General features: G+C 64.9%; 51 protein-coding genes (2 of these 51 cut by a window edge). 18 read left to right on the top strand and 33 right to left on the bottom strand.

What is annotated here, in order from left to right; all coding sequences use genetic code 11:
* Positions 1–2,024, bottom strand: partial view of an efflux RND transporter permease subunit gene (locus F7R11_RS02710; RefSeq protein WP_021196900.1) — the 5' portion only. The gene continues 1,129 nt to the left of window position 1, outside the view; 2,024 of the gene's 3,153 nt are visible here — the first part of the coding sequence; it begins with the start codon at positions 2,022–2,024; the stop codon falls past the left edge of the window.
* Positions 2,025–2,039: 15 nt separating this feature from the next.
* Positions 2,040–3,299 carry an efflux RND transporter periplasmic adaptor subunit gene (locus F7R11_RS02705; protein WP_064806064.1) on the bottom strand — a complete coding sequence of 420 codons (1,260 nt, stop codon included), beginning with the start codon at positions 3,297–3,299 and terminating at the stop codon, positions 2,040–2,042.
* Between the two features lie 561 nt (positions 3,300–3,860).
* Between F7R11_RS02705 and F7R11_RS02700 the strand changes: the two genes are divergently transcribed.
* The 6 genes from F7R11_RS02700 (at position 3,861) to F7R11_RS02675 (ending at position 12,426) form a co-directional block, all read left to right on the top strand.
* Positions 3,861–4,532, top strand: a complete 672-nt coding sequence (locus F7R11_RS02700) for a TetR family transcriptional regulator (RefSeq protein ID WP_064806061.1) — start codon at positions 3,861–3,863, stop codon at positions 4,530–4,532.
* Positions 4,529–5,422, top strand: a complete 894-nt coding sequence (locus F7R11_RS02695) for a patatin-like phospholipase family protein (protein WP_021196903.1) — start codon at positions 4,529–4,531, stop codon at positions 5,420–5,422. The genes F7R11_RS02700 and F7R11_RS02695 overlap by 4 nt, the downstream gene beginning before the upstream one ends.
* Before the next feature lie 113 nt (positions 5,423–5,535).
* Positions 5,536–6,957 carry a dihydrolipoyl dehydrogenase family protein gene (locus tag F7R11_RS02690; protein ID WP_064806059.1) on the top strand — a complete coding sequence of 474 codons (1,422 nt, stop codon included), beginning with the start codon at positions 5,536–5,538 and terminating at the stop codon, positions 6,955–6,957.
* 343 nt (positions 6,958–7,300) lie between these two features.
* Positions 7,301–8,509 (top strand): efflux RND transporter periplasmic adaptor subunit, encoded by a 1,209-nt coding sequence (locus F7R11_RS02685; protein ID WP_064806057.1) that lies wholly within the window; start codon positions 7,301–7,303, stop codon positions 8,507–8,509.
* A gap of 15 nt (positions 8,510–8,524) precedes the next feature.
* Positions 8,525–11,386, top strand: coding sequence for an efflux RND transporter permease subunit (locus F7R11_RS02680; protein WP_082932865.1), 2,862 nt, complete (start codon positions 8,525–8,527; stop codon positions 11,384–11,386).
* Positions 11,387–11,535: 149 nt separating this feature from the next.
* Positions 11,536–12,426 carry a DODA-type extradiol aromatic ring-opening family dioxygenase gene (locus F7R11_RS02675; protein WP_064806054.1) on the top strand — a complete coding sequence of 297 codons (891 nt, stop codon included), beginning with the start codon at positions 11,536–11,538 and terminating at the stop codon, positions 12,424–12,426.
* Between the two features lie 22 nt (positions 12,427–12,448).
* On the opposite strand, the gene F7R11_RS02670 is transcribed toward F7R11_RS02675, so the two are convergent.
* A complete protein-coding gene (locus F7R11_RS02670; RefSeq protein WP_064806052.1) occupies positions 12,449–13,477 on the bottom strand; it encodes a D-2-hydroxyacid dehydrogenase family protein in 1,029 nt (342 codons plus the stop codon).
* Between the two features lie 435 nt (positions 13,478–13,912).
* Between F7R11_RS02670 and F7R11_RS02660 the strand changes: the two genes are divergently transcribed.
* The 3 genes from F7R11_RS02660 (at position 13,913) to F7R11_RS02650 (ending at position 18,006) form a co-directional block, all read left to right on the top strand.
* On the top strand, positions 13,913–15,781 hold the full coding sequence (locus F7R11_RS02660; protein WP_064806050.1) for a phosphoenolpyruvate carboxykinase (GTP): 1,869 nt from the start codon (positions 13,913–13,915) through the stop codon (positions 15,779–15,781).
* A gap of 856 nt (positions 15,782–16,637) precedes the next feature.
* On the top strand, positions 16,638–17,468 hold the full coding sequence (locus F7R11_RS02655; protein ID WP_082932864.1) for a winged helix-turn-helix domain-containing protein: 831 nt from the start codon (positions 16,638–16,640) through the stop codon (positions 17,466–17,468).
* A gap of 73 nt (positions 17,469–17,541) precedes the next feature.
* Entirely contained in the window at positions 17,542–18,006 is a 465-nt protein-coding gene (locus tag F7R11_RS02650) for a DUF3617 domain-containing protein (protein WP_064806047.1), read from the top strand.
* 73 nt (positions 18,007–18,079) lie between these two features.
* Here F7R11_RS02650 and otnI read toward each other — a convergent pair whose 3' ends face one another.
* From otnI to F7R11_RS02635, 3 genes are read right to left on the bottom strand one after another with little or no spacing between them, the layout of a single operon-like run.
* On the bottom strand, positions 18,080–18,868 hold the full coding sequence (gene otnI / locus F7R11_RS02645) for a 2-oxo-tetronate isomerase (RefSeq protein WP_064806045.1): 789 nt from the start codon (positions 18,866–18,868) through the stop codon (positions 18,080–18,082).
* Positions 18,869–18,915: 47 nt separating this feature from the next.
* Positions 18,916–19,548: a response regulator gene (locus tag F7R11_RS02640; RefSeq protein ID WP_064806043.1), complete on the bottom strand. Its 633-nt coding sequence runs from the start codon at positions 19,546–19,548 to the stop codon at positions 18,916–18,918.
* On the bottom strand, positions 19,545–20,969 hold the full coding sequence (locus F7R11_RS02635) for a cache domain-containing protein (RefSeq protein WP_064806525.1): 1,425 nt from the start codon (positions 20,967–20,969) through the stop codon (positions 19,545–19,547). The genes F7R11_RS02640 and F7R11_RS02635 overlap by 4 nt, the downstream gene beginning before the upstream one ends.
* 290 nt (positions 20,970–21,259) lie before the next feature.
* On the opposite strand from F7R11_RS02635, the gene F7R11_RS02630 reads away from it, so the two are divergent.
* The gene (locus F7R11_RS02630; RefSeq protein WP_064806041.1) at positions 21,260–23,314 is read left to right on the top strand and encodes a carbon starvation CstA family protein; all 2,055 of its coding nucleotides are present in this window, start codon (positions 21,260–21,262) and stop codon (positions 23,312–23,314) included.
* Positions 23,315–23,375: 61 nt separating this feature from the next.
* The gene (locus F7R11_RS02625; RefSeq protein ID WP_003268276.1) at positions 23,376–23,570 is read left to right on the top strand and encodes a YbdD/YjiX family protein; all 195 of its coding nucleotides are present in this window, start codon (positions 23,376–23,378) and stop codon (positions 23,568–23,570) included.
* Between the two features lie 72 nt (positions 23,571–23,642).
* Here F7R11_RS02625 and F7R11_RS02620 read toward each other — a convergent pair whose 3' ends face one another.
* The 3 genes from F7R11_RS02620 to metX form a co-directional block, all read right to left on the bottom strand.
* Positions 23,643–24,356 (bottom strand): tetratricopeptide repeat protein, encoded by a 714-nt coding sequence (locus F7R11_RS02620; RefSeq protein WP_197495048.1) that lies wholly within the window; start codon positions 24,354–24,356, stop codon positions 23,643–23,645.
* A 126-nt stretch (positions 24,357–24,482) separates the two neighbouring features.
* A complete protein-coding gene (metW, locus tag F7R11_RS02615) occupies positions 24,483–25,127 on the bottom strand; it encodes a methionine biosynthesis protein MetW (RefSeq protein WP_064806037.1) in 645 nt (214 codons plus the stop codon).
* Positions 25,124–26,329 carry a homoserine O-succinyltransferase MetX gene (gene metX, locus F7R11_RS02610; RefSeq protein ID WP_064806035.1) on the bottom strand — a complete coding sequence of 402 codons (1,206 nt, stop codon included), beginning with the start codon at positions 26,327–26,329 and terminating at the stop codon, positions 25,124–25,126. The genes metW and metX overlap by 4 nt, the downstream gene beginning before the upstream one ends.
* A 204-nt stretch (positions 26,330–26,533) precedes the next feature.
* On the opposite strand from metX, the gene F7R11_RS02605 reads away from it, so the two are divergent.
* Entirely contained in the window at positions 26,534–26,737 is a 204-nt protein-coding gene (locus F7R11_RS02605; RefSeq protein WP_151180500.1) for a hypothetical protein, read from the top strand.
* Positions 26,738–26,788: 51 nt separating this feature from the next.
* On the opposite strand, the gene gabP is transcribed toward F7R11_RS02605, so the two are convergent.
* The 3 genes from gabP to gabT form a co-directional block, all read right to left on the bottom strand.
* Positions 26,789–28,171 carry a GABA permease gene (gene gabP / locus F7R11_RS02600; protein WP_064806033.1) on the bottom strand — a complete coding sequence of 461 codons (1,383 nt, stop codon included), beginning with the start codon at positions 28,169–28,171 and terminating at the stop codon, positions 26,789–26,791.
* Positions 28,172–28,270: 99 nt separating this feature from the next.
* The gene (locus F7R11_RS02595) at positions 28,271–29,773 is read right to left on the bottom strand and encodes an NAD-dependent succinate-semialdehyde dehydrogenase (RefSeq protein WP_064806031.1); all 1,503 of its coding nucleotides are present in this window, start codon (positions 29,771–29,773) and stop codon (positions 28,271–28,273) included.
* 4 nt (positions 29,774–29,777) lie between these two features.
* Positions 29,778–31,070: a 4-aminobutyrate--2-oxoglutarate transaminase gene (gene gabT / locus F7R11_RS02590; RefSeq protein WP_064806521.1), complete on the bottom strand. Its 1,293-nt coding sequence runs from the start codon at positions 31,068–31,070 to the stop codon at positions 29,778–29,780.
* Between the two features lie 154 nt (positions 31,071–31,224).
* Between gabT and pdxR the strand changes: the two genes are divergently transcribed.
* Positions 31,225–32,736 (top strand): MocR-like pyridoxine biosynthesis transcription factor PdxR, encoded by a 1,512-nt coding sequence (gene pdxR / locus F7R11_RS02585; protein WP_064806523.1) that lies wholly within the window; start codon positions 31,225–31,227, stop codon positions 32,734–32,736.
* 49 nt (positions 32,737–32,785) lie between these two features.
* Here pdxR and slmA read toward each other — a convergent pair whose 3' ends face one another.
* The 3 genes from slmA to argB are packed head-to-tail and all read right to left on the bottom strand — an operon-like array spanning position 32,786 to position 35,292.
* On the bottom strand, positions 32,786–33,436 hold the full coding sequence (slmA, locus tag F7R11_RS02580; protein WP_048934380.1) for a nucleoid occlusion factor SlmA: 651 nt from the start codon (positions 33,434–33,436) through the stop codon (positions 32,786–32,788).
* Positions 33,437–33,484: 48 nt separating this feature from the next.
* A complete protein-coding gene (locus tag F7R11_RS02575; protein ID WP_064806029.1) occupies positions 33,485–34,360 on the bottom strand; it encodes a pyrimidine 5'-nucleotidase in 876 nt (291 codons plus the stop codon).
* The gene (gene argB, locus F7R11_RS02570; RefSeq protein ID WP_021196928.1) at positions 34,360–35,292 is read right to left on the bottom strand and encodes an acetylglutamate kinase; all 933 of its coding nucleotides are present in this window, start codon (positions 35,290–35,292) and stop codon (positions 34,360–34,362) included. The genes F7R11_RS02575 and argB overlap by 1 nt, the downstream gene beginning before the upstream one ends.
* Before the next feature lie 186 nt (positions 35,293–35,478).
* On the opposite strand from argB, the gene F7R11_RS02565 reads away from it, so the two are divergent.
* Positions 35,479–36,072, top strand: a complete 594-nt coding sequence (locus F7R11_RS02565; RefSeq protein ID WP_021196929.1) for a sigma-70 family RNA polymerase sigma factor — start codon at positions 35,479–35,481, stop codon at positions 36,070–36,072.
* Positions 36,073–36,093: 21 nt separating this feature from the next.
* Positions 36,094–36,309 carry a zf-HC2 domain-containing protein gene (locus F7R11_RS02560; RefSeq protein ID WP_031330006.1) on the top strand — a complete coding sequence of 72 codons (216 nt, stop codon included), beginning with the start codon at positions 36,094–36,096 and terminating at the stop codon, positions 36,307–36,309.
* A 224-nt stretch (positions 36,310–36,533) separates the two neighbouring features.
* On the opposite strand, the gene F7R11_RS02550 is transcribed toward F7R11_RS02560, so the two are convergent.
* Both F7R11_RS02550 and F7R11_RS02545 read right to left on the bottom strand, forming a co-directional pair.
* The gene (locus F7R11_RS02550) at positions 36,534–36,749 is read right to left on the bottom strand and encodes a hypothetical protein (RefSeq protein ID WP_064806027.1); all 216 of its coding nucleotides are present in this window, start codon (positions 36,747–36,749) and stop codon (positions 36,534–36,536) included.
* Positions 36,750–36,797: 48 nt separating this feature from the next.
* Complete coding sequence (locus F7R11_RS02545; protein WP_037012527.1) at positions 36,798–37,307, bottom strand: copper chaperone PCu(A)C; 510 nt, start codon at positions 37,305–37,307, stop codon at positions 36,798–36,800.
* Between the two features lie 144 nt (positions 37,308–37,451).
* Here F7R11_RS02545 and F7R11_RS02540 point away from each other — a divergent pair, with 144 nt between their 5' ends.
* From F7R11_RS02540 to F7R11_RS02530, 3 genes are all read left to right on the top strand, one after another.
* Complete coding sequence (locus F7R11_RS02540; RefSeq protein WP_021196934.1) at positions 37,452–38,798, top strand: ATP-binding protein; 1,347 nt, start codon at positions 37,452–37,454, stop codon at positions 38,796–38,798.
* A gap of 42 nt (positions 38,799–38,840) precedes the next feature.
* Complete coding sequence (locus tag F7R11_RS02535; RefSeq protein ID WP_021196935.1) at positions 38,841–39,419, top strand: response regulator transcription factor; 579 nt, start codon at positions 38,841–38,843, stop codon at positions 39,417–39,419.
* Between the two features lie 174 nt (positions 39,420–39,593).
* Entirely contained in the window at positions 39,594–39,821 is a 228-nt protein-coding gene (locus tag F7R11_RS02530) for a hypothetical protein (protein WP_151180499.1), read from the top strand.
* A gap of 159 nt (positions 39,822–39,980) precedes the next feature.
* Here the strand turns inward: F7R11_RS02530 and hslU are convergent, their stop codons facing one another.
* The 16 genes from hslU to F7R11_RS02450 all read right to left on the bottom strand — a co-directional run.
* On the bottom strand, positions 39,981–41,312 hold the full coding sequence (gene hslU / locus F7R11_RS02525; protein ID WP_021196937.1) for an ATP-dependent protease ATPase subunit HslU: 1,332 nt from the start codon (positions 41,310–41,312) through the stop codon (positions 39,981–39,983).
* 26 nt (positions 41,313–41,338) lie between these two features.
* Positions 41,339–41,875: an ATP-dependent protease subunit HslV gene (gene hslV, locus F7R11_RS02520; RefSeq protein ID WP_064806025.1), complete on the bottom strand. Its 537-nt coding sequence runs from the start codon at positions 41,873–41,875 to the stop codon at positions 41,339–41,341.
* 145 nt (positions 41,876–42,020) lie between these two features.
* On the bottom strand, positions 42,021–43,610 hold the full coding sequence (locus tag F7R11_RS02515) for an ABC transporter substrate-binding protein (protein WP_064806023.1): 1,590 nt from the start codon (positions 43,608–43,610) through the stop codon (positions 42,021–42,023).
* A 111-nt stretch (positions 43,611–43,721) separates the two neighbouring features.
* Positions 43,722–45,038, bottom strand: coding sequence for a zinc metallochaperone GTPase ZigA (gene zigA / locus F7R11_RS02510; RefSeq protein WP_064806021.1), 1,317 nt, complete (start codon positions 45,036–45,038; stop codon positions 43,722–43,724).
* 99 nt (positions 45,039–45,137) lie between these two features.
* On the bottom strand, positions 45,138–45,557 hold the full coding sequence (dksA, locus tag F7R11_RS02505; RefSeq protein ID WP_031330009.1) for an RNA polymerase-binding protein DksA: 420 nt from the start codon (positions 45,555–45,557) through the stop codon (positions 45,138–45,140).
* A gap of 434 nt (positions 45,558–45,991) precedes the next feature.
* A complete protein-coding gene (locus tag F7R11_RS02500) occupies positions 45,992–47,068 on the bottom strand; it encodes a CobW family GTP-binding protein (RefSeq protein ID WP_064806019.1) in 1,077 nt (358 codons plus the stop codon).
* Positions 47,056–47,583, bottom strand: a complete 528-nt coding sequence (locus F7R11_RS02495; protein WP_064806017.1) for a Fur family transcriptional regulator — start codon at positions 47,581–47,583, stop codon at positions 47,056–47,058. Before F7R11_RS02495 ends, F7R11_RS02500 begins: the two co-directional genes overlap by 13 nt.
* A gap of 84 nt (positions 47,584–47,667) precedes the next feature.
* On the bottom strand, positions 47,668–48,924 hold the full coding sequence (locus tag F7R11_RS02490) for a lactonase family protein (protein ID WP_064806015.1): 1,257 nt from the start codon (positions 48,922–48,924) through the stop codon (positions 47,668–47,670).
* 14 nt (positions 48,925–48,938) lie between these two features.
* Complete coding sequence (locus tag F7R11_RS02485; protein WP_064806013.1) at positions 48,939–50,465, bottom strand: FAD-binding oxidoreductase; 1,527 nt, start codon at positions 50,463–50,465, stop codon at positions 48,939–48,941.
* 154 nt (positions 50,466–50,619) lie between these two features.
* Positions 50,620–51,138 carry a metal-dependent hydrolase gene (locus F7R11_RS02480; protein ID WP_064806519.1) on the bottom strand — a complete coding sequence of 173 codons (519 nt, stop codon included), beginning with the start codon at positions 51,136–51,138 and terminating at the stop codon, positions 50,620–50,622.
* A gap of 78 nt (positions 51,139–51,216) precedes the next feature.
* A complete protein-coding gene (locus tag F7R11_RS02475; protein WP_064806011.1) occupies positions 51,217–52,413 on the bottom strand; it encodes a class I SAM-dependent rRNA methyltransferase in 1,197 nt (398 codons plus the stop codon).
* A 55-nt stretch (positions 52,414–52,468) separates the two neighbouring features.
* On the bottom strand, positions 52,469–53,479 hold the full coding sequence (xerC, locus tag F7R11_RS02470) for a tyrosine recombinase XerC (protein WP_064806009.1): 1,011 nt from the start codon (positions 53,477–53,479) through the stop codon (positions 52,469–52,471).
* A 13-nt stretch (positions 53,480–53,492) separates the two neighbouring features.
* Positions 53,493–54,170 carry a DUF484 family protein gene (locus F7R11_RS02465; protein ID WP_048934358.1) on the bottom strand — a complete coding sequence of 226 codons (678 nt, stop codon included), beginning with the start codon at positions 54,168–54,170 and terminating at the stop codon, positions 53,493–53,495.
* A 14-nt stretch (positions 54,171–54,184) separates the two neighbouring features.
* Positions 54,185–55,651: an Asp-tRNA(Asn)/Glu-tRNA(Gln) amidotransferase subunit GatB gene (gene gatB / locus F7R11_RS02460; RefSeq protein ID WP_064806006.1), complete on the bottom strand. Its 1,467-nt coding sequence runs from the start codon at positions 55,649–55,651 to the stop codon at positions 54,185–54,187.
* A 69-nt stretch (positions 55,652–55,720) separates the two neighbouring features.
* The gene (locus F7R11_RS02455) at positions 55,721–56,698 is read right to left on the bottom strand and encodes a dienelactone hydrolase family protein (protein WP_064806511.1); all 978 of its coding nucleotides are present in this window, start codon (positions 56,696–56,698) and stop codon (positions 55,721–55,723) included.
* An 11-nt stretch (positions 56,699–56,709) separates the two neighbouring features.
* Positions 56,710–57,165, bottom strand: the 3' portion of a protein-coding gene (locus F7R11_RS02450) for a hypothetical protein (protein WP_064806004.1). Its footprint extends 36 nt past the window's final position; 456 of the gene's 492 nt are visible here — the last part of the coding sequence; its start codon lies off the right edge, out of view; its stop codon occupies positions 56,710–56,712.

The raw sequence follows: 57,165 nt of genomic DNA, 5'->3' as shown, positions 1-57,165 counted from the left end.
TTACCCAGTTCCGGAATCGGCGGCGGGTTCAGCGGGAACACGATCGCATCGCGAATACCACCGAACAGCGCACCGAAGGCACGGCCGGCCACCGCATCGGCGGTTTGATCCTTGCCCTTGCGCTCGCTCCAGTCCTTGAACGGGGTGAACACGATACCGGCGTTCGGCCCGTTGCCCGAGAAGCTGAAACCCTGCACGGCCACGATGTTCTCGACCGCCTTTTCCTGCTTGTAGTAGTTCTCGACCTGCTTGATCACTTCCAACGTGCGGTTGGCCGATGCGCCCGGCGGCAACTGGATGTTGGTCACGATGTAACCCTGGTCTTCAGTCGGCAGGAACGAAGACGGCAGGCGCAGGAACAGGAGCACCACCGCTGCGATCAGCGCAACATAGATGACCATGTAGCGGAAGGTCTTCTTCAGCATGCGCTCCACGAAGCTTTGGTAGCGGTTCGTGGTGCTCGAGAACATGCGGTTGAACCAGCCGTAGAAGCCTTTCTTCTCGTGGTGCGAACCCTTCTCGATCGGCTTGAGCAGCGTCGAGCACAGTGCCGGCGTGAGCGTCAGTGCCATGAGTGCCGAGAAGAAGATCGACGACACCATCGACAGCGAGAACTGGCGATAGATCGCGCCCACCGAGCCCGAGAAGAACGCCATCGGGATGAACACGGCCATCAGCACCAGCGTAATCCCGATGATGGCGCCGGTGATCTGGCCCATGGCCTTGCGGGTGGCTTCGCGCGGGGGTAGGCCTTCTTCGGCCATGATCCGCTCGACGTTTTCCACGACCACAATCGCATCGTCAACCAGGATACCGATCGCCAGCACCAGGCCGAACATGGTCAGCACGTTGATCGAGAAGCCCAACGCGTTCATCACGGCAAACGCGCCCAGCAGCGAGATCGGCACCACGATCGACGGCACCAGCGTGTAGCGAATGTTCTGCAGGAACAGCAGCATCACCAGGAACACCAGCACCATGGCCTCGAACAGCGTCTTGACCACTTCTTCGATCGAGATCTGGACGAACTTCGAGGTGTCGTACGGCACCTTGTATTCCACGCCGGCCGGGAAGTACTTCGACAGCTCTTCCAGCTTGGCCTTCACGGCCTTGGCGGTGCCCAGCGCGTTACCGGTGGGCGAGAGCTGCACACCAATGGCCGAGATCGGCTGGCCGTTGATGCGGGCCGACGTCGAGTAGGTCTGGCCACCCAGCTCCAGGCGCGCCACATCCTTCACGCGAACCAGCGAGCCGTCGGGCTTGGACACCAGCACGATGTTGCCGAACTGCTCGGTGGTCGTGAGCTGGCCTTCCACCACGACCGTGGCCGCGAGCGGCTGGTCGGAAACGGACGGCAGATCGCCGATCGTACCGGCCGAGACCAGCGAGTTCTGTGCGCGGATGGCGTTGTAGACGTCGGTTGGGGTCAGCTTGTAGCCGACCAGCTTGGCCGGATCGATCCAGACGCGCATCGCGCGTTCCGTACCGAACAGAACCGCCTGGCCCACACCCGGCACGCGCTTGATTTCATTGAGCACGTTGCGCGAGATGTAGTCACCCAGCGCCACCGGGTCCATCTTGCCGTCGGTCGACGCCAGCGTGGCGAACAGCAGGAAGTTGGCGCGGGCCTTGTCGACCTGCACGCCCTGCTGCGTCACCTGTGAGGGCAGACGCGCTTCCACGCGCTTCAGACGGTTCTGCACGTCCACCTGCGCCAGCGCCGGATCGGTACCGGCCTTGAACGTCACGGTAATGGTGGCCTGGCCGTTACCGCCCTGGCTGACCGACTCCATATAGAGCAGGCCGTCCGCACCGTTCATTTCCTGCTCGATGATGCTGGTGACGGATTCGTCCAGCGTCTTCGCATTGGCGCCCGGATACGTTGCCGTGATGATGATGGACGGCGGCGCGATGGTCGGGTACTGCGAGATCGGCAGCTGGGTGATCGAGATCGCCCCAGCCAGGATGATGAACAGCGCGAGCACCCAGGCAAAGACCGGGCGATCGATGAAAAACTTTGCCATGCGATGGCTCCTTGTTTACTGCTTGGCTGCCGGTGCGCTGGCAGCGGGGGCGCTTGCTGCTGGGGCGCTGGCAGCAGGTGCTGCACCCTGACCTGGCTTGGCTTGGCCCTGACCTTGGCCCGGCGCTGCGCCCGGTTGCCACGGCACAGCCTTCACCGGCGCGCCTGGGCGAACCTTCTGCAGGCCGTCGACGATGACCTTGTCACCCGCCTTCAGTCCGCTGGAGACGATCCACTCCGTACCAGTTGAACGGTCCGCCTGAACCTGACGCACCGCCACCTTGCCATCGGCGTCTACGATCATGACCGAGGCACCATCCGGGCTGCGCGTCACGGCCTGTTGCGGCACCGTGATGGCCTGCTCGTCCACCGCCTGCTCCAGACGGGCGCGCACGTACATGCCTGGCAACAGCGTGCGGTCGGCGTTCGGAACAATCGCGCGCAGCGTGATCGTGCCGGTGGCCGGGTCCACCGTCAGGTCAGAGAAGTACAGCTTGCCGGGCTGCGCATAGGCGCGGCCGTCTTCCGTCACCAGCGTGACCTTGGCGGCATCACCGCCAGCCTTGGCCAGCTTGCCGGCCTTGAGCGCTTCCTGCAGGCGCATCACCTCAGTGCTCGACTGCGTGAAGGTCAGGTAGATCGGGTCGATCTGCTGCACGGTGGTCAGCAGCGTGGCTTCACCCTGGCCAACCAGTGCGCCTTCAGTGATCTGTGCCAGACCGGCGCGGCCGGCGATCGGCGAAGTGACGCTGGCGTAACCGAGATTCAGCTTGGCGGTTTCCACGGCAGCGCGCGCGGCAGCTACGTCAGCGGTGGCCTGCTTGGCAGCGGCCGTCGCATCGTCGTAATCCTGCTTGCTGATGGCGTTGGTGGCGACCAGCGGCTTGTAGCGCTCGGCCTTCAGTTGCGCCTGCGTTTGCGTGGCTTCGGAGCGTGCCAGTTGCGCCTTGGCGCTGTCGAGCGAGGCCTGGTACTGCGCCGGGTCGATCTGGAACAGCTGCTGGCCAGCCTTTACGTCACTGCCTTCAGCGTACGAACGCTTGAGCACGATGCCCGCGACCCGCGCGCGCACCTGGGCCACACGCGTGGCTTCCAGGCGACCCGGCAATTCGCTGGTCAGACCGACAGCGTGCGGCTGCACAGTCACAACGCCGACTTCGGCCGGAGGCATGCCGGCGCCGCCCGGCCCTTGTGCCTGCTTGTTGCCGCAGGCTGCAAGCGCCACCACCATGAATGCGGCGGCAGCGAGTTGGTGATAACGGCGGGTGTTCGTCATAGATGACCCCATGTGGCGATAAGCGGAATGCCGGGCGCCGCGCCGCCGCGCAAACGAGTGCGAGTGCGGTATCGGCAAACCGTCAGCGAAACCAAAAAATACAATTGAAACGCACGATCCTAGCCGCATCCGATGGCATGCGATACGGCGTTTGCGACGAAGTCGCAACAAAACGGACTCAACGACACGAGAACGAGCGCGATTTGCTGCAGTGCTTCCCCCAGTCACAAGACGCTCGGGCTGTAGAACAGACCAAGTTGATCTGGCGAATGTTGCGATGTGCAACAGGCGAAGTGCGCGCTATTATAGATACGTTCACGCATGTATGTAAGCAGGATCCTTGGGCGAAGCAGGGCCATTGTTGCAACTTTGGCTAAATTCGTTGCAATGGCGGAACGGCGCGGGATCGCGGCAAGGTGCGATCCATCAAGGTCTGCATCGCCTGAAGCACTGGGCGCAGTGTTGCGCAGTATGAAATAATGCGTTGCCAAAGATTGTGCGGCGCACAAAAGCGAATCGAAAGAACGCTGGCAGGGTGAGCCAGCGTTCCTCTGGAAGATCATGGTCAGACGAACCAAGGAAGAAGCACTGGAAACACGCAACCGCATCCTGGATGCGGCAGAAGACGTGTTTTATGCACGTGGCGTGGCACGCACGTCGCTATCGGATATCGCACAGGCCGCAGGCGTGACGCGCGGCGCCATCTACTGGCATTTCCGCAACAAGGCGGACGTGTTCGCCGCCATGTGCGAGCGTGTGAAGCTGCCGATGGAAACCATGTGCACGCCACTGGGGGTGGAAGCCGACGACCCACTGGGTGAACTGCGCACAGTGGGCAACTTTCTGCTACGCCAACTGGTGGAAGACGCGCACTGGCGCAAAGTCTTCGAGATCATGTTCAACAAGTGCGAGTTCGTGGAAGACACGAGCCCCATCCTCAAGCGCCAGCAGGAATCGTTTGAGGAAGGCATGACGCACCTGACCAGCATCATCGAACAGGCAACGCGGCGCGGGCAGTTGCCGACTGACCTGGACATTCCCCTGGCGGTGTCGCATTTCCATGCCACGTTCAACGGCATCATGGGCGACTTCCTGTTCTATCCGGATGCCTCCTCCCTCGCCAGCAAACGCGAGCGCCTCATGGACGCCTGCATCGACACCCTGAAGTATTCGCCCGCGCTGCGCCTGCCGCAGCCGGGTACTGGCTCCGCCCGTACCGAGGCCTCCGCATGAGCACGCCCACCTTCGATCAGATGGTGTTTGCCGGCGGTGGCAACCGCTGCTGGTGGCAAGCCGGATGGTGGGATGTCGTGCAGCCCGAACTGGGCCTGGCGCCACGTGTGATCACCGGCATCTCGGCCGGCGCATCGACGGCCTGCATGCTGCACGCCTGGAATTCCGCCGAGCTGATGGACTACTACGGCGAGACCCTACGCCACAACAAGCGCAACGCCCACTGGGGCAACCTGCTGCGCGGCGAGCGCGTGTTCCCGCACTACGGCATGTACCGCACGGCGCTGCTGACGGTGTTTGGCGAGGGCCGCTTCGCGCGGCTGGCGCAGGCGCCCGAGATCCGCATCGGCGTGGCGCATATCCCACGCTGGATGGGCGCGCGCACGGCCGTGGCGGCGGGGCTGATCGCGTACAACATCGAAAAGCACGTCCGTAAGACGCTGCACCCGACATTGGGCCGGCGCCTGGGCTTCACGCCCGAATTCGTGCGCGCGCAGGATTGCGCCTCGCCCGAAGAGCTGGCCGACCTGTTGCTGCAATCCGCATCGACCCCGCCGTTCACGCCGGTCCTGCGGCGCGCGGGGCGGCCGGTGCTCGACGGCGGCATGGTCGACAACGTGCCGGTGCACGCGCTGGACCCGACCCCGGGCGATGCACTGGTGCTGGTGACGCGCCTGTACCCGCGCCCAACGTTCTTCCGCATGGATGTGCCGGTGGCCGGCGGCGTGCAGCGCCGCTTTTACGTGCAGCCCTCGCGCAAGGTGCCGATCTCGAGCTGGGACTACACCCGCCCGGGCGCCATGCGCGACGCCTATGCGCTCGGCCGTCATGACGGCGAAACCTTCCTGCGCGAACTTCCACGCGGGTTCGCCGAACCGGTGGCTGCGTAGCCATCGTCATCCGGCAAGCGGCGGTCGCGCCGTTTGCTGCACACGGTGCGCCCGCCGGCGTGCCGCCATGGCCGTCCGGCCGATGCCACCTTGATGGACAGACGGACACCGCCATGCCCGCAAAATCCGCAGCCTCCTTTGATTTGATCGTGATCGGCGCCGGCTCGGCCGGGCTGGCGGCCGCGCGCCGTGCAGCGCAGTTGGGCGCGCGCACCCTGATCATCGACCGCGCACAGGTGGGCGGCACCTGCGTCAATCGCGGCTGCGTGCCCAAGAAACTGCTCGGTTACGGTGCGGCCTGGTCACAGACGATTGCGCGTTGCCTGCGCGCGACGCATGCCGCCGACGCCTGGGGCCAGGCCATCGCCCGCACCCGCGCCGAGGTGGCGCGCCTGAACGAGGTCTATCACTCACACCTGCTGGACGCAGGGGTGCAGTGGCTGACCGGCATGGCGTCGCTGCGCGGGCGCGGCATCGTCCGGTTGCACGGCGAGACCGGCAAGACCACGCTGCGCGCGCGGCAGGTGGTGCTGGCCACCGGCGCACACCCTGTTCCGCTACCGGTGCCCGGCGCCGAACTCGCTTGCAGCTCCGACGACGTTTTCGGCTGGGACACACTGCCCGCCTCGCTCATCATCGTGGGCGGTGGTGTGGTGGCGGTGGAGTTGGCATCGATGCTGGCGCGCTTTGGCGTGCGCGTGACGCTGCTGGTGCGCGAGGCACGCGTGCTGTCCGAATTTGATGTCGCCGTGTCGGAGGCCTCCGCGCAGGCGTTAGCCCACTGCGGCGTCGACCTTGTACCAAACGCCGACGTCGTGCGCGTGGAGCGCGATGCGGTCAATGGCGATGGCGTGGCCGTCTACGTGAGCGACGACACGTCCAGTGACATCCCACGCGTGCTGCGTGCCCAGCGCGTACTGGCCGCCATCGGTCGCGCACCAACTACGGCGGGGCTGGGGCTGGACGCGGCAGGTGTCTCGCTCGATGCGCGCGGCGGTATCGCCGTGGACCGCCACTTCCGTACCCGCGCGCGCGGCGTGCATGCCGTGGGCGATGTCAGCAGCGCGCAGCAGCTCACGCCCGTGGCCACCGCACAGGGGCAGTACGTGGCGGAGCGTCTGTTCGGCAAGGGCCTGAAGGGGATGCTGCGACTGCCCGACATGAATGCGGTGCCGACGGCAGTGTTCTGCGACCCGGCCATCGCCACCGTGGGCTTGACCGAAGCTGACGCACGCACGCGCTGGCCAGACCGTGCAGACACCGACAAACGCGCCACCGCCGACCGCATCGACGTCGTGGTCCGCCGCTTCGTTTCACTCGAACAGCGCTTTGCCGGCACCGGCATGGAATCGCTGATCAAGCTGGTGTGCAACGCGCGCAGCGGGCGTGTGCTTGGCGCCCACATCGTCGACAACGCCGCGCCCGAGATCATCCAGGCGCTGGCGGTGGCGGTGCGCATGGGGGTGCGGCTCAAGCATCTGCGCACCACGGTGGGCCTGCACCCGACGGTGGCGGAAGAACTGCTGAGCCTCTAATCCCATTGGCAACAACAGGCTGTTGCGCGTAACACCGTACCGGGGGCCGTTTTTCAGACGATTCCCAAGCGACTTCTTAAATTCATGTTGAAAAGATGTCGTTCTGCTTGGTTAGGGTGCACCGCAACATCGGCATCCTTATATTTGCCGATTGACTGATCAGGCAAGCTGCCTCGGCCATTGGCTTACGCGGTACTACATGCGGGTGATACGGCTGCACTGCCGGCACACATGCCGCCCGACGCTGTGCCGCCCCCTCATCGCCCTCACGCCTGACCAACGCCACCGCCAACTCTTGGCGGGGCGCTCCATCAACCCACGATTTGTTAGCCGAGGACGCGTCATGCGTAACCGTTCCCTGTTGTGTTCCCGTCGCCTGGTGGCTGCTGCCGCGCTGGTGACCGTGCTTGCCGCCTGCGGCAAAGACAAACCCGTGCCACATGCTGCGGGCCCTGTTGAAGTGGGCGTCGTCACCGTCGCCGCGCAAAACCTGCCGGTGGCCGTTGAGCTGCCCGGACGCGTGAACCCCGTGCGCGTAGCGCAGGTGCGCGCACGTGCTGCAGGCATCGTGCTCAAGAAGCAGTTCGTGGAAGGCAGCGAGGTCAAGGCTGGCCAATCGTTGTTTCAGATCGACCCGGCCCCGCTGCAAGCGACACTAGATAGCGCCCGCGCCGCCGCTGCCAAGGCCCAGGCCACGCTGGCGCAAGCCGCCTTGCAAGAGGCACGCTATCGCGATCTGGTGCCCATCAACGCGGTCAGCAAGCAGGACTACGACAACGCCGTCATCGCCGTGAAGCAGAGCGAGGCAGACTTGGCCTCAGCCCGCGCAGCAGTACGCACGGCCGAGCTGAACCTCGGCTACACCAAAGTCAACTCGCCCATCGATGGCCGCATCGGTGCCGCACAGGTGACGGAAGGCGCGCTGGTCGGGCAGGGCGATGCCACGCTCATGGCGACCGTCACGCAGCTCGACCCGATCTACGTGGATGTGACGCAGGCCAGCACGCAAATCCTGGCGCTGCGCCGCGCCATGCAGGCCGGCCAGTTGCAAGGCGTGGACGGCAAGGCAGCCCAGGTGCACCTGGTGCTGGATGACGGCACGGTGTACCCGCTGCCGGGCACGTTCAAGTTCTCCGACATCACGGTGGACCAGACCACCGGGTCGGTCAGCCTGCGCGCGGAATTCCCGAACCCCAACAAGGACCTGCTGCCCGGCATGTTCGTGCGCGCGCGCCTGGACCAGGCCACGCAGCAGAACGCGCTGACGGTGCCGCAGGCCGCGCTCTCGCGCGATGCCGCAGGCAACGCCACGGTGATGATCGTCAACGCGCAGAACAAGGTGGAAGCACGCCCCGTGAAAACCACCACGGCCGTCGGCTCGGTATGGGTGATCGAAAGCGGCCTGACCGCCGGCGACAAGGTCATCGTGAACGGCTTGCAAAAGGTCAAGCCGGGTGCGGATGTGACGACCGTGGCAGCCGATGCTCCCGCCACGCAACCAGCAACCCCGGATGCGGCCTCCGCACCGGCGGCGCAGGTTGCGGCCAAATAAGCGAGGGCATTCAACATGGCACGCTTCTTTATTGACCGCCCGATCTTTGCGTGGGTGGTCGCCATCGTCATCATGCTGGCGGGGGCTTTGTCCATCACCAGCCTGCCGGTGTCGCAGTATCCGACCATCGCGCTGCCGTCGGTGGTGATCAACGCCACCTACCCGGGTGCGAGCGCCAAGACGGTGGAGGACACCGTCACGCAGGTGATCGAGCAGCAGATGAACGGCATCGACAACCTGCAATACATGGCGTCGACGTCGGACTCCGCCGGCAACGTGCAGATCACGCTGACGTTTACATCGGCGGCGGACCCGAACATCGCGCAGGTGCAGGTGCAGAACAAGCTGCAGCTGGCCACGCCGCTGCTGCCGCAGGTGGTGCAGCAGTTGGGCATCAGCGTGGCCAAGGCCAACGCGAGCTTCCTGATGGTGCTGGGGGTGGTCTCCACCGATGGCTCGATGGACAAGAGCGCACTGGGCGACTACATCAACTCGACGATGAAGGATCCGATCAGCCGCCTGCCCGGCGTCGGTACCGTCACCGTGTTCGGTGCGCCGTATGCCATGCGCCTGTGGCTGGACCCGAACAAGCTCACGAGCTATCAGCTCACCACCAATGATGTGGCCAACGCCGTGCAGGCGCAAAACGCCGACGTGTCGGCTGGCCAGTTGGGCGGCGCACCCGCAGTGTCCGGCCAGCAGTTGAACGCCACCATCACCGCACAGACGCGCCTGCAAACCGCCGAGCAGTTCCGCAACGTGCTGCTCAAGGTCAACCCGGATGGCTCGAAAGTGCTGCTGGGCGATGTGGCCCGCGTGGAGCTGGGCGGCCAGGATTACTCGATCCTCTCGCGCTACAACGGCAAACCGGCGGCCGGTATCGGCATCCAGTTGGCCACCGGCGCCAACGCGCTGGCCACCGCCCAGGTGGTGCGCGACGAGGTGAAGACGCTGTCGCAATACTTCCCGAAGGGCCTGGAAGTCGTCACGCCGTATGACACCACGCCGGTGGTCAAGCAGTCGATCGAGGACGTGATCAAGACACTGGCCGAAGCCATCGTGCTGGTGTTCTGCGTGATGTACCTGTTCCTGCAGAATTTCCGCGCCACACTCATCCCGACCATTGCCGTGCCGGTGGTGCTGCTGGGTACGTTTGGCGTGCTGGCGGCGGCGGGCTTCTCCATCAACACGCTCACCATGTTTGGCATGGTGCTGGCGATCGGCCTGCTGGTGGACGATGCCATCGTGGTGGTCGAAAACGTCGAGCGCGTGATGAGCGAAGAGGGCCTGCCGCCCAAGGAAGCCACGCGCAAATCGATGGGGCAGATCACGGGCGCGCTGGTCGGCATTGCCCTGGTGCTCTCGGCCGTGTTCATTCCGATGGCGTTCTTCTCGGGCTCGACCGGGGCGATCTATCGTCAGTTCTCGATCACCATCGTCTCGGCCATGGTGCTGTCGGTGCTGGTGGCGATGATCCTCACGCCTGCGCTATGCGCGACGCTGCTCAAGCCGGTCGACAAAGACCACGAAGCGAAGAAATTCGCGTTGTTCCGCTGGTTCAACCGCACACTCGACAACGGCACACATCGCTACACCTCAGGTGTGCAACGCCTGCTCAAGAAGCCGGTGCGCATGATGCTGGTGTATGCCGCCATTGTGGGCGTGCTGGCAGTGCTGTTCATGCGCCTGCCCTCGGCCTTCCTGCCGGACGAAGACCAGGGCGTGATGTTTGCGCAGATCCAATTGCCGACCGGCGCCACGCAAGAACAGACCATCGAGGTGCTCAAGCAAGTCGAGCACTACCTGCTGACCGACGAGAAGGAGAACGTCGCCTCGGTCTTCACCGTAGCAGGCTTCAGCTTTGCCGGGCGCGGCGCCAACATGGGCGTGGCCTTTGTGATGATGAAGGACTGGAGCCAGCGCAAACGCGCCGACCAGAAGGTCCAGGCGGTGGCCAACCGTGCCATGGGCGCTTTCTCGCACATCAAGGGTGCACTGGCCTACGCCTTCGTCCCGCCGGCGGTGATGGAGCTGGGCAACGCCAGCGGCTTTGACTTGCAGCTCAAAGACCAGGCCGGTCTTGGCCATGAAAAGTTGACCGAAGCGCGCAACACCGCGCAAACGGCACTGGCCGCCTCCAAGCTGCAAGCCGCACAGGCCGAGCATGCGTTGGTGGTGTTGATCGGCCAGCCGCTGCCAGCGGAGTTGCCCACCGGCGGTGGCCTCGATGCACAACGCCTGCTGACCGACCTGCCCGCCGGCTTGCCGAGCGACCTGCTGGAGCGTCGCCCCGACATCCTCCAGGCCGAGCACACGCTCAAGGCCGCCAATGCCGACATCGGCGCGGCGCGTGCGGCGTTCTTCCCGCGCATCACGCTCACCGGCAGCTACGGCACCGCCAGCGCTGCGTTCTCAGACCTGTTCAAGGGCGGCCAGGGCGCCTGGAGCTTCGGCCCGTCGATCAGCCTGCCGATCTTTGCGGGCGGCGCCAACCTGGCCAACCTGCGCGTGTCGGAAGCCAACAAGAAGATCGCCGTGGCGCAGTACGAAAAGGCCATTCAGACCGCGTTCCAAGAGGTATCGGACGCGCTGTCAGGGCGCGCCCTGCTCGACGAGCAACTGACTGCACAGCAGGCATTGGTGCAGTCCGAAGGCAAACGCTTCCTCCTGTCGGAGGCGCGCGCCCAACGTGGCGTGGACAGCGCACTGACGCTGCTCGACGCCGAGCGCTCGCTGTTCAACGCGCAGCAGAGCCTGATCACGTTGCGCGTGTCGCGGCTGAACAATCTGGTGACGCTGTACAAGGCCCTGGGCGGCGGGTGGACCGAGCAATCGGCCGCCGCGGCACCGTCGCCGGAGACCACTCCGGCAAGCTGACGCGCCTGTCCTCCGATTCCATTGCCCGCTTCGGCGGGCTTTTTTGCGCACATCTTCTTCAGTTTTCCTGACCCCCACCGCCAAATCCATGCACGTTACCCGCGTAGGGGAGGCGCAAAATGGTGGCCACATTCTTCAGGAAATTTGACATGCTTCCCGTGCTCTATCTGTCTCATGGGTCGCCGATGCTGGCGGCCGATCCGGGCCCTGTCGGCCAATCCCTCGCTGCGCTTGGGCAAGAGATGACCGCGCTCAGCCCACGCGCCATCGTGGTCGTTTCGCCGCATTGGATGACGCGCCGCCCGGCCGTCACCGCGCGTGCACAGCAGGAGGCCTGGCACGACTTTGGCGGCTTTCCGCCGCAGCTCTACGCGCTGGAATATGCGCCGCCGGGCGCACCCGATCTGGCCGAACGCATCCGCGCGCTGATCGACGGCAACGTCGTCCCCGGATTGGAGGAGCAAGCCTCCACCGTGCTCGACCCGCGCCAGCCGCTGGACCATGGCGCCTGGGTGCCGCTGATGCTGATGTTCCCCGAGGCGAAGATCCCCGTGGTGCAGGTGTCGCTCATGCCTGGCCTGTCGCCCGCCTGCCAGATGGCGATGGGGCGCACGCTCGCGCCGCTGCGCGACGAGGGCGTGCTGATCATCGGCTCGGGCAGCTTCACACACAACCTACGCGCACTGATGCGCGGCCCCGGCACGGCACAGCATGGCGTGCCGGTCGAGCCGTGGGTGGATGCGTTCCGCGAATGGATGATGGAGGCCATGACCGAAGGCATCCGCAGTGGTGATTTCACCACCTTCTGCGACTACCGCGCGCAAGCCCCGCAAGCCGCCCACGCCCACCCGACCGACGAGCACCTGATGCCGCTGTATGTGGCACTCGGCGCGGCAATGGGCCAACCGGCGCAGGCCACGGCCGGCGGCGTGCAGGCCCAGCACGTGGTCGACACCGTCACCTACGGCTCGCTGGCAATGGACAGCTTCCGCTTTGACGGCGCAGGCGCCAATCAGCCGCAGCTTCGCGCCGCGGCTTGATCGGTCTAAACGATGGTTGGCGTCAGGCGCGAATGAGCGCGGGTGCCAGCGCTGTCGGGTTAACGACGCTGTCGACGTTGCCCTGCAGCACATCGAGGATGTTCTGGAACGCGACGCGGAAGTACATCTCGTAGCTGTCGCGTTCCACATAGCCGATGTGCGGCGTGCAGATGCAGTTCTCCATGCGCAGCAGGGTGTGGCCCTGCAGGATGGGTTCCGTTTCAAACACGTCGATGGCGGCCATACCCGGGCGCCCGCGGTTGAGCGCGGTCACCAGGCCGTTTTCTTCCACCAGTTCAGCGCGGCTGGTGTTGACGAAGAGGGCGGTCGGCTTCATGCGCGTGAGGTCGGCCACCGTCACAATGCCGCGCGTCTCGTCGTTCAAGCGCAGGTGGACGGACAACACGTCGGACTGCTCGAACAGCGCCTCCTTCGATTCCGCCACGCCAAAGCCGTCGGCGCGGGCGCGCTCCTGCGAGCCTTCGCGCCCCCACACCAGCACGTTCATGCCAAAGGCACGGCCATAACCCGCCACAAGCTGGCCGATCTTGCCGTAACCAAAAATACCGAGCGTCTGGCCCTTCAGCACACGGCCGATGCCGAAGTTGGGCGGCATCGTGGTCGACTTCAGCCCCGACTGCTGCCACGCGCCGTGCTTGAGGCTCGCCACATATTGCGGAATGCGCCGCTGCGCGGCCATCACCAGCGCCCAGGTCAGCTCGGCCGGCGCTACCGGCGAGCCCTTGCCCTCCAGCACGACCACGCCCTTGTCGGTACAGGCATCCAGGTCGATATGGCTGCCGGCATCGCGCGATACGCGGCCGGTCTGGCTGATGATCTTGAGTTTGGGCAGGCGATCGAGCAACTGACGCGTCACGCGCGTGCGCTCCCGGATCAGCACGATGGCTTCCACATCCGCCACGCGTGCGGCCAATTGCCCCACGCCTTTGACGGTGTTGTTGAACACTTTGACTTCGTGGTCCTGCATCAGGCTGAAGCAATCCAGCTTGCGGACAGCGTCTTGGTAGTCGTCCAGTACGGCAATCTTCATCGACATCTCACTTCGAACAATGGTGCGCAGCAAAAAACAGCGATCCCTCGCGGTGGTATTCTTCCCATCCCTCGTCGCACAACAATCCGTTGCGACGTTTGGAATTGCCCGCCGCGGGCACGCAATTTGCGCCGCCTCGCTGGTGACGAGTCCTTGTTCTAGGGTCTGTTGACCTCGGTCCCGCCACTTTAGCGCACGCGGCCCCCGCTGCCCGGAAAAACCCACGTTCCGTCAGCGCACCGCTTTGTAACTGAATGTGAAATCAGCACGGCTCCTGTCCCTCCGCCTGCGTTGCCCCTCCCTCTGGAAGTCGCTGATCCGGCCCGTTCACGATGCGCCGTCGATCGCTTTCCATGCCGCCGCCTGGCGCGCTGCCCCTGGTTGCCGTGCTGATCTGCCACCGCTTTCTTTTTCACTTCCATTGGAGTTTTGGTCATGAATCAACCCGCGATGCAGGGCGTGCCCGCATTGAACGTGCCCGATTACGTGAAACACCCGCGCCTGGTCGCATGGGTGGGCGAAATCGCTGCACTCACCAAGCCGGAGCGCATTGTCTGGTGCGATGGCTCGCAAGAAGAGTACGACCGCCTGTGCGCGGAGATGGTCGCCGCGGGCACCATGAAGCAGCTCAACCCGGCCAAGCGCAAGAACTCGTACCTGGCGCTGTCGGACCCGTCGGACGTGGCGCGTGTGGAAGACCGCACTTTCATCTGCTCGCAAAAGAAGGAAGACGCCGGCCCCACCAACAACTGGACGGCCCCGGCCGAGATGCGCCAGACGCTGAGCGGCCTGTTTGACGGCAGCATGCGCGGCCGCACGCTGTATGTGGTGCCGTTCTCGATGGGCCCGCTGGGTTCGCCGATCGCGCACATTGGCGTGGAACTGTCGGACAGCCCGTACGTGGCCGTCAACATGCGCATCATGACGCGCATGGGCCGCGCGGTGTACGACGTGCTGGGCACCGACGGCGAGTTCGTGCCTTGCGTGCACACCGTCGGCAAGCCGCTCGCCGCCGGCGAGAAAGACGTGCCGTGGCCGTGCAACCCGACCAAGTACATCGTCCACTTCCCGGAAACGCGTGAGATCTGGTCGTTCGGCTCCGGCTACGGCGGCAACGCGCTGCTGGGCAAGAAGTGCTTCGCACTGCGTATCGCCTCCACCATGGGCCGCGACCAGGGCTGGCTGGCCGAGCACATGCTGATCCTGGGCGTGACCTCGCCCGAGGGCAAGACGTATCACGTGGCCGCCGCTTTCCCGTCGGCCTGCGGCAAGACCAACTTTGCGATGCTGATTCCGCCGGCCGGCTTCAACGGCTGGAAGGTGACCACCATCGGCGACGACATCGCCTGGATCAAGCCGCGCCAAGACGCGGACGGCCAGACCCGCCTGTACGCCATCAACCCGGAATCGGGCTTCTTTGGCGTGGCACCGGGCACGGGCGAGAAGACCAACCCCAACGCGATGGCGACGCTCAAGGAGAACGTCATCTTCACCAACGTGGCGCTGACGGACGACGGCGACGTGTGGTGGGAAGGCATGACCGATGCCGTGCCCGCACACCTGACCGACTGGCAGGGCCAAAGCTGGACGCCGGAGATTGGCAAGGAAACCGGCCGCAAGGCCGCGCACCCGAACGCACGTTTCACGGCACCGGCCTCGCAGTGCCCGTCGATCGATCCGGAATGGGACAACCCGGCCGGCGTACCCATTGATGCGTTCATCTTTGGCGGGCGCCGCTCGACCACCGTGCCGCTCGTCACCGAAGCGCGCGACTGGATCGAAGGCGTGTACATGGCCGCCACGATGGGCTCGGAAACCACCGCTGCGGCCGCTGGCCAGCAGGGCGTGGTGCGCCGCGACCCGTTCGCCATGTTGCCGTTCTGCGGCTACAACATGGCCGACTACTTCGCACACTGGCTCAAGCTGGGTGACCAGCTCGCCAAGAGCGGCGCCACGCTGCCGAAGATCTTCTGCGTGAACTGGTTCCGCAAGGACGAGAACGGCAAGTTCGTGTGGCCGGGCTTTGGCGAGAACATGCGCGTGCTGAAGTGGATGATCGACCGCATGGAAGACCAGGTGCAGGGCGATGAGCACGTCTTTGGCGTGTCGCCGCGCTACGAAGAGCTGAGCTGGGACGGCCTGGACTTCACGGCCGAGCAGTTTGCCAAGGTGATCTCGCTGGACGCCACCGCCTGGAAGCAGGAGCTGGCGCTGCACGACGAGCTGTTTACGCAGTTGGCGAACCACCTGCCGCAGGCACTGCCCGAAGCGAAGGCGCGCCTGGAGAGTCGCCTGCAAGGCTGACGCTCACCCGCGCCCCACAGGAAGCCCGCCTCGCGCGGGCTTTTTTTCGCCCACAGCCGGCACTTGCTCAAGCAACAAGCAGTAATCCTAAAGGTTTAAATTAGGCGATTTACCCCCTTCAATAAAACAGATCACTTGAATTAAATTTAATTGAATCCCGTTGTAAAAAATACCGTCAAGCACAGGTGATTGCACAATATGCCGGTGGAAACATAATCACCGTGCATTTATGCGAACAGCAAATCATTGCCAGCATGATGCGCCCCAAAACCCTTGCCAGACATAGCTTTATGAAGATCGCATGTCAATCATTGGCGTACGAAATGTACCGCCCCTAAAAAATTACCGACTTTTAAAATTGGCGCGTGACGAATTCCCACGACATTCTTATAATCCAGCAAAACGGGATTTCTCTTCCATGAGCCGGAGGGGGTATCCACACAAGAGGAATCGGGAAAGGAAGGCTGGCCAATGCCATGTGCCGATGGGGGATATGCCCCATCTTCCCGGCGCCCGGGGGGGCGCCGGCTCGGTTTTCGCGTTGACGATGCCGCACCTTGTGCAAACGATTGCATAGTGCGGCGCGCCACGAGAAGGCCGGGGGGCTGATCGACCAATCCCAAACCACCCTGGATACACCAGGAGGCTCCGCCACCGATCGTCAACGGGATGGCAACACACGACGATCGTCCTGCAGGTCCGCAAGGTCCGGCAGATGGCGCCCGAGAGGCATGACCTGCAGGCAGACGCGCAATGCCGGCACGGAATCCATAACAACGCGCACCGCAGACAGCAGAGCGCAGCCGCAGGGCTGCTCGCCGGAGTGTGTCGGCTGGTTAGACGGGAGGTTTTACAAGTGGGTACTCAAATCGTGCTGGTCGAACAGGACCAGGCAGAGGGCGAACGTTTGTCATTTTCCCTGCGCGACGGCGGACATCATGTCCTGCGTGTCGACAGCCCAGTGCAAGCGCAAACCGCAATCCAGGCGTCCACGCCGGATTTGCTCGTGATGGAGTGGGCATGGCCCGAGCGTGAGTCGATCGACATGCTTCTGGCGCTGCGTGCCAGTACGCAAACGCGCGGCCTGCCTGTCATCGTGTTGTCGCGTCATGGCGACGCGCGCGCCAAGATCGCGGCACTCGACGCCGGCGCAGACGACTACGTCGTCAAGCCCTGCGACACGGGCGAGTTGCATGCGCGCATCCGCGCCGTGCTCCGCCGACGCGCACCGCAGCAAGGCGACGAGATCCTGCAGGTCAACGGCCTGCGCCTCGACCCGCTGACCCTGGGCGTGACTGCGCAAGTCGAAACCGGCCCGCGCGCCATCGCACTCAGCCCGCTGGAATTCCGCCTGCTGCATTTCCTGGTCGCGCATCCGCAGCGCGTGCACTCGCGCACGCAACTGCTTGACCGCGTGTGGGGCAACCATGTCTTCGTGGGGGAACGTACCGTCGACGTGCACGTGCGCAAGCTGCGCGTGGCGCTGGCTGGCACACCCTGCGACGGCCTGATCCAGACCGTGCGTGGTGGTGGTTACCGCCTGGTGGTGGGCGGTGGTGCGGCCCAGGCGGCCGAACCGATTGGTGATCGCCTGAACGTGGCCGCCTCACGCAAGCCCGAGCCGATCGTTGAGACCCCGTTTGCACGCACGCCGCTGCGTCCCACAGCGATGCAGATGACGGCCTGACGCAAGCCACAAACGCATCAAACAAAACGGCGCCCAAGAGCGCCGTTTTCTTATCAACGTGGGGAGAGCACGCATGAAATTGTGGTTGAGTAGCGCCTTGCTGACCGGGTTGGCCGTCTGTGCCTACGCGCAGGAAGTGACACCAGGGCAATGGGAAGACAAGACCAGCTACACCGTCAACGGCAAGCCGCTGGCGATTCCGGATGAACACGGCCGCCAGGTCTCCGTGCATACCAGCACCGGCTGCCTAGCGAGCAAGGATGCCGGCGATGTCCGCGCAACAATGGAGCGCAACATGGCCCGCGACATGCCCGGCTGCCGCCTGACGCAATGGAACTATGTTGCGGGCACGCTCAAGGTGAAGGTCAACTGCGATGCCGGCGCGCAAGGTGGCACGGGCACACTGGAAGGCAGCGGCCCGCTGAGCGCCAACCGCTACGACATTTCGGGGACGGGGCGCTCGCAGCATCCGCAGTTCGGGCCGATGACCATCGGTTTCCGTTACCAGGGGCGCTACGTGGGGGCGTGCAAATCGTAAGCCAGCGCGCCAACACAACAACGGCCGGAATGCGTATGCAGATCCGGCCGTTTTTCTTTTGCGGTGCGCCCGATCAGCGCTGGCTCTCGCGCCAACGCCTGAGCCAGCCCAGCCCCTCGCTGGTGCCGGCGCGCGGCCGGTACTCGCAGCCGACCCAACCGTCGTAGCCCAGCGCATCCATCAACGTGAAAAGGTGCGGGTAGTTCAGCTCGCCCGCATCCGGCTCGTGGCGATCGGGCACGCCGGCAATCTGCACATGGCCGACATCGGCCACGTACTGCTTGAGCTTGACCGACAGGTCGCCCTCCATGATCTGCGCGTGGTACAGGTCGAACTGCACCTTCAGGTTGGGGACGCCGACCTCCTTGCACACCGCGTGCGCTTGCGCCTGATGCGTGAGGAAGAAGCCGGGCATGTCGCGTGTGTTGATCGGCTCGAGCACGATGGTGATACCTGCACCCGCAGCCTCGCGCGCGGCATAGGCGACGTTGCTCACGTAGGTGGCCTGATGGCGTGCGCGGTCGGCGCCGGTGGGCAGCAGGCCGGCCATCACATGCAGGCGCGTGTTGCCGAGCACCTGCGCATACTCCAGCGCTGTCGTAATGCCACGCTTGAACTCGTCTTCGCGCCCGGGCAGTGAAGCAATGCCGCGCTCGCCGCTTGCCCAATCGCCCGGCGGGGCGTTGAACAGCGCTTGTGCGAGACCTGCATCGTCCAGGCGGGCACGGATGTCCGCGCGGTCAAAGTCGTAGGGAAAGAGAAACTCCACGCCCTCGAAGCCATCTTTTGCCGCGGCGGCAAAGCGGTCGAGAAACGCGTGCTCCTGATACATCATGGACAGGTTGGCGGCAAAGCGCGGCATGGCAAACCTCGGAAGACGATAGCGACAACGGTAACGATAGCGATAACTTAGCGGCCCTTGCCCAGCTCCACGGCAAACTTCACCAGCTCCGCCTGGCCCTCGATGCCGAGCTTGCGCTTGAGGTTCAGGCGGTGCGACTCCACCGTGCGCACGGAGAGCCCGAGTTCGTCAGCGATGCGCTTGTTGGCGTAGCCCTTGGCGATGCCATCGAGGATGTCGCGCTCGCGCGGTGTGAGCGCCTCCACGGGCGTGGGCATGATGGCCTGCTCGGCCATGCGCATCGCCAGTTGTGCGCTGTAGAAGGCACGGCCAGCCAACACCGCATCGATGGCGTCGACCAGTTCGCTGGCGGGCGCATCCTTGAGTACATAACCACGCGCACCGGCGCGAATCACCTGGCGCACGTACTCCAGGTTGTCGTGCATCGACAGCACGAGCACGGCAATCTCCGGAAACTGCTCGGCAAACTTTTCGGTGAGCGCGATACCGTTCATGCCACGCATGCCGATGTCCATCAGCGCCAGATCGGGCGACAGCGTGCGTGCGGCTTCGAGCGCGCCCTGCGCATCGCCGGCTTCGCCCACCACTTCGAAATGCGGCACGGCCTCCAACCGCACGCGCACACCATCGCGCACCAGCGGGTGATCATCAACGAGAAGCAGTTTGACGGGCGTGTTCATGCGGATGTGGATGCGACGGCGGAAGCCAGTTGAGCGATGACAATGTGCGGTAGCACGGCGCAGACCTCCGTGCCGTGCACGTCGGAAACAATGGTACAGGTGCCGCCCAGCGCAGCCATGCGCTCACGCATGTTGCGCAGGCCGATGCCGTGCTCGGGGTCGACCTGTACGGACTCGACATCGAAGCCCGAGCCGTTGTCGCGGATGGACAAGCGCACGGCATCGATGTCGTTCTCCAGCAGCACGCCGATGCGCGTGGCATGCGTGGCGTGGCGCTCGACGTTGGAGATGGCCTCCTGGGCGATGCGGAACAACGCCGTGTTGCAGGCATCCGGCAACTGCACGACCGGCCCGGCGAGCTCCAGCGCGATGGCGAAACCCGGTTGGCGGTCCTCATGCGCTTCGCGCGTTTCGCGCACGAGCAACTCCAGCGCAGCCGCCAGGCCCAGGTCGTCGAGCAGCGCAGGGCGCAGGTTGTGCGACACGCGCCGCACCTCGCCCAGCGCGCCGTTCAAGCGATCGAGCGCGCGGCGCAGCATGCTGGTGGCCTTGTCGGTGGCGGCCGCTTTTGCAGGCTGCGCTTCCAGATGACCGTGCGCCGTTTCCAGCAGCAGCTTGGTCGACACCAGCACCTGGCTGATGCCGTCATGCAGCTCACGCGAGACGCGCGCGCGCTCGTCTTCCTGAGAGCGCACCACCTGCTGCGCAAGCTGGCGCAACTTGGCGTCCGCCTCACGATGGTCGCTCACGTTGAGTGCCAGGCCGCTGCCGGCCACCAGCAGGATGCTGATGGCCGCGATGGCCACCACCCACGCAAGCGTCTGGTCGATATTGGTCTGCGCACGCTGATCGATCTGGCGCAGGGTCTGCTCGATGTCATCCAGATAGAGGCCGGTGCCGACCATCCAGCCCCACTTCGGGATCGGCTCGACATAGCCGAGCTTGGGCACGCTCTGGTGCGTGGAGGGCTTGTCCCACATGTAGCGCACGAAACCGCCACCATTCTGCGCAGCCGCGACCAGCTTCTGGATCGTGGGCTGCCCGCCAGCGTCGGTCAGGTCCCACAGGTCACGGCCGACCAGCTCGGGTTGGCGCGGGTGCATGAGGTTGCGGCCGCGCATGTCGTAGAGGAAGAAGTAGCCGTCGGTGCCGAAGTCGAGGCGGGCAAGGGTGCGCATGGCTTCATCGCGCGTGGCCTCATTGTCGCGGCCGGACGCGACCAGCGGCGCGATGGCGCTCTGCGCGAGCTTCACATAGGCCCGCAGCTCGGTCTCCTTGGCCTGCAGGTAGGCGGACTCCACCAGTTGCCGCTCATGCTGCGCCAGCGCGATCGACTGGTGCCGCACAGTCAGCATGATCGCCAGCATGGCGATGGTCAGCGGCGCAACAGCGAGCAGCAGGATCTTCTGGCGGAGCTTCATGGCAGGGCGCGACACCTTGCATTGCAACATCGTAAGGTTCGGGCGCGAATTCGATTGGGAATCACGTGGCCTGCGTAGTACTACGGACAGATGCTGCGTAGTCCTCCGCTTGTGGCACAGGGTGGGGCTGGCAAATACTACACGGCCTCGCCGTCCGGCCAAATCCGGCCAACGGACTGCGTGCAAACCTTGCCGACGACGCGAGAGCGACAGGATCGGCAGGACCAACCCGCAGGGATGGGCCCACATCCCGCATTCAGCAACTTCGACCAAGGTTCGAGGAGACCGACATGAGCTTCGTCAGGCAACACCTGATCTGGCTGGTCGTCGCCATTCTTGGCGCGTCTGCCTTTGCCACCGTTGCGCTTGCGCGCGGCGAGGCAGTCAGCGCGCTGTGGGTGGTGGTGGCCGCCGTATGTATCTACCTGATCGCGTATCGCTACTACAGCCGCTTCATTGCCGACAAAGTGCTCGGCCTGGACGGCACCCGCAAGACGCCCGCCTGGCGTCATAACGACGGGCTCGATTACGTTCCCACCAACAAGTACGTGCTGTTCGGCCACCACTTCGCGGCCATTGCCGGTGCTGGCCCGCTGGTCGGCCCCGTGCTGGCCGCGCAGATGGGCTATCTGCCGGGCATGCTGTGGATTCTGGCCGGCGTGGTATTTGCCGGCGCGGTGCAGGACTTCATCGTGCTGTTCATCTCCACCCGCCGCGACGGGCGCTCGCTGGGTGATCTGGTGAAGAGCGAGATGGGCACCGTGCCCGGCGTGATCGCGCTGTTTGGCGCGTTCCTCATCATGATCATCATCCTGGCCGTGCTGGCGCTGATCGTGGTGAAGGCGCTGGTCGGCTCGCCGTGGGGCACCTTCACGGTGGCCGCGACGATTCCCATCGCGCTGTTCATGGGCGTGTACGTGCGCTACATCCGCCCGGGCCGCATCGGCGAGGTGTCGATCATCGGCTTCGTGCTGCTGATGCTCGCCATCATCGGCGGCCAGGCGGTGCATGAGAACGCCGCGCTCGCGCCGCTGTTCACGTTCGACGGCAAGGCGCTGACGTGGATGCTGATCGGCTACGGCTTTGTGGCCTCGGTACTGCCGGTGTGGCTGCTGCTGGCCCCGCGTGATTACCTGTCGACGTTCCTGAAGATCGGCACGATCATCGCGCTGGCCATCGGCATCCTGATCGTCGCGCCGAAGATGCAGATGCCGCAGCTCACGCAGTTTGCGGCCGGCGGTGGCCCGGTGTGGTCGGGCAACCTGTTCCCGTTCCTGTTCATCACGATTGCGTGCGGCGCGGTGTCGGGCTTCCACTCGCTCATCTCGTCGGGCACCACGCCCAAGCTGCTGGAGAACGAAACCCAAGCGCGCTTCATCGGCTACGGCGCGATGCTGATGGAATCGTTCGTCGCCATCATGGCGCTGGTGGCCGCCTCGGTCATCAACCCGGGCGTGTACTTTGCGATGAACAGCCCAGCGGCACTGGTGGGTGCCACGCCGGATGTGGTGGCGCAGACGCTGTCCACCTGGGGCTTCGTCATCACGCCGGACGTGCTGATCCAGACGGCCAAGGACGTGGGTGAGAACACCATCCTCGCCCGTGCCGGCGGCGCCCCGACGCTGGCCGTTGGCATGGCGCACATCCTGCACCAGGTGGTGGGCGGTCAGGCCATGATGGCCTTCTGGTACCACTTCGCGATTCTGTTCGAGGCGCTGTTCATCCTCACCGCCGTGGATGCGGGCACGCGTGCGGGCCGCTTCATGCTGCAAGACTTGCTGGGTACCTTCGTGCCGGCACTAAAGCGCACGGATTCGCTGGTCGCCAACCTGATCGCCACCGCCGCGACGGTCGCACTGTGGGGCTACTTCCTGTACCAGGGCGTGGTCGACCCGCTGGGCGGCATCAACACGCTGTGGCCGCTGTTCGGCATCTCCAACCAGATGCTGGCGGCGATTGCGCTGACACTGGGCACCTGCGTGCTCGTCAAGATGAAGCGCGACCGCTACGTGTGGGTGACGCTGCTGCCGACCGCATGGCTGCTGATCTGCACGCTCACGGCCGGCTGGCAGAAGCTGTTTGATCCGGACCCGAAGATCGGCTTCCTGGCCCACGCCAACAAGTACGCTGGCGCGATTGCCGAAGGCAAGCTGTTGGCTCCGGCCAAGTCGGTGGCGCAGATGCAGCAGATCGTGCTGAACGACCGCATCGACGCCTTCCTGTGCGGCCTGTTCGTGCTGGTGGTGGTCAGCATCGGTTGGTACGGCGTGCGCACGGTGCTCAAGGCGCGCGCGGCCAACCGCCCGACCGCCAACGAAACGCCGTACGAAGCGCTGGGCGCATAAGGCCCAGCACCGTGGAAGCGGCATGCCACGTGCGTGCCGCTGTCTTGCAAGGAGCACCCACATGCGCGAAGAAATCGAAACCCTCGGCCGCTACCTCGGCCAGGCAATGCGCCTGATGGTGGGCGTGCCGGACTACGACACCTACGTGCGCCACATGCAGGAGACCCATCCCGGCCAGCCCGTCATGACGTACGAGGAGTTCTTCCGCGAACGCCAGGACGCGCGCTACAAGGGCCGCGTGGGCCGTTGCTGCTGACGGCGAATCAAACGCTGCAAAAACAAACCGCCGGTGCATGAAGCCATGCCCGGCGGTTTTTTCATGTGTGCGCTACAAGGATGGGCGCGCCGCCGTGGGCGGATCGCCATGCTTGGCCCGATAGGTCTTCTCCACCAGCTCGCGCAGCTTGCCTAGCGCGCCCACGTCGCCCTGCGCGGCGGCACGGCCGTACCAGGTCTTGGCCTGCTCGACGTCCTGCGGCACCACGCCTGGCTCGCCGCGCTCGTAGTAGCTGCCGACAATGTACTGCGACGGTGCATCGCCACCTTCGGCGGCCTTCTTGTACCAGGTGAAGGCGCGCTTGTAATCACGCGGTACGCCCCGGCCGGTGAAGTAGTTGGTGGCCAGCGCGCGCTGCGCCTCGACATGCCCGCCGACGGCGGCACGCTCGTACCACTTGTTGGCCTCTTCCACGGAGCGCGGCACCAGCTCGCCGCGCTCGTACAGCTCGCCGTAGGCAAACTGCGCGTGGGTCATCTGGTTATCAGCGGCGCGGCGCAACCATTTGACGGCCTCTTCGGGGCGGGCGACGGTACCTTCGCCGCGCATCAGCATCATCGCGTAGTTGAATTGCGCGAGACGATTACCGCGTTGCGCGGCCTCGGCAAATTCGTCAAAGGCGTGACCGAAGTCGTTCTGCTCGTAGTGCGCGATGGCGATTTGCGTGAGGGCGGCGGCATCGCTGTGGGTCTCTGTTGGTGAGGACGCGGCCAGCGCCGGCAGCATCGCAGCACTCGCCACCAGGGCAACGACCGTCCGCAGCATGCGTCGTGTGACTGATATGCCCATCACGTGCTCCTCACCGGAAGATGGTCGAGTGTACCGCGGCGCCCCGTCTCGCGTTGGCATGGCGCAGGCGCACGGACGGACGCGAGCTGATTGCCGTGGCAATCAGGCTGCACGCACCCGGTACACCGCGACGCTGCCACGCCAGTTGGCGCCCCAGCGCACGACGCTGCCTTCGTGTAGCACGACGCGATCGAGAATCAGCAGCCCCACCTTGGACGCCAGCACTTCAAAGTCGCGGATCGTCAGCACGCGCACGTTGGGCGTGTCGTACCACTCATACGGCAATGCTTCCGACACCGGCATGCGCCCGCGGAAGATCGACAGCCGATGCGGCCAATACCCAAAGTTCGGGAACGACACGATGCACTCGCGGCCCACGCGCAGCATCTCGCGCAGCACCTGTGCGGTGTTGTGGATGGTCTGCAGCGTCTGCGAAAGGATGACCGTGTCGAAGCTCTTGTCTTCGAACAACGCCAGGCCGCCCTCAAGATTCTGCTGGATCACCTGCACGCCCTTCTTGGCGGCTGCCAGCACACCGGCGTCGTCAATCTCGATGCCATAGGCCTGTACGTCCAGCTCGTCCTGCAACACGCGCAGCAGGCTGCCATCCGCACAGCCCAGGTCGAGCACCGTGGAGTTCGGCTCGATCCAGCGCGCGATAGCACGGAAATCCGCACGGTCGGCCAGGATGTTGGGCACAGCGGCGGGTGCGGCGGCGTTCTGCGCGCTCAATGTTTCGGTGGTCATGCGCCGATCTCCTGGGCGATGCGTTCGTAGTAGGCACGCACCAGGGCGTGGTAGCGCGCGTCTTCCAGGAGGAAGGCGTCGTGGCCGTGCGGGGCTTCGATCTCGCCGTAGGTGACGCGGTGCTTGTTGTCGAGCAGTGCCTTGACCAGCTCGCGGCTACGCGCGGGGGCGAAGCGCCAGTCGGTCGTGAAGCTGACGACGAGGTAACTGGCCTGCGTGTGTGCCACCGCCTTGGTCAGGTTGCCGCCATGGGCCAGCGCGGGGTCGAAGTAATCCAGCGCGCGCGTGATCAGCAAGTACGTGTTGGCGTCGAAGTACTCGGCAAACTTGTCGCCTTGATAGCGCAGGTAGCTCTCCACCTGGAACTCGACATCGAACGAGAAGCGGATGTCTTCCGCCTTGAGCTCGCGGCCGAACTTGGACGCCATGTCCTCGTCCGACAGATACGTGATGTGGCCGATCATGCGCGCCACGCGCAGGCCGCGCTTGGGCTTGACGTTGTGGGCGTAGTAATCGCCGCCGTGAAAGTCGGGGTCGGACAGGATCGCGCTGCGCGCCACCTCGTTGAAGGCGATGTTCTGCGCCGACAGCTTGGGCGTGGAGGCCACCACCACGCAGTGCCGCACGCGCTCCGGATACATCAGGCTCCACGCCAGCGCCTGCATGCCGCCGAGGCTGCCACCCATTACCGCCGCGAACTGCTGGATGCCAAAACGATCGGCCACGCGGGCCTGGGCGTTCACCCAGTCTTCCACCGTCACCACGGGGAAGCGTGCGCCGTACGGGGCGCCCGTCTCCGGGTGCGGGCTCATCGGGCCGGTCGAGCCGAAGCACGAGCCGAGGTTGTTCACCCCGATGACGAAGAAGCGGTTGGTGTCCACCGGCTTGCCGGGGCCGACCATGTTGTCCCACCAACCAACTTCACCTTCCGCATGCACACCCGCCACATGGTGCGAGGCGTTGAGCGCGTGGCAGATGAGCACGGCGTTCGAGCGATCGGCATTGAGCGTGCCGTAGGTCTCGACCATCAGGTCGTAGCCGGCGAGCTGCGTGCCGTTGCGCAGCGGCAGCGGCTCGGCAAAGTGCATGCGCTCGGGCACAACCAGGCCGATGGCGTTGGCCGGTTTGGCCTTGTGTGCCGCTGGAGGAGGGGTCTCGGTCACTGCCGCAGCATCTGCGGAGGCCGCCTGAAGTTCTGTCATGGCACCAAAGAAAAAACCCGACCGGCAACGCTGATGTCGCAACCAATCGGGTTCTCATGTGGCGCACGTGGGGCACTTACCTTCACTACCCACGTTCTGACCGAACCTCTTTAGCCGCATTTGTAATGAGAGCCCTGAGCCACATTCGTGCCATCAAGACTCCCGCGCGCCCGCAAGCCAGTCGTCAAATCGGCGCGTCAGGAAGTGGTGATTATAGAGCAAGCACCGAACGATGCGGCCGTGCCGTTGTGTCGTCTCGTGATGCTCTGTCGAAACAGCGACGCCGCCCTCGAATTGCGGATGCTGGCCGGCGTCTACCGCACGGTGAGTGATCTCACCAACGCTCTGCGGTTGCCGCTCGAAGGCTTTGCGCGGCGCTTTCCTTCCACGGAAAACGCCCCGGCCTGAGCCGTCGCAGCAAAGGGAGGTTCGACCGGGGCGCGCGCCGCCTGTTGTTACTCACGCGTTTGCGGGCTGGGCGGTGAGCACCGTGCGCTTGCGCTGGTTCAGCCAAGCCGCCACGAACACAAGCGCAGCGAGAATCGCCGTGGCAATCACCTCGGTGCGCAGGCCCGGGAGGATCAACATGGCCAGCAGCACTCCACAGATGAAGAGGATGACTGCCCACGTCAGCCACGGGAACAGCCACATGCGCAGCGGTGTGCTCACCCCAGACGCATCCAACGACGCGCGCATGCGCAGTTGCGAAATGGCGATCGCCATGTACACCAGCAGCGCAATCGCCCCCGACGTAGCCAACAGGAAGGAGAACACCTGCTCCGGCATCACGTAGTTGGCAATGACCGTGAGAAAGCCGAACGCGGTGGAGGCCAGCACGGCTGCACGCGGCGTGCCGTTGGCATCTGTCCGGCGCAAGGCGGCCGGCGCATCACCGCGCACCGACAGCGAAAACAGCATGCGCGACGCCGTGTACAGCGCCGAATTCAGGCAGCTCGCCACCGACACCAGCACGATCACATCGACGATGGCCTTGGCATGCGGCACGCCAATCAATTCCAGCGCACGCTGGTAAGAGCCATGCGCCGCCAGCAGCGGATCGTTCCACGGTACCAGCGCCGTCACCACGAAGATCGAGCCCAGGTAGAACAGGCAGATGCGCCAGATAACCGACTTGGTGGCGCGCACGATCTGGCGCGATGGGTCAGCGGACTCTGCCGCCGCAATGGTGACGATCTCGGTACCGAGAAAGGTGAACATGGTGGTCAGCAACGCGGCCAACACGGCGCCAAAGCCATTGGGCATGAAGCCGCCCACATCCAGCAGCCGCGCCGCGCCCGACACGCCGGAGCCCGGCAGCAAGCCCAGCACCGCCGCGCCCCCGACCGCCAGGAAGATGACGATGGCCACCACCTTGATGAGCGCGAACCAGAATTCGAATTCGCCGTAGTTCTTGACCGAGAACAGGTTGGTGAACGTGAGCACGAGCGTCACCCCCAATGCAAACACCCAGGTCGCCACATCCGGAAACCAGGCATTGAGGATGAGCGCTGCAGCCGTGGCCTCGATCGGGATCACCAACACCCAGAACCACCAGTACAGCCAACCAATGCTAAAGCCGGCCCAGTGCCCGATGGCTCGGTCGGCATAGGTGGAAAACGAGCCAGTATCCGGATGCGCCACGGCCATCTCGCCCAGCATGCGCATGACCAACACCACCAGCAAACCGGCGATGCCATACGCGACAATGGCTGCCGGCCCCGCTTTGGCAATCGCGTGTCCCGAGCCCACAAACAGACCCGCACCGATCACGCCTGCAATCGACAGCATGGTCACGTGGCGCGGCTTCAGGCCCGAACTCAGACCGGTCTTTGATCCTGTCATGTCTCTTCCTTGATGCTGCATTCCCCCGGGGTTGGGTGGAAATGACAACGGCCGGATTCTAGTGTCCGGCCTGTCGTCAGATGTACCGCGTATGGAGATTTAACCCAGCCCAGCCATGTTGATGTACTTGATCTCCAGGTACTCGTCGATGCCGTACTTCGAGCCTTCGCGGCCCAGGCCCGATTGCTTGATGCCGCCAAACGGCGCTTCGGCCGTCGAGATCAACCCGGTGTTGACGCCGACCATGCCCGACTCCAGCGCCTCCGACACGCGCCACGCGCGGCCCAGGTCACGCGTGTAGAAGTACGCGGCCAAGCCGAACTCGGTGTCGTTGGCGGCGGCCACGGCTTCGTCTTCCGTGTCGAAGGGGATGAGCGCGGCCAGCGGGCCGAACGTCTCTTCGTGCGCAACCAGCATGCCCGGCTTGGCATCGACCACAACGGTCGGCTCGAAGAACGCACCGCCTTGTGCGGACAGCGCATGCGGCTTGCCACCCACCAGCACGCGGGCACCTTGTGCGACGGCATCGTCCAGATGCTGACGCACCTTGTCCATCGCACGCATGTGGATCAGCGGGCCCTGCTGCACGCCGGGCTCGGTGCCATTGCCCACGCGCAGCGCACGCACCGCATCGGCCAGCTTGGCGGCAAACGTGTCGTAGATACCGCGCTGTACGTAGAAGCGATTGGCGCACACACAGGTCTGGCCGGCGTTGCGGTACTTGGCGATCATCGCCCCTTCCACCGCCGCATCGACATCGGCATCGTCAAACACGATGAACGGCGCGTTGCCGCCCAGTTCGAGCGAGAGCTTCTTGATGTCTTCCGCGCACTGGCGCATCAGCAACTTGCCGACACCGGTGGAGCCCGTGAAGCTCAGCTTGCGCACGATGGTGTTGGAGGTCAGCTCACCGCCAATGGCTTGCGAGTCGCCCGTGATGACGGAGAGCAAACCCGCCGGCACGCCCGCACGCGCGGCCAGCTCGGCAAAAGCCAGCGCGGAATAGGGCGTCTCAAGCGCCGGCTTGACCACCATCGAGCAACCTGCCGCCAGCGCCGGGCCCACCTTGCGCGTCATCATCGCGATCGGGAAATTCCATGGCGTGATAGCGGCCGTCACACCGATCGGCTCCTTGGTCACGACGATTCGGCGATCGCTCTGCGGCGCGGGAATCGTGTCGCCGTACACGCGGCGCGCCTCTTCGGCAAACCACTCGATGAACGAGGCGGCGTAAGCGATCTCGCCAGCGGCTTCGGGCAACGGCTTGCCTTGCTCGGCCGTGAGGATGGCAGCGAGGTCTTGCTGGTGGTCCATCATCAGGTCGGCCAGCTTGCGCAAGATCTTCGAACGCTCACGCGCCGGCACCTTGCGCCAGGCGCGCTGCGCAACCTGTGCGGCGTCGATGGCGCGGCGCGTTTCGGCTACGCCCATGCCGGGCACGGTGCCGATGGTGCGACCGGTGGCGGGGTCGGTCACATCGCGCGTAGCGCCGTCATCGGCATCGGCCCACATGCCGGCAAGAAACGCCTGCGTGCGCCACAGGCCCGGGTCTTTGAGCGCGATCGGTGCAGCCGGTGCGCTCGGCAAATCAGTGCGGGTCATGCTGTCAGCCCTCCAGTGCGCGTTGCAGGATGGCAAGGCCCTCTTCGAACACGGCGTCTTCGATCGTGAGCGGGAACAGGAAGCGGATCACGTTGCCGTACACGCCGCATGACAGCAGCAGCAGGCCGGCGTCGAGCGCACGTTGCTGCACGCGCTTGGTGAAGTCGGCGTCGGGCTTGCCGTCCGGCGTATTGAACTCCACAGCAACCATCGCGCCCACGCCACGCACTTCAGCGATGCGCGGCTGCTTGGCCTTCATGGCATTCAGCGCATCGACCAGACGTGCGCCCAGCGCGGCGGAGCGCTCGCACAGTTTTTCATCAGCGATGATGTCGAGCACGGCATGGGCGGCGGCCACGGCCAGCGGATTGCCGGCGTAGGTACCGCCCAGGCCACCGGGGGCGGGCGCATCCATAATTTCCGCACGGCCAGTGACGGCGGACAACGGCAGACCGCCGGCCAGACCCTTGGCCATCGTCATCAGGTCCGGCAGCACGCCGGTGTGCTCCATGGCAAACAGCTTGCCGGTGCGCGCAAAGCCGGTCTGCACTTCGTCGGCAATCATCACGATGCCGTGCTCGTCGCACAAGGCACGCACGGCGCGCACGAAGTCGGCAGGCATCTGGTAGAAACCGCCCTCGCCCTGCACCGGTTCAAAGATGATGGCGGCGACTTGGCGCGGGTCGATGTCAGCCTTGAACAGGCGGCCGATAGCGTCCAGCGAATCCTGCGTGCTCACGCCATGCAGCGCGACCGGCGCCGGCACGTGATAGATGCTGCCCGGGAACGGACCAAAGCCCGTCTTGTACGGCACGACCTTGCCCGTGAGCGACATGCCCATGAACGTGCGGCCGTGGAAGGCGCCCGTGAGCGCGATCACGCCCGGACGACCGGTGTGTGCACGGGCGATCTTGACGGCGTTCTCAACGGCCTCGGCGCCCGTGGTGAAGAACGCCGTCTTCTTGGCGTGCGTGCCGGGCGTGGCCGCATTCAGGCGCTCCGCCAGTTCGATGGACGAGCCATATGGCACGATCTGATACGCCGTGTGCGTGAAGTGGTCGAGCTGCTCACGCACGGCCTGCACCAGGCGCGGATGACGGTGCCCCGTGTTCACCACGGCAATGCCAGCCGCGAAGTCGATGTAGCGGCGGCCCTCCACGTCCCAGAACAGGGCGTTCTCGGCGCGCTCGGCGTAGCGGTCGGTCATCACACCCACGCCACGCGGGGTGGCAGCGAGGCGGCGGGCATTCCATTGGGCGTTCTGTTGCGGCGCTTGTTGCGGATCTCGGGCGTTCATGGCGTTGGGGTGCGTTGGGTCAAAAAAGATGCGATGGAGGCCAGTGTGGCAGCCATTGGCCCCGTACAATGAGACCCAATCGTGTTTTTCTGATGGAGCCACTTTGGCTCCACAACCTGCCATGGCCGAGCATTCCCCCGCCCACCGCGCCAGCATGCTGGTGGACTACCTGCAGCGCCGCTTTGACCGCGCCGATGCCAGCGGCGAGCCCGATCACCGCCGCCTGTATCGCGCGCTGCAGGAGGGCATCCTGCGCGACGAGCTGCAGCCCGGCACGCGCCTGCCATCGTCACGCCAGTTGGCAACCGAGCTGGGCATTGCACGCAATACGGTCATCCACGTGTACGAGCAGTTGGGCGTGGAAGGCTACGTGTCGGCAGGCGTGGGCAGCGGCACCTTCGTCGCCGATACCGCACCAGACCGGCTGGACGCCACGCCTGTGCCAACGGCCCCCGCTGTTGAGGTTGCGGAAGCTGCTGCCCCCATCGCACCGATGCTCTCCACGCGAGGCCGCGCCCTGGTGCGCGATGCGGGTGCCAGCTCACGCCAATGGGGTGCCTTCATGCCGGGTGTGCCGGAGGTGCGGATGTTTCCGGCACGCATCTGGTCGCGGCTGCACAACCGGTTGCTGCGCAAACCCTCGCCCGCGTTGCTGACGTATCCGGTGGGCGCCGGCTACCTGCCGTTGCGCACCGCGCTGGCCGACTACCTGCGCACCGCGCGCGGCGTGCGCTGCGAGCCCGAGCAGATCATCATCACCGCGGGTATCCACCCATCGCTGCAACTCATCGCGCAACTGCTGTGCGATGCGGGCGACAGCGCCTGGATTGAAGACCCCGGCTACTGGGGCGTGCGCAGCGTACTCACCGCTGCGGGCATCCGCACCGTGCCGCTGTCGGTGGACGATGAAGGCATGCGCTTTGATGTGCCGACGTCCGTGCCCGCACGCACGCGCCAGCGTGGCAAGCCGCCCAAACTGATGGTGGTCTCGCCCTCGCACCAGTACCCGCTCGGTTCGGTGATGAGCCTGGCGCGCCGCCGCGCGCTGCTCGCCACCGCACACGCCACCGACGCGTGGATCGTCGAAGACGACTACGACAGCGAGTTCCGCTACGGCAGCCGCCCGCTACCATCGCTGCAAGGTCTGGATGAAGGCGGGCGCGTGCTCTACATGGGCACGTTCTCCAAGGTGCTGTTCCCAAGTCTGCGGATCGGCTATCTGGTGGTGCCGCCGGCACTGGCCGATGCCTTTGCGACGGGGCTCTCAGAGATGTTCCGCGGCGGCCAGATCCTCACGCAGGCGGTGCTGGCGGACTTCATTGCGGAGGGCCATTTCGTCTCGCACATCCGGCGCATGCGCGGCGTGTATGCGGAGCGGCGTGAAACGCTGCTTGCTTCCATCGCCAACGAGTTTGGCGAGTCGCTGCCCGTGCATGACGGTGCATCGGGCCTGCATCTCGTGCTGGGGCTTCCCGCGGGTACCAACGATGTGGCCGTGGCCGATCTGGCGCTCGCCAACGATGTCGTCACGCGGCCGCTCTCGCGCTACTACCAGGACGACGCGCGCCGCCAACCGGGCCTGCTGCTGGGCTACGGTCACGTGGAAACCGAACACATTGCCGCGCGTTTTCACACGCTGGCGGAGGCGGTGCGAACGATCGGTTGAGCGCACAAAAAAGCCCCGCATCTGCGGGGCTTTTTCTTGGGCGAGTGGCTCAGGCCAACACCACCCGCAACTGCGCCTCCACGCCCTCCATCGGCGATTTGCGGAAGCCGCTCTTAGCATACCGGTGCCAGCGCCCCAGCACTACGCAGACGATCAGGTTGGCGCGCGACGCGATGTCGGTATCTGCGGGCCACGCACCCTGCGTCACCGCCACGCGCAGGCTCTGCTTGAACGAGGCCTCGATGCGGTCCAGGCACTGCGCCATTCGCTCGGGCAGGCGTTCGTCCTCGCCGACCAGCGCCTCGCCCACCAGCACCCGTGTCATGCCCGGGTTCTTGTCAGCAAACGAGAGCAGCATGTGCGCGATGGCGTGCGCCTGGCGCAGGCCGTGCTCTTCGCGCAGGGTGATCTGGTTGATGAGGCCGAAGACGGTCTGCTCGATGAATTCGATCAGACCCTCGTACATCTGCGCCTTGCTGGCGAAATGTCGGTACAGCGCCGCTTCGGAAACATCCAGTTTGGCAGCCAGACCCGCTGTAGTGATCTTCTCGCCACGCGGCTGTTCGAGCATGCCCGCCAGCGTCTGCAGGATCTGCACGCGGCGCTCGCCCGGGCGGGGGCGCTTGCGTACGGGTGTGGCTTCAATAGGCGCTTCCGTAGCCAGCTCGGCCGTCGGAAACCCCGTTTGCGCGTTGCTCATGACTTCCTGGCCCCTCTCCCGTTCTGCACGCGGAAACCATGCAACAGCCTAGCCGCGTCGAACAAGCCTTCGTTTTAGTTGAAGCACCGATTTTACTTTCACGCTGACATAGCCGGGCCGGTTGGCGAACAAAATCGGTGCGGCGGCCGGCTGATGTGGTGAATTTGCACGGGCGCCCATCGCCGCCACTTGCATTGGATGCAAAGCCTCGGCAGCCGATTGCGATGACAGCGCCGCAGACGGCGAAACCACCCCAGGCGCCACACGTCGGAGATAGCCCGTCACCCACACGGTGCCGATGCCCAGCTTGCGGTAGCGCTTGAGGTGCGAAAGCGTGTCTTCCACCAGGATGGCGCGCGACGGCGCAATGCGCTCACGCGCCAGCAGCCGGCGCAGCATCAGCGGATCGGGTTTCGGGCGCAGGCGCCGGTGCACCCACATGTGCTCAACGGCGATCTCTCGGGCAAACGCGCGCTTGAGGCCGATCAGCCGCACCACCTCGCGCGCATAGGCGACGGGGGCGTTGGTCAGGAGGATCTTGCGCCCAGGCAGCGCACGCAGCAGTTGGGCCAGGCCGCGTTCGGCGCGCACCATGGCGCGCAGGTCGTCAAACGTGTGGGCCTGGGCAAGAAAGTCATCGGGGTCGACACCATGGTGGCGGACCATGCCGAGAAGGGTGGCACCGTAGCGGCGCCAATAGTCCACACGCACCTGGCTGGCGGTGGCGTCATCCGTGCCAAGCACGCGCGCCACGTAGGCCGTCATCAGCCGGTTGATCTGCGGAAAGATCGCGTGCGAGGCATGGTGGAGGGTGTTGTCGAGGTCGAACAGCCAGACCGGCTGTTGTTTGGGCGGCGTTGGCGCCACCACCTCGCGTGGCCAGGCGTGCGCGCGGCGCGCCTGAGCCACCCGGGTGTGTCGCATCAGTGCGAGCGGATCATCGTGCCGAACGCCTGTTCGGTCAGGATTTCCAGCAGCAGCGAGTGCTCGATACGGCCATCGACGATGTGCACCGAATTCACGCCGCTCTTGGCCGCATCCAGCGCGGAGGAGATCTTCGGCAGCATGCCGCCCGAGATCGTGCCGTCGGCAAACAGCTCGTCGATCTCGCGCGCCGACAGGTCGGTCAGCAGGTTGCCCTGCTTGTCCATCACGCCTGGGATGTTGGTCATCATGACCAGCTTCTCGGCCTTCAGGATCTCGGCCATCTTGCCGGCCACCACATCCGCGTTGATGTTGTAGGCCTGGCCTTCGTCCGAGAAGCCGATCGGCGAGATGACGGGGATGAACGCGTCGTCCTGCAGCGCCTTGACCACGGCCGGGTTGATCGTCTCGATGTCGCCCACGAAGCCGATGTCGATGAATTCGCCCGGCTTCTCGCGATCCGGCATCTTCAGCTTCTTGGCGCGGATCAGGCCGCCGTCCTTGCCAGTCAGGCCGACTGCCTGGCCGCCATACTGGTTGATCAGCATGACGATGTCCTGCTGGACTTCGCCGCCGAGCACCCATTCGACCACTTCCATGGTCTCCTCATCCGTCACGCGCATGCCCTGGATGAAGGTGCCTTGCTTACCGACCTTCTTCAGGGCTTCATCGATCTGCGGGCCGCCGCCGTGCACCACCACCGGGTTCATGCCGACCAGCTTGAGCAGGATCACATCACGCGCGAAACCGTGCTTGAGCTTCTCTTCCGTCATGGCGTTGCCGCCGTACTTGATGACGATGGTCTTGCCGTGGAACTTGCGAATGTAAGGCAGAGCCTGCGCGAGGATTTCGGCCTTCACCGGCGGCGCAATGTGCGCGAGTTCAGGGTCCAGGCCAGCAGGGTCGGGGGCAGCAGCAACAGAAGCGTTCATGTCGGAGACATCCGGGATTGAGCGGATTGGGGCGGGTATGATGGAGCGCCGAATGTCGCGTGCGACACAAAAGCGTTGCAGCCCATTTTCGGCAGGCGCGATTTTACAAGAAAAGCAGGCGCGGTCTGATGGCACACCTTGCGTATCGACCGCACCGTTGCAGACACAGAACACCATTCATCCGACATGGCCATCGCCCCCGATCAGCTCAACGCCCTGCGCCCGCACCTGCTGCGCTTTGCGCAATTGCAATTGCGCGATACGGCACTCGCGGAAGATGTGGTCGCCGACACCATCCTTGCCGTTCTGGAGCACCCCGAGCGGTTTGCCGGCAATGCATCGCTCAAGACGTACGTGATCGGCATCTTGAAGCACAAGATCATCGACGAGATTCGCTCGGGGCGGCGCGAAGTGCGCGTCTCAATGCTCGCCGGTGGCACATCGGACGAAGCCGACCTGCGCTCCGACGAGGCCATCTTCGATACGCTCTTTGCTGCCGACGGCCACTATGTGACGCCGCCGTCCGACTGGGGGAACCCGGATGCGGCGCTGTCGCGGCGGGAATTCTTCGACATCCTGCAGATGTGTGTCGATCACCTGCCGCCGCGCGTGGGGCGCGTATTCATGATGCGCGAGTGGCTGGAGCTGGAGACCGACGAAATCTGTCAGGAATTGGAGATCACCGCGACCAATGCTTGGGCACTGCTTTACCGCGCCCGTATGCGCCTGCGCGAGTGCCTGGATCTGCACTGGTTCGGCAACCAGCCTGCAGCCGCATAGGCCGTATTACAGAGGAACACCATGCCGAACCGTTGGGGAAAACTCACCTGCAAGGAAGCACACCGCGTGCTGGTCAGCAGAATGGACCGCGATCTGAGCACCGGCGAACGCCTACGCCTGCACGCGCACCTGTTTGTGTGTGATGCCTGCACGCGCTTTTCGCATCAGATGGGGGTATTGCGCAGCGCCATGCACCGGCTGGGGCAGGATGACGATGCAGGAGGCGGGCGCCCGTGAGCGCACCCTTGGAATCGCCGAATGCCAACACCGCCTGCGCAATCTGCGGGGCGGCGCTGCGCTGTGGCGCCATCGGTGATAGCACACAGCCAGACGCAACCTGCTGGTGCATGACGGAAGCGAAACTGCCCGCCAGTGCGCGGCGCCCTGGACAGGGCTGCCGCTGCCAGCATTGCCTGCGCGAGGCGATCGCACACGCGCGAACCGCGTCGGAATTGAACTGATTAGTCGTTGCTGTCGTCGTCCACTGTGCGCAATGCGCGGCGGACGTCGGCCCGACCGCGCTGACGCTCAGCGTGGCCGCCTTCGGTGTGGGCGCCGGCTTTACGGCCGCGCGCGAGCGGCACCAGGAAGTTGCGCGGGCGCGCTGTGCCAGCCTTCGTGGAAGGCTCGATGCGAAACGTCAGTTTCTGGCGAGTGCCAAGCGTCTTGTTAGCCATGTCGGATCTCTATCTCCGTCGGCCCGCTGCAGCACCCGCCTCGAGCCATCAATGTTTGTGTTCGCCGCCGCTTTGGTCATGACCGTGGTTCATGGCGGGCATATTGCCGGCGGTCAGGTCGCGCACCTTCGCATCCACCTTCTGCTCGACGACGCGCTTGTCGGCCAACTCCACCTTGAGCGTGATGGGCACAGTGGTGTCCTTGGACAGCGGCTGCTTCAGGTCCATCAGCATCACGTGGTAGCCACCCGGCTTGAGCTGCACGGACTGCCCCTTGGGCAGGTCCAGCGACGGCACGGCGCGCATGCGCATCACGTTGCCTTCCATCTTCATCTCGTGGATCTCGGCCGTGCCCGCCACCGGCGTCGACACGCCTACCACCTTGGCGCCATCCGCGGCCTGCAGCGTCATGAAGGCGCCGCTGGAAGTCTGGCCCGGCACGGTGCCGCGCACCCAGGCGTCTTGCACCGTCACCTGAGCGAAGGCGGCAGCGCTGACCAACAGACCGGCAGCCAAAGCGGCCAAGCGGGCAGAAGAACGGATCGATCGGGACTTCATCATGAACAGCTCCTGTCAGGACAAACGTGCTGCGCATTAAAGCACAGGGCTTGTGGCAAGGTACGTTGGGTGCACAATTGTGCGGCTGATTGACGCATCGCGGCACAGGAAACGGCGCGGTGCCCGCGTTTACACTTCTTCCCCATGCTTTCAACCCTGACGATTGCCGCACCGCTGCTGGACACATCCAGTCTACGCCGCCTGTTTTGGCTGCGATGGAGCCTGCTCGCCACCCAACTGATCCTGATGCTGCTGGCGCCGCAGGTGTTTGGCGTGCAACTGCCGGTGGTGCCGCTGCTTATGGTGATGGGCCTGCATGCGCTGTTCAACCTGGCCACGGGCCTGCGCATGCGCAGCGAGCGGCCGGTGCGCCATATCGAGATCACCATCCAGCTGCTGGTGGACCTCACCGCGCTCTCGGCCCTGCTGTACTTCACCGGTGGCGCGACCAACCCGTTCGTCTCGTTCTACCTGCCCGCGCTGGCCATTGCTGCCGCCATGCTGCCGATCGCGCACGTGGTCGGCCTGACGTTGTACGCGCTGGCCGCCTACAGCATGATGCTCGGCAACTACATCCCGCTGAACCTGCTGAACCAGGCTGATGCCGTGCCGTACCACCTGGCCGGCATGTGGATCGACTTCGTGGCCAGCAGCGCGATGATCGCCGGCTTTACCGCGCGCCTGTCCGCCGCACTGCGCGAGCGCGATGAGCAACTGACCGAAGCGCGCGAACGCCTGCTGCGCGACCAGCGCGTCGAAGCGCTGATGTCACAAGGCGCCAGCGTGGCGCACGAGATGGGTACGCCGCTGTCCACCGTGGCGGTCATCACCGGCGAGTTGCAGCACGATGCGAAGCAGCCCGATTCACCGCTCGCACCGTACCGCGAGGACCTGCGCGCCATCGAGCAGCAGCTCGAACTGTGCCGCGCCGCGCTCGCCCGGCTGCAGCGCAAGCCCAACGATGGCGCACCTGAACCGCTCGGCCAGTGGCTGCCGGAGTTCACACAGACCTGGCAATTGCGCCACCCCGATATCCGCCTGCACACGGAAAGTTCGCCGGCCGCGCAGGCGGTGGAATTGGACCCGGTCTACGTGGGCCAGATCCTGACCATCCTGCTCGACAACGCCGCGCGCAGCCAGCAACAGGCCAAGCGCGATCAGGTGCCGCTGCTGCTGACCGCCAAGATTGATGCCAACCCAGATGTGCTGCGTGAAGCCCCACCGCAAATTGTGCTGTCCATCGTCGACACGGGCCTTGGCCTGCCGGAAGACCTGCGCACATCGCTGGGCCGCACGCCGGTGCGCAGCAAGCATGGTGGCCACGGCATCGGCGTCTATCTGGCCGCGACCACGGCGCGTCGACTGGGCGGTACCGTGGTGCTGCGCCCCAACCCGCCGCAGGGCGCGATTGCCGAACTCCGGCTGCCCGTTGGTGGTCCGAAAGAAGAATCGGCCGCCCCCATCATCGGCGCGCCCACCCTATTCACATAAGAGCGACCGCTCCAACACGGCCCTTGCGGCCTGGAGATCCACATGCAACAACCCGCCCCCTTCCTGATCCTCGACGACGACGACGTCTTTGCGCAAACCTTGGCGCGCGCGCTCACGCGTCGCGGCTTTGCTCCACAGATCGCCCACACCGGTGGCGAGGCACTGTCGCTGGCACGGCAGACGCGCTTTGCCTACGTGACCGTCGACTTGCACCTGGCCACCAGCGACAAGGGCCTGATGCCCCACGGCGGTACGGACTCGGGCCTGCACTGGATCGCCCCACTGCGCCAAGCATTGCCCGACGCGCGCATGCTGATCCTGACGGGCTACGCGAGCATCGCGACTGCCGTGCAAGCGGTAAAGCTCGGCGCCGATGAATACCTCGCCAAACCCGCGAACGTCGATTCGATCCTGCTGGCGCTGCAGGTGGGGGTATCTGAAGCCGTGGCCGAACAGACCATGGAGAACCCCACACCGCTGTCGGTCGCGCGGCTGGAATGGGAGCACATCCAACGCGTGCTGGCCGAGCACGGCGGCAATATCTCCGCCACCGCGCGGGCGCTGAACATGCACCGGCGCACGCTGCAGCGCAAGCTGGGCAAGCGACCGGTCGCCAAATAAAAAGCGCGGGCGAGCGATATTGCGATCGTTTCGGAAAGACTGACGCCCCTGCTTCCATCGCCCCAACGCCAATGGCTGGGGTGTAAAGATGGAAACAGGGGCGTTTTCAAGCATCCGCACCAAACTCAATCAGTGCGTTTGCAGATGCGGCACGACTTACCTGCAGCACCACGCTTGGCAGTAGCTGCCATAACAGCCTGCGTGCGCAACCTGCGCGCCGAGCATGAGCGTGGCCAGCATGAGACCGGTGAAGACTTTTTTCATGAAAGTACTCCGTCAAATATCATGAAAGAAACGGACGGCGCTTTGAAGAAGCGCTGGTCTCCCTTTCAAGCTCCGCCCTCGCTTGCACAAACTGTGCATCTCGATTGTTTTTCGATGCCTCACACCAATCAATCGTGAGGCACAAAAAGCGATAAAGCACTGCGGTCCTGCCTATTGGCACCGCTCACTATCGGAAAAATCCGACGGGCACCGCACGAGAGCGCGTCAATGGCGCAATGGAAAACGGGCCGCATCGTTGAAGATGCGGCCCGTTTCTTTTGGTCTGCGCGGCTGGCTTTACAGCACGTAGCGCGACAGGTCTTCGTTGCCCGACAGCTCGCTCAGGCGCTCATCGACATACGCCGCGTCGATGGTCACCGTCTCGCCCGACGACTTGTGCGCGTGGAACGACAGGTCTTCGAGCAGGCGCTCCATCACCGTGTACAGGCGGCGCGCGCCGATGTTCTCAACCTTCTCGTTCACCGCGCAGGCGATCTCGGCCAGGCGGCGGATACCGTCATCCGCGAACACAAGGTCGACGCCTTCGGTCTTCATCAATGCCTGGTATTGCTTGGTCAGGCTCGCGTCCGTCTGCGTGAGAATCGCGCGGAAGTCGTCCACCGACAGCGAATCCAGTTCCACGCGAATCGGGAAGCGGCCCTGCAGCTCCGGAATCAGATCGCTCGGCTTGGACAGATGGAACGCGCCCGACGCGATGAACAGGATGTGGTCGGTCTTGATCATCCCGTACTTGGTGTTGACCGTGGTGCCTTCCACCAGCGGCAGAAGATCACGCTGCACGCCCTGACGCGACACCTCGCCGCCGCCGTATTCACTGCGGCTGGCGATCTTGTCGATCTCGTCCAGGAACACGATGCCGTTCTGCTCGACGTTGGCAACGGCCTTGTGCTTGAGCTCGTCTTCGTTCAGCAGCTTGGCCGCCTCTTCGTCGATCAGCAGCTTGAACGCCTCCGCCACCTTCATCTTGCGGCGATGCTTCTTGCCCTGGCCCAGCCCCGCGAACATCGAGCGGATCTGCTCGGTCATGTCTTCCATGCCCGGCGGGCCCATGATGTCCATGCTGGGGGTGCCGGCCGACACTTCGAGTTCGATCTCCTTGTCGTCGAGCTGGCCTTCACGCAGCTTCTTGCGGAACGCCTGGCGCGCGTTGGAATCCTTCTCTTCCGGCTGCGAAAAACCAATATCGCGCGGCGGCGGAATCAGCACGTCGAGCAGGCGGTCTTCCGCCGCGTCTTCGGCCTTGGCGCGCACCTTCTTCATCTCCGATTCGCGTGTCTGCTTGACAGCCATCTCGGCCAGGTCACGCACGATGGTGTCGACGTCACGGCCAACGTAGCCAACTTCGGTGAACTTGGTCGCTTCGATCTTGATGAAGGGCGCATCCGCCAACTTGGCCAGACGGCGGGCGATTTCGGTCTTGCCCACGCCGGTCGGTCCGATCATCAGGATGTTCTTGGGCGTGATCTCCTGGCGCAGGGGGTCACCCACCTGCTGACGGCGCCAGCGGTTGCGCAGGGCCACGGCCACGGCTTTCTTGGCCTTCTGCTGGCCGATGATGTGCTTGTCGAGTTCGGAAACGATTTCCGACGGCGTCATGGTTTCAGACATGGGAATCCTGTGCAGAGCGAGACCGCTTACTCGAGCGTCTCGATCACGAAATTGGTGTTGGTGTAGATGCAGAGTTCGCCGGCGATCTTCAGCGATTTCTCCACCACGTCGCGGGGGCTGAGGTCGGTGTTCTCCACCAGTGCCTTGGCCGCCGATTGCGCGTACGAACCGCCCGAGCCAATCGCCGCGATGCCGCCTTCCGGGTCCAGCACGTCACCGTTGCCGGTGATGATGAGGGTCGTTTCGCGATCCGCGACGATCAGCATCGCTTCGAGGTGACGCAGCGCACGGTCGGTGCGCCAGTCCTTGGCGAGATCAACGGCAGAGCGCAGCAGATTGCCCTGATGCTTCTGCAGCTTGGCTTCGAAGCGGTCGAGCAGCGAGAAGGCATCAGCGGTGGCGCCGGCAAAGCCGACCAGCACCTTGCCATCATAGATGGCGCGCACCTTGCGGGCGGTGCCCTTCATCACGATGTTGCCCAGCGTGACCTGGCCGTCGCCGCCGAGCGCGACTTGGTTGCCGCGCCGCACGCTGACGATGGTGGTGCCGTGATACTGTTCCATGCGCTTGTTCCTTGGGGTGCAGCCTGAGCCGGCCCACCGCGGGCCGGTCAAAGAGTTCCATACTTGACGCCAGCCCCCAGGATTTCAAGCCTGATTTCCGCAGCAGCGCACAGTTTTTGTGCGCGTCGCATCGCTTATCGGATCGTCAGTGCGTGACGTCGAAAGCGTAGGTGCGCTCATCCAGACGCGGCACCGCCGTGTAGCCCTTGCGGGCGGCCCACACGTTGATGTTGAAGTACAGCGGGATCACCCCGTAGTCGCGCATGCCAATTTCCGTGGCTTCCTGCAGCAGCTTCTCGCGCTTGAGGTCTTCGATGGTCTGCAGCGCCTCGGCCAGCTTGGCATCCAGCGCCGGATTGGAATAGCGCCCGCGGTTCGAGGCACCCCAGCCGCGCGCCGGGTCATAGGTTGCCAGCAGCGCCTTCAGGCTGGAGCTGGCTTCACCCGTATCCGCCCCCCAACCCGCCTGCAGGAACGAGAAGTCCAGCTTGTTGGCGCGCGTGAAGAACGTCGCCGATGGCATCGCCTCCACCTTGGTGGCAATCCCCACGCGCGAAAGCATCGAAGCGATCACCTGCGCGACGCGGTCGTCGTTCACGTAGCGGTTGTTGGTGGCGTGCAGCGTGATGGCAAAGCCGTCGGGATAACCCGCCTGGGCAAGTAGTTTCTTTGCGGCAGCAGGGTCCGCCGCTGGCGCCTTCAGGCTTGGCACATGGCCGAACAGGGCGCTGTTGACGAGTTGCCCGGTCGGCTCGGCAGCGCCTTCCATCACGCGGTCGACGATGGCCTGGCGCGAGATCGCCAGCGAAATCGCCTCGCGCACGCGCGCATCCTTGAGCGGATTCTTCGCCAGCGGTTTACCGGCCTTGTCGGTCACGAACGGCGACACGTCGCGGTTCGAATCCAGGTGCAGATACATCATGCGGAACACCGGCATCTTGAACACCGACACCGCCGGATCGCTCGACAGCTTCTTGATGTCGGAGGTCGGCACGTTTTCGATCACCTGCACATCGCCGGCCAGCAGTGCCGCCACGCGCGACGGATCGGCCGTCATGATGCGCAGCGTCACGCGCTCCCATTGCGGCTTCTTGCCCCAGTAGCCATCGAAGCGCGTCAGCTCCACACGATCGCCCTTGGCGAACGAGACAAACTTGTACGGCCCTGTGCCGATCAGCGCGCGGCCGTTGTTGAAATCTTCTGGGCCAGCTTTCTCGGCCGCCTTCTTCGACACGATGTAGATGGTCGACAGATCGTTCGGCACAAGCGGATACGGCCCGTTGGTGGTGATGCGCACGGTCAGCTTGTCGACCGCCGTCACCTCCTTGAAGCCGCGCGTGTAGATCGTGAATGGCGACGGGCTGTTCTTGATGGTGGCCGGGCGCGCCAGCGAGTAGACGACGTCGGCCGAGGTGAACTCGCTGCCGTCATGGAAATGCACGCCGGGGCGCAGCTTGATCTCCCACACCGTGTCGCTCACGGCCTTCCACGAGGTGGCGAGGCCGGGCTTCATACGCATCCTCTCGTCCTTGGCGATCAACGTCTCGAACATGTGCTCGGCAACGTTATCGTTGGGCGTGACGTTATGGAAATGTGGATCGAGCGAGGTGATGTCGCCCGACAGGCCAACCACCAGCGCGTTGGGCGGCGCAGCCTGCACGGCAAGCGGTGCGGCGGTAGTGAGAGACAGCGCAGCGACCAAACCCGCGGCACGCAGCAAACGCAGAACCGGCATGACGACTCCCCGATAGCTCGTTACTCAATCAATACATTCGCAAAACGTTCGGGGATTGTCAGGACCGGATGACGCCGGTGTCAACGTCGGTGAAGCAGGGGGTGTGCATGCTCAGTGGTGGTGCCCGCAATCGCAGTCGTCACCATGCTGGTGATCGTGGTCTTCGTCGTCATCCAAGTCGTCGTGATCATCGAAGGCCCAGGCGGGGAAGGGATCGGGCAGCACGGCCCATGCTGCAGGGCCGGCGGCCAGTTCCGCATCGGTCAGCAGGCACGTATCGAGCTGCGCGACGAGTGCGGCCTCGTCCAGATCGGTGCCGATGAAGACGAGCTCCTGACGGCGGTCGCCCCACGGCGCAGGCGCACCGTTGTCGTGCAGCTTGTCGATGATGTCGGCGCGGGCCTCGTCCTCATCGGGCCATTCAGCTTGATCCACCGCCGCCCACCATGCGCCGGCGCCACCGTGGCGCATCACGCCGCCAGCCTGGCCCCAGCTCCCGGCAGTGTCCATGCGCGACGCCAACCAGAAATACCCCTTCGAGCGCAGCACGCGGCCGCCACCGTCCGGACTGCGCAGCCACTCGGTGTGCATCAGGTCCCACAGGCGCTGCGGGTGAAACGGCACGCGGCGGCGATAGACGAAGCTGCGGATGCCGAGCGCTTCCGTCTCGGGCACGTGTTCGCCGCGCAGTTCGGCCAGCCAGGCGGGGGCGGCGGATGCCGCATCGAAATCGAAGCGGTGCGTATTCAGAATTTCGTCCAGCGGCACCTTGCCGAACGACGTCGGCACGATGCGCGCACGCGGGTTCAGCGAATGCAGGATGCCCGCCAGACGCGCGCGCTCGGCCTCGCTCACCAGGTCGACCTTGTTGAGCACGATCACGTCGCAAAACTCGACCTGTTCGATCAGCAGGTCAACCACGGTGCGGTCGTCGTCTTCGTCCCGAGCCTGACCGCGGTCTGCCAGGAAATCGGCAGCATCGTAGTCAGCCAGGAAGTGCTGGGCGTCGACCACCGTGACCATGGTGTCCAGGCGTGCGAGGTCGGACAGCACGTCGCCCTCGGCGTCTTCAAACGTGAAGGTCTCGGCGATCGGCAACGGCTCGGCCACGCCCGTCGATTCGATGAGCAGGTAGTCGAAGCGGTCTTCGCGAGCCAGACGCGCGATCTCGTCGAGCAGGTCTTCGCGCAGCGTGCAGCAGATGCAGCCGTTGGACAGCTCCACCATGCGCTCGTCGGTACGCGAAAGCTGGGCGCTGGTGGCCGTGCCGTCGCCCACGAGCTGCGCGTCGATGTTGACGTCCGACAGGTCATTGACGATCACGGCCACGCGCTTGCCCTCGCGGTTGGCGAGCACATGGTTGAGCAGCGTAGTCTTGCCGGCGCCCAGAAAGCCGGACAACACGGTAACGGGAAGCGGACGGGACATGATCGTGGCCCTAGTTTGTGGCTAAAAAAAGCAAACAGCCCGGTGGGTGACCGGGCTGCAAGATTCAAACGAATGCGTCAACCGAGTGCGACGCGCGCGTCAGTCACCCATCAACTTCTGACGCTTTTCGCGGCGCTCCTGCGCCTCCAGCGACAGGTTGGCGGTGGGGCGTGCAAGCAAGCGCGGAATGCCGATCGGCTCGCCGGTTTCGTCGCAGTAGCCGTAGTCGCCCTTCTCGATGCGGGCGATCGACTGCTCCACCTTCTTGAGCAGCTTGCGCTCGCGGTCACGCGTGCGCAATTCCAGCGCGTGCTCTTCCTCGATGGTCGCGCGGTCGGCCGGGTCCGGCACGACCACGGTCTCGCGCAGCTCGTTGACGGTTTGGCTGGCATTCTTCTCAATGTCAGCCTTCATTTGTTCGAGCCGGTCCTTGAAGAAGGCGAGCTGCGCCTCGTTCATGTAATCCTTTTCGCCCATCTTCAGGATTTCGGCTTCGGTGAGTAGTTTCTTGCTGCTCATGGTTGCTGCGGATGATCCTGGTAAATCGCGCGCCGTGTCGGCTGTCGCGTCGTCCTTGCGCGGGGATGCGTTGGACTCGTTCTGGCTAGCGGCGGACTTGCCGCCCCGCGCGCCTCCTGTTGCCTTGCCCGCAGCGGCGCCCCCTGCCGCTTTTTTTCGGGTGGCTGGCGCAGCCTGGGCTGCAGCCGACTCCGTATTGGACCGCAGGGCGCCGCCGTTGGCGCCGCGTCCATCCTTGTTCTTGGTCACCATCGCCTGCTCCTCCTACCGGACGTGCCTGGGACGACGTGCACTGAATCGACTTATTGTAGCCGAACGATCTTACCCGAACTATCGGAGAAACACGGACAGAAAATACGGCCCGGATTCTGCCTGAAAGCGCCGGACAAGGCCACCCAAAAGGAGGGGGGAAAGCGGCCCGAGGGAAACAAGCCCTAGGCCAGACAGTTCTCCAATCCTTTCAAAATTGTTTCGCGCGGCAGATCCACCCCGATGAAAACCATGCGATTGCTGGGCTTTTCACCATCCCACTTGCCGCCCACGTCGCTGCCCATGAGCTGGTGCACGCCCTGGAACACCACCTTGCGGTCGACACCTTCCATATAGAGCACGCCCTTGTAGCGCAGCAGCTTCTCGCCGTAGATGTTCAGCACGCCCGAGAGGAATTCCTCCAGTTTGGCGTAGTTGAACGGGCGGTCGCTACGGAAGACGAACGAGGCGATGCGATCCGTGTGGTGCGCGTGGCCGTGGTGATGGTGGTGACCGTGATGGTGGTCATGGTCATGACCGTGGTCACAGTCGGCCGAGCAGGCATGGTCGTGATCATGATCGTGGTTATGGTCATGATCATCTTCGCGCAGGAAGTCCGGGTCGATCTCCAGCTTGGCGTTCAGGTTGAAGCCGCGCAGATCGAAGATGGTGTCGATCGGCGTGTCGCCAAAATTGGCGGTGCGGATCGGGGCGCGCGGGTTCATGTGCAGCAGGCGGTGGCGCAGCGCGTCCACGTCCTCAGCCGGCACCAGATCGCTCTTGGTGATGAAGATGGCATCAGCAAAGCCCACTTGGCGTTGCGCCTCTTCCTGCTTGTCGAGTTGCATGTTGCCGTGCTTGGCGTCGACCAGCGTGATGACGGCGTCCAGCAGGTAGCGGCTGGCGATCTCGTCGTCCATGAAGAAGGTCTGCGCGACGGGGCCGGGGTTGGCCACGCCGGTGGTCTCGATGACCACGCGGTCGAACTGGATCTGGCCGTTGTCGTGGCGCGTGAGCAGGTCGGACAGGCCCGCCACAAGGTCGCCACGGATGGTGCAGCAGATGCAACCGTTGCTCATCTGCACGATCTGCTCGTTGCCGTCCTGCACGAGGATGTCGTTGTCGATGTTCTCTTCACCGAACTCGTTTTCGATCACGGCAATCTTCATGCCGTGCTGCTCGGTCAGGATGCGCTTGAGCAGCGTGGTCTTACCGCTACCGAGAAAGCCCGTCAGGATGGTGACCGGGATCATTTTGGACATGAGGCGTTTCCTGTCTGGTGATGGGCGGCTGGATGCGCGCAGTCGGCGCAGCAGCCCTTGATGGTGAGTTCAGCGTGGTCGGCCGCGAAACCGGCGGGCAGGGCGGCCTTCGGCATGGCCGGCGGTTCCGCCGTTTCCAGGCAGAAGTCGCGCCCGCATTGCGTGCAGTGGAAATGGCTGTGCGAACGGTGCGCGGCTTCACGCGCGGCGTCGTGCTCGGCCAGGCTGAAGCGGAAGACGCGATCGGCGCCGGCCGTCTTGTGGACGATGCCGCCGGCCACCAGCCAGTCGAGCACGCGGTAGACCGTCACGCGGTCGATGCCCGCGTCGTCCGGCAGCGCGTCGCACACCGCCTGGTGCGAGAGCGGCTCGTCGCCCTGCATCAGCACGGCCAGTACGCGCACGCGCGGCTCGGTCACGCGGCTGCCCAGGCTGCGCAGGCGTGTGCGGGCAGCCGCATCAGGCGAATCAGGTTGTGATGTGGCGAGATCGTCTCGCGGGGCCGGGGTGTTCATGCGCGGGATTGTCCCACGGCCGGAGGGGTGCTGCAATTGAGTTGCAACTGGGCGGCCTTGCACCGCCCAGGGTTTTTCAGCGTGTCAGGTGGCCAACACCAGGCACACCGGCGTCGGCACCTTGGCCACCACCACGGGCTGATCCAGCTTGCCGGTCTGCGGGTCAATGCGCAGCCGCAGGATCGTGTCGCCCTTCTGGCTGAGTGCGTAGAGGTGGTTGCCGTCGGCTGCCATCGTCATCGCACGCGGGAAGTGCAGGCCCTCGCTCCAGTACTGGCTGGCGGTGAGCTTGCCCGAGGTGTCGATACTGAAGGCGGCCACACTGTCGGCCAGCGGGTGATCCGACTTCAGCTTGCGATTGCTGGCATACAGGAAGCGCCCGGACGGGTGCAGCAGCACCTCGGCGCCGCTCTTCTGGCCGGTGTAGTCGGCGGGGGTGGTGGAGATGCGCTGGCGCTCCTCCAGTACGCGGCCGGTGTCCGCGTCATAACCGTGGCAGGCGACCGTGCCGTCCAGCTCGTTGATGACGTAGAGCAGCTTGCCCTGTGGATGCAGCGCCAGATGGCGCGGGCCGCTGCCGGGCTTGAGTTGCGCCCGGTCGCGCGGCGCCAGCTTGCCGCCCTCGATGGCGAACACGTTGATGCGGTCGGTGCCCAGGTCGGTGCCGATCACGTGCTTGCCCGCCGGATCGAACAGCATCATGTGCGCATGTGGCGCCTCCTGTTCAGGGCGTGGGCCGGCACCGGTGTCCTTGAAGATGCCCGACACGTCGCCCAGCTTGCCGTCCGCGCCGATCGGCAGGAGGTTGTACGCACCGCCGCTATAGATCGAAACCGCCAGATAGCGCCCGTCCGGCGACACCACCACGTGCGCCGGGTTCGTGCCCGACAGCGACAGGGGCTGCCGGTTGAGCAGCGTCAGCTTGCCGTCGTGCGGGTCGATGGCGTAGGCCTCGGCGCTGCCGTTGGGGCGGCCCTCGTAGACCTCGAGCTCGTTGATCGCGTACAGGAAGCGCTGATTCGGGTGCACCGCCAGGAACGACGGGTTGGCGCTTTCGACCACCTGCACCTGCGTCCACGCATCGCCGCGCGGGGCGAGCACGTAGATGCCACGTGCGGGCGGGCCACCGGCGGTACCACCTGGTGCGTTGAATGTGTAGGTGCCGACGTAGGCAAAGCGCGGCGGGCGCGCGGCGCCGGCGGGTTGTGCACCGGAGGCGGCAGGCTGCTCACTCGCCTGGGCCATCGCGGTTTTGGGAAGAGCGCCCATCAAGGGCAGGCTACCGGTCCACTGCATGAAGGTTCGACGATTTGGCGAATTGCGGTTAGGGCGATTGGTCATGGATAGGCTCCTCCTCACGCACGCACGGACATCGCGTGGTGGAAGATGTTGTTCGGATCATAACGGCGCTTGACGCGTTGCAGGAACGCATAGAGATCGCCATCGCCGTAATAGAGCTGCGGCCAGAACGGGTAGGCGAGCATGTCGACGTCTGGGTAGTTGATGTAGCAGCCCTCGTACCGGTCGCCGGGGTAGGGTGTGCCGCTGTGCGGCGCGGGCACGTCAGGAGCACCGTAGACATCGCGGTAGAAATCGCTGATCCAGCGCAGGTGGCCGGCGTCGTCGGCAGCGGATGTCCAGTACGTCTGGTACTGCAGCTTCATGATGGAAGCGCGCTGCGGCACGGCGGTATCGGCGATGCGCTCGGTCTTGTTGACGGCGCCGCCGTAGGAATCCACCTGTAGCAGCGATTGGCTCAAGTCCACGCCCGGGATGGTACGCGTGAGGTGCGTGTAGATGCGCTGCGCCTCGCGCGCCGTGAAGCCGCGCTTCATGTAAGCGGACTTGTACTTGCCGCGCTGGTTGGCGCCCGAGCCGTTCAGGTACTGCGTGGCGGTCAACCAGTCGTACTGCACGATGGTGTGCGGCTTGGAGCAGAGCAGTTGCCCCATGCCCGGCTTGTGCGCGGGGCCATAGCCGGGCGGATGACTCTTCACGGACGTGGGCGCGCAGGCCTGGAAGCGATCGAGAAAATCGTTGAGCACGGAAAGATCGCGGCACGTGCCATCGGGGTTGCAGAACTGCGTGAGCAGCACGATCTGTCCGGCCGATTTGTGCGTGAGCTTGAGCAGCGAGAACATGCCCCAGGTGTCGGGGTCCTTGCCGCGCGTCTCCCAGTATTCACCGTAGATGCGCAGCAATTCGGCAAAGCGCTGGGGCGTCATGCTGGCCCAGTCGAAGGCGACGGTGGCAAGCGCCACCTCCTGCGGCGCCTGGGGCAGCTTGGCGAACGTGTAGCCGGTGATGACACCAAAGGTGCCGCCGCCCGCGCCGCGGCATGCACGAAAGAGCTCGGGATCGCGCGTGGCATCAACGGTGCGGGCGGCCGCCTTGCCATCCTTGTCCACGGTGACGATGTCCAGGGCGGACAACCAGTCCACCGTCAGCCCCTGCAGCCGCGACAACAGCCCGTAACCGCCCCCGCAGATGTGCCCGCCCGCGCCCACCGAATAGCACGAGCCGCCGGGCAGCGTGACGTTGTGGCGCTTGTAGAGCTCGAGGTAGCCGTTCCAGTTCTGCGTGCCGGCGGGAATGTGCACCGAGCCGTCGGCACGTACATCGGGCGAGTCGAGCAGGCTCAGGTCGACGATCGTGCCGTCGGGGTTGTTGGAGACGAAATCTTCGTAGCAATGTCCGCCGCTGCGCACCGTCGGGCGCTGGCCCGCATTGACGATGCGCTGGATGGCGGGCACCACGTCGTCGGGCTTTTCAACAAGGGCGATGCGGCCGGCGGCCTGAGCCTCCGTCGCCGGCCAGCGCAGGTTGAAGCCGTGCTTGAGCGTGTTGTAGCGAGGGTCCTGGCGGGTCACATCCAGTGTCATCGACGACTCCCGGTGAGGGCGTTTGCGCAAGGGTTGCGCAAACGGAGTTGGATTCGGACGATGTCGTCCGGCGGTTCCAACTTAGTCGTTCGTGCGTCCGGGTTCCATCAGTCATTGCCGGCACAACGTGTGCGCCAGGTCGGCCAAGGCCGCCTCAGCGCACCAGATGGGCAAACCAGGCGAGCACCCGCGATGCCGTCGTCTCCCACAGCGGCCGCACCACCCAGCATGCCGCCGCCCACGCCAGCATCACCACAATCAGGTCGCAGCGCCCGCTCTTCCAGAGGTTCAGGGAATGGCGCCCCCAGATCCAGGGCACGCCCAGCGGATTGGGCCAATCGGCCAGCAAGTGCATCAGTCCGCCGCAGGCAAAGCCGAACAGCAGCGGCGCCCACAGGTGATCATGGCTCAGCGCTTGGTAAGACAGCACCAGTGCTGCAACCCAGCCGATGCCCCAGTGCGTGGCGGTACGGTGCGTGATCCAGAGCCGGCGGGCGCGGGTCCACCAGGCGACCTCCATCCAGTCAGGCGCCGTGCTGCCGGCAACCGCGGCGCAAAATGCCAGGATGCTTGCGAGGTGTTCGAGGGAAGTGTGGGAAGCCTGTGCGACAAAGGTGGCGGCGATCAAACCTGCCGCCCAACCCGTCGCATGATGTGCTGCGTTGGATGCCATCAACGTGATGCGGAAAACGAAGGGCCGCATCTTCGCAATGGCGGCTTGCCGGGACAAGCCAAAAATTGCGACAAATTGCTAGCCGATCTGCAGCAGCAAACCCTTGAGGTATTCGCCTTCCGGAAAGCTCGTCAGCAGCGGGTGATCCACGCCACCGGCCAGCCGGCGCTGAATGCGCGCCGTCACCTTGGCATCGGCCGCCGCACCGGCCACGATCTTCTGGAACAGGTCCGCATCGATCGCGCCTGAGCAGGAGTACGTGAACAGCAGACCGCCCGGGCGCAGCAACTGCATGCCGACCAGGTTGATCTCCTTGTACGCCCGCGCCGCACGATCGACCTGCTGGGCCGACGCCGCAAACTTGGGCGGGTCCAGCACGATCAGGTCGAACTGGCGGCCTTCCGCGCGGAAGTTGCGCAACGACTTGAAGACATCCGCATCGAGCCACTCGGCGCGCGCCGGATCGAAGCCGTTGAGGGCAACATTGCGCTCAGCCACCGCCAGTGCCTCGCCCGACGAGTCGATCGACACGACAGACTTCGCGCCACCCTTGAGCGCTGCCAGCGAGAATCCACCGGTATAGCAGAAGCAGTTGAGCACGTCGCGGTCTTTCGCCAGCGCGCCGACGAGCGCACGGTTGTCGCGCTGATCGACGTAGAAGCCGGTCTTGTGGCCCTCGCGCACATCCACGTAGTAGCGCACGCCGTGCTCGGTGGCGGAGAGGTCTTCTGGCGGTTCGGCGCCGGCCAGCACGCCGGTCATCTGCTCCAAGCCTTCGCGCTCTCGCACGCTCACGTCGGAGCGCTCGTACACGTTCGGGCAGCCGGTCTCCTTGATGAGCGCAGCGACGATGGCGTCCTTCCAGTGCTCCACGCCGGCGGCGCTGAACTGGCAGACGAGTTGCCCCGTTTCACCCGTGCCGTACTGGTCGACGATCAGGCCGGGCAGGCCATCGGCCTCGCCCATGATGAGGCGCACGGCATCAGTGTCGTGCACCCATGTACGACGGTACGCCACGGCGGTGGCGATGCGGCGCTTGAAGAACGCGTGATCGATGGGCTCCGCCTCATCGAACGACCACACGCGGGCGCGGATCTGCGAGACCGGGCTGAACGCGGCGCGCGCCAGGAACTGGCCATTGGCGGCACGCACGACCACGGTGGCGCCGGAGGCCGGCGGGCGGCCTTCCATGCGGTCGATGGCGTTGGCGAAAATCCACGGGTGCCGGCGCAGCAGCGAGCGCTCCTTGCCGGGCTTGAGAATCAGGGTTTGCATACGACTGGGAAATGAGTGCGCCCCTGTACAGGGACTGCGGAATCAGGGCGGCGCGTTACTTCTTCTTCGCGCGGGGATGCGCCTGATCGTAGATCTTGGCCAGGTGCTGAAAATCGAGCGAAGTATAAACCTGCGTGCTGGCGATGCTGGCGTGCCCGAGCAGTTCCTGCACGGCGCGCAAGTCACCGGACGATTGCAGCATATGCGTGGCAAACGAGTGCCGCAGCACGTGCGGGTGCACATCCGCCGGGACACCAGCCTCGATGGCGTTGCGCTTCATGCGCAGTTGAATCTGCCGCTGTGCAAGGCGCTTGCCGCGCGGCGACAGGAACAGCGCGTACGCATCCTCCGGCGCCGTATCAAGCTGCGCAGGCCTGGCCAGTTGCTCGCGCACCGCCAGCCACGCGGACAGCGCTTCGGCAGCCTTGGAGCCGACCGGCACGGTGCGGCGCTTGCTACCCTTGCCAAGCACCATCACCTCGCGTGCGTCGAGGTCCAACCAACTGGCGGACTCATACTCGCCGGCCTTCACGTGGCGCAGATCCAGGCTGACCAGTTCCGAGAGGCGCAGCCCGCACGAATAGAACAGCTCGTTGACGGCGCGATCGCGGATCGTCTCTGCGTCGTCGCCAGGCAGTTGCTCCATCAGCGCGACGGCGTGTTCGACGGACAGGGCTTTCGGTAACCGCTTCGGGCTCTTGGGCGCACGCACGCCGTCGACAGGGTTGGCCGTCACCGCCGCATCACGCAGCGCCATCCACTTGTACCAGCCACGCCACGCCGACAACGCCCGCGCAATGCTGCGGCCCGACAGACCGCTGCCGTGCAGTTGCGCCATCATGCGGCGGATGTGGTGCGTCTGGAGTTGTGTGAGATCGATACCGGCCGCGAGCTGCGCACCCAATCGCTGCAGTACGGCCAACTCATGGCCGTAGCTTGCCAGCGTGTGCGGCGAGAGTTGCCGCTCGAACTTCAACGCATCGAGATAGGCTGCAATCTGCGGATGCGGCGGCGCGGGTGCGTCGCGCGCATCGTCGTCACTCGCGTGATGGGCAGATTGCGGCATGCGGGGCGTGCGCTCAGTCGCGCAGGCGGTTGAGCGTGGCGGCAGCGAGTTCGCCGATCTGCGCGAGGTAGGTCGTGCCCATGCCGTCGTGGAAGCGACGCGCATCGGGGGAGCCCAGCACCAGCAGGCCGAAGGCGGGCGCTGCCGCCTGATCGGCATCACCACGTACAGGCACGCGCAGCGTAACGATGGCGACCGACTCGATCGTCTCAGCGGTCTCCAGCCAGCCGGCGGCTTCGAAGCCGGCATTGGCGCCACAGTACGGCGCGCGCAAGCCAGCCGCGAACAGGCGCACTTCCTCGCTCACGCCTTGCGCGACTTCCAAGTGCGCGAACTCTTCGCCCACCTGCCAGACGCGCAGTGCCACGGCCGGCACTTCGAAAATCTCGCGCAGACCATCCTGCACGGCGTACGGCAGCGCGTGCGTGTCGGCCTCGCCCAGCAGGCGCGTCGTCCACGCGTGCACGCGCTGCTGCGTGCGGTCGTTCTCGTTGCCGTGGCGCATCAGGTCCGACAGCTTGAGTTCGAGGTGCTTGTTCTTGTCGCGCAGGATTTCCATCTGGCGCTCCTGCAGCGACACGGCACGGTGGCTGTGCGGGCTCGTCAGTTGAATGGCGGCCAGCAATTCCGCGTGCTCTTCAAAGAAGGCCGGGTGCGCTTGCAGGTAGTTGGCGACGTCTTGTGCGTTCATCGTGGAGGTGCTCATCAGGCTGCGCCCAGTTTCTTCTTCAGCAGATCGTTCACTTGTGCGGGGTTGGCCTTGCCGCGCGTGGCCTTCATGGCCTGGCCGACCAGCGCGTTGAACGCCTTCTCCTTGCCCGCGCGGAATTCCTCAACCGACTTGGCGTTGGCCGCCAACACATCGTCGATGATCTTCTCCAGCTCGCCAGAGTCGGACGTCTGCTTGAGGTCCTTTGCCTCGATGATCGCGTCGGCGTCCCCTGCGTGCTCGCCAGCCCACATGGCGGGGAAGACGTCCTTCTTGGCGGTGTTGTTGCTGATCGTGCCGTCGGCAATGCGGGCGAGCAGCTTGGCCAGTTGCGCAGGCTTGACTGGCGCAGCGTCGATTTCCAGATCCGCACGGTTCAGGTTCGAGGCCAGCTCGCCCATGATCCAGTTGGCGGCCGCCTTGGCGTTGGCAGCGCCGGCATCCGCCACGACGGCTTCGAAGTACGCGGCGGTCGCCTTGGTGGCGGTCAGGATGCTGGCGTCGTACTTCGGCAGGCCATAGGCCGATTCAAAGCGCGCAGCCATCGCGGCCGGCAACTCGGGCAGCGAGGCGCGCACGCGCTCGACCCAGTCGTCGCCAATCACCAGCGGCAGCAGATCGGGGTCGGGGAAGTAGCGGTAATCCTGCGCGTCTTCCTTGCTGCGCATCGAGCGCGTTTCCTTGCGGTCCGGATCGTACAGGCGGGTTTCCTGCACCACGGTGCCGCCGTCTTCGATCAGCTCGATCTGGCGGCGCACTTCGTAGTTGATCGCCTCTTCCAGGAAACGGAACGAGTTCAGGTTCTTGATCTCGCAGCGCGTGCCGAACGGCGCGTCCGGGCCCGGACGCACGGACACGTTTGCATCGCAGCGGAAGCTACCTTCCTGCATGTTGCCGTCGCAGATGCCCAGCCACATCACCAGCGCGTGCAGGGCCTTGGCGTAGGCCACGGCTTCCGCAGCGCTGCGCATGTCGGGCTCGGTCACGATTTCCAAGAGCGGTGTGCCGGCGCGGTTCAGGTCGATGCCGGTCATGCCCGCGAAGTCTTCGTGCAGTGATTTGCCGGCGTCTTCTTCCAGGTGGGCACGCGTCAGTTGCACGGTCTTCTCATACCCGGGCTGGCCGTTCTTGCCTTCCACCTGGATGGTCAGCGTGCCGCCCTGCACCACCGGGATCTCGTACTGGCTGATCTGGTAGCCCTTGGGCAGATCGGGGTAGAAGTAATTCTTGCGCGCAAAGATGCTCTTGGGCGCGATCTTGGCGCCGATGGCCAGGCCGAACGTAATGGCGCGCTCAACGGCGCCCTTGTTCAGCACCGGCAGCACGCCCGGCAGCGCCAGATCCACCGGCGCGGCCTGCGTGTTGGGCTCAGCACCAAATGCGGTGGAGGCGCCGGAGAAAATCTTCGAGACCGTCGAGAGCTGCGTGTGCGTCTCGAGGCCGATCACCACTTCCCATTGCATGTTGCGTGTGTCCTGTCGATTGTTGTGGTGTGAATGTTGAGGTGTTGCGTGTATTTCTGCTCGGTGCGATCAGGGGTGCGGCGCATCCAGCCAGGCGGCGAGCTTCGCGAAAGCAGCCTCGCGTGCCGCCGGATCCCCACCCACGGTGACCGTGCCGTGACGCCGCCCATTCGGGATGCCGCTGCGCTCCGTAACCGGTGCCGTGCCATCAAAGCCATGATAGGCCCCGCCAAACGTCTCCAGCTCGAAGCGCGCCTGCGGCTGGCGGGCCAGCACCGCGGTCTGCAAGGACTGGCATCGGTCGGCGGGTGTCCAATCGTCATTGCCGCCGGCCAGCAGCAGCAACGGCGCGTTCAACTGGTACTTCGCACGCTGCAGTGCAGCGGCACAGCCCGGGTAAAACGCCACGGCGCGCTCCACGGCCGGCGTGTCGGCGGGCCAGGCGAGGCTCGCGTCCACGGTTTCCAGCACCGCCTGCGCACCGTTGGACCAGCCCAGCAGCACGATGCGGCGCGCATCCACGCCGGGCTGTGCGGCTACCCAGCGCATCGTCGCCAGAATGTCTGCGCGACGCACGGCACCGTTGATATCGCGTGCCGCAAACCGCTCGGTACAGATGCCGTGCGGTTTGCCGCGCGGGCCAAAACTGTCGGGCAACACCACCGCGTAACCACGCGCGCCCAGCCACTGCGCATAGCCGCGATAGCGCGTACCCAGCACCTTCGCATCCGTACCGGCCTGCGTGTACAAACCGCTGCAGCCGTGCAGCGCGATCACCACCGGCAAACCGGCCGCTGGCGCCTTGCCCGCAGGCGTGATCCCGGGTTTGACCCAGTACGCGGTCAGCGTCTGCGGCGCGTCTTCTGCGTCCTTCATGACCGCGCGCGGAATCTCCACTGTTTGCACCCCCAGCTCCGCGGCCGACGGCGCACGCGCGGCCGGCATGTCCGGCAGAGCGCCTTCCGCGTCGGGCGTCGGCTGGGCGAGCGCGTGCAGCGCCAGCAGGGCGCCCGCCAACACGGCCACCACCCGAAGCGATGCGCGCATCACCGGGCGCATTACCGGGCATTGCGGGCGCACTGGCCCGTTTGCGGGTCGAACATCACCGGCCAGGCTTCTTCGTAGATGCCGGGCGTGCAATGCGCTTCGCAGTTGGCGTGGGCCAGCGTCACGCGGCGCGGGTCCTGCCAGACCATCAGCGTGCAACTGCCATTGCGCTCGCGCAGTTCGATGCTCGGGCGGCGTTTGGTCTGCTGGAAGGTCGACAGATCAAACTGGCACGAACCGCGACGGCCAACCCACAACTGCCACTGCAACGCACTGACGTTGTTGTTGTCCACGGTCAGGGTTGCCTGCTCGCGGAAGCCGTCTTCCTCGGTCTGGCTGCAGTAGCCGTTGACGCTGATGGTGCGATCGGCAATCGGCGGCGGCCCAGACGGGCGACCAAAACCGGGAATGCCCGGCAGCGATGGCAACGGAATCGGCACGCAGGCCGCCAGCAGGACGGCGGCAAG

The sequence above is a fragment of the Ralstonia insidiosa genome (assembly GCF_008801405.1).
In the GTDB taxonomy this organism is placed as follows: Bacteria; Pseudomonadota; Gammaproteobacteria; order Burkholderiales; family Burkholderiaceae; genus Ralstonia; species Ralstonia insidiosa.
This window is presented reverse-complemented; position numbering and strand designations above follow the sequence as displayed.

Excerpts from the sequence above, each read along its gene's own strand:
- F7R11_RS02515 (WP_064806023.1), bottom strand. The coding sequence starts at position 43,610 with ATGCCGGTTCTGCGTTTGCTGCGTGCCGCGGGTTTGGTCGCTGCGCTG.
- dksA (WP_031330009.1), bottom strand. The coding sequence starts at position 45,557 with ATGAGCAGCAAGAAACTACTCACCGAAGCCGAAATCCTGAAGATGGGC.
- F7R11_RS02480 (WP_064806519.1), bottom strand. The coding sequence starts at position 51,138 with ATGGCATCCAACGCAGCACATCATGCGACGGGTTGGGCGGCAGGTTTG.
- metX (WP_064806035.1), bottom strand. The coding sequence starts at position 26,329 with ATGACAGAACTTCAGGCGGCCTCCGCAGATGCTGCGGCAGTGACCGAG.
- F7R11_RS02545 (WP_037012527.1), bottom strand. The coding sequence starts at position 37,307 with ATGAAGTCCCGATCGATCCGTTCTTCTGCCCGCTTGGCCGCTTTGGCT.
- F7R11_RS02650 (WP_064806047.1), top strand. The coding sequence starts at position 17,542 with ATGAAATTGTGGTTGAGTAGCGCCTTGCTGACCGGGTTGGCCGTCTGT.
- hslU (WP_021196937.1), bottom strand. The coding sequence starts at position 41,312 with ATGTCTGAAACCATGACGCCGTCGGAAATCGTTTCCGAACTCGACAAG.
- zigA (WP_064806021.1), bottom strand. The coding sequence starts at position 45,038 with ATGTCCCGTCCGCTTCCCGTTACCGTGTTGTCCGGCTTTCTGGGCGCC.
- otnI (WP_064806045.1), bottom strand. The coding sequence starts at position 18,868 with ATGCCGCGCTTTGCCGCCAACCTGTCCATGATGTATCAGGAGCACGCG.
- metW (WP_064806037.1), bottom strand. The coding sequence starts at position 25,127 with ATGACCACCGAAACATTGAGCGCGCAGAACGCCGCCGCACCCGCCGCT.
- pdxR (WP_064806523.1), top strand. The coding sequence starts at position 31,225 with ATGCTGGTGGACTACCTGCAGCGCCGCTTTGACCGCGCCGATGCCAGC.
- F7R11_RS02490 (WP_064806015.1), bottom strand. The coding sequence starts at position 48,924 with ATGACCAATCGCCCTAACCGCAATTCGCCAAATCGTCGAACCTTCATG.
- argB (WP_021196928.1), bottom strand. The coding sequence starts at position 35,292 with ATGAACGCTTCTGTTGCTGCTGCCCCCGACCCTGCTGGCCTGGACCCT.
- F7R11_RS02550 (WP_064806027.1), bottom strand. The coding sequence starts at position 36,749 with ATGGCTAACAAGACGCTTGGCACTCGCCAGAAACTGACGTTTCGCATC.
- slmA (WP_048934380.1), bottom strand. The coding sequence starts at position 33,436 with ATGAGCAACGCGCAAACGGGGTTTCCGACGGCCGAGCTGGCTACGGAA.
- xerC (WP_064806009.1), bottom strand. The coding sequence starts at position 53,479 with ATGCCGCAATCTGCCCATCACGCGAGTGACGACGATGCGCGCGACGCA.
- F7R11_RS02670 (WP_064806052.1), bottom strand. The coding sequence starts at position 13,477 with ATGAAGATTGCCGTACTGGACGACTACCAAGACGCTGTCCGCAAGCTG.
- F7R11_RS02540 (WP_021196934.1), top strand. The coding sequence starts at position 37,452 with ATGCTTTCAACCCTGACGATTGCCGCACCGCTGCTGGACACATCCAGT.
- F7R11_RS02485 (WP_064806013.1), bottom strand. The coding sequence starts at position 50,465 with ATGACACTGGATGTGACCCGCCAGGACCCTCGCTACAACACGCTCAAG.
- F7R11_RS02685 (WP_064806057.1), top strand. The coding sequence starts at position 7,301 with ATGCGTAACCGTTCCCTGTTGTGTTCCCGTCGCCTGGTGGCTGCTGCC.
- gabP (WP_064806033.1), bottom strand. The coding sequence starts at position 28,171 with ATGACAGGATCAAAGACCGGTCTGAGTTCGGGCCTGAAGCCGCGCCAC.
- hslV (WP_064806025.1), bottom strand. The coding sequence starts at position 41,875 with ATGGAACAGTATCACGGCACCACCATCGTCAGCGTGCGGCGCGGCAAC.
- F7R11_RS02465 (WP_048934358.1), bottom strand. The coding sequence starts at position 54,170 with ATGAACGCACAAGACGTCGCCAACTACCTGCAAGCGCACCCGGCCTTC.
- F7R11_RS02500 (WP_064806019.1), bottom strand. The coding sequence starts at position 47,068 with ATGTCCAAAATGATCCCGGTCACCATCCTGACGGGCTTTCTCGGTAGC.
- gatB (WP_064806006.1), bottom strand. The coding sequence starts at position 55,651 with ATGCAATGGGAAGTGGTGATCGGCCTCGAGACGCACACGCAGCTCTCG.
- F7R11_RS02690 (WP_064806059.1), top strand. The coding sequence starts at position 5,536 with ATGCCCGCAAAATCCGCAGCCTCCTTTGATTTGATCGTGATCGGCGCC.
- F7R11_RS02680 (WP_082932865.1), top strand. The coding sequence starts at position 8,525 with ATGGCACGCTTCTTTATTGACCGCCCGATCTTTGCGTGGGTGGTCGCC.
- F7R11_RS02705 (WP_064806064.1), bottom strand. The coding sequence starts at position 3,299 with ATGACGAACACCCGCCGTTATCACCAACTCGCTGCCGCCGCATTCATG.
- F7R11_RS02560 (WP_031330006.1), top strand. The coding sequence starts at position 36,094 with ATGCCGAACCGTTGGGGAAAACTCACCTGCAAGGAAGCACACCGCGTG.
- F7R11_RS02700 (WP_064806061.1), top strand. The coding sequence starts at position 3,861 with ATGGTCAGACGAACCAAGGAAGAAGCACTGGAAACACGCAACCGCATC.
- F7R11_RS02595 (WP_064806031.1), bottom strand. The coding sequence starts at position 29,773 with ATGACCCGCACTGATTTGCCGAGCGCACCGGCTGCACCGATCGCGCTC.
- F7R11_RS02695 (WP_021196903.1), top strand. The coding sequence starts at position 4,529 with ATGAGCACGCCCACCTTCGATCAGATGGTGTTTGCCGGCGGTGGCAAC.
- F7R11_RS02660 (WP_064806050.1), top strand. The coding sequence starts at position 13,913 with ATGAATCAACCCGCGATGCAGGGCGTGCCCGCATTGAACGTGCCCGAT.
- F7R11_RS02625 (WP_003268276.1), top strand. The coding sequence starts at position 23,376 with ATGCGCGAAGAAATCGAAACCCTCGGCCGCTACCTCGGCCAGGCAATG.
- F7R11_RS02535 (WP_021196935.1), top strand. The coding sequence starts at position 38,841 with ATGCAACAACCCGCCCCCTTCCTGATCCTCGACGACGACGACGTCTTT.
- gabT (WP_064806521.1), bottom strand. The coding sequence starts at position 31,070 with ATGAACGCCCGAGATCCGCAACAAGCGCCGCAACAGAACGCCCAATGG.
- F7R11_RS02640 (WP_064806043.1), bottom strand. The coding sequence starts at position 19,548 with ATGAACACGCCCGTCAAACTGCTTCTCGTTGATGATCACCCGCTGGTG.
- F7R11_RS02475 (WP_064806011.1), bottom strand. The coding sequence starts at position 52,413 with ATGCAAACCCTGATTCTCAAGCCCGGCAAGGAGCGCTCGCTGCTGCGC.
- F7R11_RS02620 (WP_197495048.1), bottom strand. The coding sequence starts at position 24,356 with ATGCTGCGGACGGTCGTTGCCCTGGTGGCGAGTGCTGCGATGCTGCCG.
- F7R11_RS02495 (WP_064806017.1), bottom strand. The coding sequence starts at position 47,583 with ATGAACACCCCGGCCCCGCGAGACGATCTCGCCACATCACAACCTGAT.
- F7R11_RS02565 (WP_021196929.1), top strand. The coding sequence starts at position 35,479 with ATGGCCATCGCCCCCGATCAGCTCAACGCCCTGCGCCCGCACCTGCTG.
- F7R11_RS02675 (WP_064806054.1), top strand. The coding sequence starts at position 11,536 with ATGCTTCCCGTGCTCTATCTGTCTCATGGGTCGCCGATGCTGGCGGCC.
- F7R11_RS02575 (WP_064806029.1), bottom strand. The coding sequence starts at position 34,360 with ATGCGACACACCCGGGTGGCTCAGGCGCGCCGCGCGCACGCCTGGCCA.
- F7R11_RS02455 (WP_064806511.1), bottom strand. The coding sequence starts at position 56,698 with ATGCGCGCATCGCTTCGGGTGGTGGCCGTGTTGGCGGGCGCCCTGCTG.
- F7R11_RS02635 (WP_064806525.1), bottom strand. The coding sequence starts at position 20,969 with ATGAAGCTCCGCCAGAAGATCCTGCTGCTCGCTGTTGCGCCGCTGACC.
- F7R11_RS02630 (WP_064806041.1), top strand. The coding sequence starts at position 21,260 with ATGAGCTTCGTCAGGCAACACCTGATCTGGCTGGTCGTCGCCATTCTT.